Below are 56,838 nucleotides of genomic sequence, written 5' to 3' on the forward strand. Positions count from 1 at the left end.
ATTCACCCCGGACCGGCCGGGCACCGGCACGGTGCTGCTGCTGTCGGCGGCGGGCGGGCTGCTCGACCCCCGGTTCGGGCCGGGTTCGGCGGCGGCGCACGGCGCGGACGCGGTCGCGGTGGGACTCGGGTCGGCGGCCCTGCGGTGCGACGTGGACACCGCGGCCGACCTGGCCGTGGCCGCCGCGCTGGGGTTGGGCGCGCGCACCGCGCACCGGGTCCGCGCGGCGGGGCGGGTGCGCTGATCGGCGGGTGGATTGATCAGCACGGTCGGGTGAGTGGGCTGGTCAGGATGCTGAGAGTTCACCCACGCGTTCACCTCGGAAGAGGCCATTCCGGCTCCGGTGCCGGACAATGGGGTTCGTGAGCACCGACAACCAGCACCAGGAGCCCGCGACCACCCCGACCGGCGCACCGGAGTCGACGCCGGAACCACGGGGTGTCCCCTCCGCGCCGCCCGCGGTGACGCCCGCGGCGGCCGAGACGGACCTCCCGGACGACCGCTACCTCAACCGCGAGCTGTCCTGGTTGGACTTCAACGCCCGGGTGCTGGCGCTGGCCGAGGACTCCTCGCAGCCGCTGCTGGAGCGGGCCAAGTTCCTGGCGATCTTCGCCTCGAACCTCGACGAGTTCTACATGGTCCGGGTGGCCGGGCTCAAACGGCGCAACGAGACGGGCCTGTCGGTGCGCAGCGCGGACGGCCTGACCCCGCGCGAGCAGCTCGCCTACATCTCCAAGCGCAACCAGGAGCTGGTCGAGCAGCACTCCAAGGCGTTCACCGACCGGGTGCGCCCGGCCCTGTCGGAGTGCGGCATCAAGATCTCCACCTGGTCGGAGCTGACCGAGGAGGAGCGCACCCGGCTGTCGCACTACTTCCGCGGCCAGGTGTTCCCGGTGCTGACGCCGCTGGCGGTCGACCCGGCGCACCCGTTCCCCTACATCTCCGGCCTGTCGCTGAACCTGGCCGTGACGGTGCGCGACCCGGAGGGCGGCACCGAGCGGTTCGCCAGGGTGAAGGTCCCCGACAACGTGCCGAGGCTGGTGCCGATCGACCGCAGCGCCGACGAGCAGGTGGCGATCTTCCTGCCGCTGGAGGAACTCATCGCCGCGCACCTCGGTTCGCTGTTCGCGGGCATGGAGGTCAGCGAGGTGCACGCCTTCCGGGTCACCCGCAACGCCGACCTGGAGGTCGAGGAGGACCGCGACGAGGACCTGCTGCAGGCGCTGGAGCGCGAGCTGGCGCAGCGCCGGTTCGGCCCGTCGGTGCGCCTGGAGGTCGCCGACGACATGAGCGAGCACATGCTGGAGCTGCTGCTGCGCGAGCTGGAGGTGCACCCCAACGACGTCGTGGTGGTGCGCGGCCTGCTCGACCTGACCTTCCTGTGGCAGGTCTACGGCGTGGACCGCAAGGAGTTGAAGGACCCGCCGTTCGTCCCGGCGACGCACCCGGCGTTCGGCGAGCGGGAGACGCCCAAGAGCGTGTTCGCCACCCTGCGCGAGGGCGACGTGCTGGTGCACCACCCGTACGACTCGTTCTCCACCAGCGTGCAGCGGTTCATCGAGCAGGCGGCGAGCGACCCGCACGTGCTGGCCATCAAGCAGACCCTGTACCGCACCTCCGGTGACTCCCCGATCGTGGACGCGCTGATCGACGCGGCCGAGGCGGGCAAGCAGGTGGTGGCGCTGGTGGAGCTGAAGGCGCGCTTCGACGAGCAGGCGAACATCAAGTGGGCGCGGGCGCTGGAGAAGGCGGGCGTGCACGTGGTCTACGGCCTGGTGGGCCTCAAGACGCACTGCAAGACCTCGCTGGTGGTGCGCCAGGAGGGGTCCACGATCCGCCGCTACTGCCACATCGGGACGGGCAACTACAACCCGAAGACCGCGCGCCTCTACGAGGACGTGGGCCTGCTGACCGCCGACCCGGCCGTGTGCTCGGACCTGACGGACCTGTTCAACGTGCTCACCGGGTACGCCAGGCAGGACGAGTACCGCAGCCTGCTGGTGGCGCCCTACGGCGTGCGCCGCGGGATCGTGGAGCGGATCGAGGACGAGATCGAGCACCGGCGCGCAGGCAGGCCCGCCGGGGTGCGGATCAAGGTGAACTCCCTGGTGGACGAAGGGGTCATCGACGCGCTGTACCGGGCGTCGCAGGCCGGGGTCGAGGTCGACGTGGTGGTGCGCGGGATCTGCGCGCTCAAGCCGGGCATCCCCGGGCTCAGCGACAACATCCGGGTCCGGTCGATCCTGGGCCGGTTCCTGGAGCACTCGCGGGTGTTCGTCTTCGCGGGCTGCAACGAGCACTGGATCGGCAGCGCGGACATGATGCACCGCAACCTCGACCGCCGGGTGGAGGTGCAGGTCCGGGTGAAGGACCCGAGGCTGACCAGGCAGCTCGACGAGATGTTCGACTCCGCGCTGGACCCGGCCACCCGGTGCTGGGTGCTCTCGGCCAAGGGCGACTGGGAACCCTCACCGGCGGGCGAGTCCACGGTGCGCGACCACCAGGCGCAGATGCTGGTGAAGCACCGGGCGCTCGGCTGAGCATGTCGGGGCGGATCAGCGCGGCGGGCGGCGTCCTGTGGCGGCGGGAGGACTCCGGTGCCCTCGAGGTGGCGGTGGTGCACCGGCCGCGCTACGACGACTGGAGCCTGCCCAAGGGCAAGCTGCACCGGGGTGAGACGACCTGCGCGGCGGCCGTGCGGGAAGTGGCGGAGGAGACCGGTTTCCGCGCGGTCCTGGGCGCGCACCTGTCCCGCGTCGCCTACACCGTGCCCGCCGGTGACAAGGTGGTGGACTACTTCGCCGCCCGTGCCGTGTCGGGCGCCTTCGCGGTCAACGACGAAGTGGACGACCTGCGCTGGCTGGGTGTGGCGGACGCGGCGGCGCTGCTGACCCACCCGGCCGACCGGGGGGTGCTGGCGCGCTTCACCGCCGTGGGCCAGGACGCCACGACGGTGCTGCTGGTCCGGCACGCGCACGCGGGCAAGAAGGAGCTGTGGGCGGGCCCGGACGACGAGCGGCCGCTGTCGAAGACCGGTGAGCGCCAGACCCGCGCCCTGACGCGGCTGCTGCCGCTGTTCCACCCCGATCGGGTGCACGCGGTCCCGAAGCTGCGCTGCACGGCGACGGTGGCGCCGCTGGCGGGGTTGCTGGGACTGCCCCTGACCACCGAGCCCGCACTGGCCGAGCCGAGCCACAAGCGGCACCCGGCGCGGGCGGCGGCGCGGCTGCTGGCGATCGCGGCGGCGGGCGGGACACCGGTGGTGTGCAGCCAGGGCGGGGTCATCCCGGACGTGGTGGCGGAGCTGAGCCGGGGGACGGACGTGCCCACCGACTCCCGTTGCCGCAAGGGCAGCGTCTGGGTCCTGTCGTTCACGAAAGGCCGGAAACCGCGCTTGGTCGGCGCGCATTACCTGGCCCCGTGAGCGCGGTCCGGTCGCGGGAATTGCGTGCGGACAACCCGCCGCGAGTCGCCGGTCCGGGCGGGCAGTCCGAACGGGGAGCCGGTCCGGGAGTGCCACCGGTGAGACGCGCGGTGGCCCCGGCGGAGTCCGGCGTGTGAGTGCGGCTCAGCATTTCCCGGGAGCGCGCTGTCCTTCGTTGCCAATTCGCGGGTTCACCGGATCGGTGCGGTCAATGCTGCCGGAGTGGGCCCCGGTTCCGGTTCCGGAACCGATCGCGGATGCGCGAGAGCCCCGCACGGGGGAAGCGTGCGGGGCTCTCGCGACCTGACTCCGTCCTCTCGGACGACCGCGCACCATCTACTTCTTGGTGGTGGTCTTCCGTGCCGCAGAGGTGGTCTTGCGCGCGGCGGAGGTGGTCTTCGCCGCCGCCTTGGGCGCGGCCTTGGCGGCCGGGGCGGCCTTCTTGGCCGCGGTGGCGGTGGTCTTCGCCGCCGCCGGGGTGGCCTTCTTCGCCGCGGGGGCCTTGGCCGCCGTGGTCTTGGCGGTGGTCGCCTTCGCGGTGGTCGCCTTGGCCGGGGTCGCCTTGGCCGTGGTGGCGGCCTTCGGCTTGGCCGCGGTGGCCTTCGTGGTGCGCGCCGTGGTCGCCTTGGTGGCGGTCGCGGCGGGCTTGGCGGCCGCTGCCCGGCTGCGCGTCGTGGTGGCGCGCGTGGTCGCCGCTGCGGGCTTCGCCGCCGCCGCGCGGGTGCGGGTGGTGGTGGCGGTGCCCGCCGCGCGGGTCGTGGTGGCCCGGGTGGTGGTGCCCGCCGCCGCACGCGCGGTGGTGGCCTTGGCCGCGGTGACCTTGGGCAGCTTCTTCGCGCCGCTCACGACCTCCTTGAACATCGTGCCCGCGCGGAACGCGGGGACGTTGGTCTTCTTGACCTTCACGGTCTCACCGGTGCGCGGGTTGCGCGCGGTCCGGGCGGCGCGGGCGCGCTTCTCGAACACGCCGAAGCCGGTGATGTTGACCTTCTCGCCCTTGTTGACCGTGCGGACGATCACGTCGACGAGACCGTCGACCGCAGCGCCTGCGGCCTTCTTGTCGCCCAGGCGCTCGGTGAGCGCCTCGATGAGTTGGGCCTTGTTCACCCTTCAGTCCTCCGTAAGAGAGCCACACTGCCGTTTACGACCCAAGCGAGCCGACTTCTCGCCCAAGATAGGCCGAAATGCGCGCGATTTCCACGCGACGCGCCCTGATTTTTCCTTAACTGTCCCGATCCGCATCCCTCGGGGGGTCGGATTCGGGGTTTTCGGGGGGCGTCGCGCGGGGGTCGGCGTGTGTTGTGAAGTGTCCGGGAGGAGCGGGAAGGGGCCCGGGAAGGGGCCGGATCCCCCTTCTCGACAAGGGGAATCCGGCTCCTCGATCAGGGGGTGGCGATCGGGGTCGTCACCGGCTTCCAATTGGGCCTGGCCTGCTCGAACGCGTCGATGTCGGCCTCGTGGCGCAGGGTCAGGGAGATGTCGTCGAGGCCCTCGAGCAGCCGCCAGCGGGTGTAGTCGTCCACGAAGAACCTGGCGGTGAAGTCCTTGGCGCTGACGGTCTTCTCGACCAGGTCCACCGTGACCTGCGTCCCAGGCTCGGTTTCGAGCAGCTTCCAGAGCTGCTCGACGTCGGACTGCTCGCACTCGGCGGCCACGAGCCCCTGCTTGCCCGCGTTGCCGCGGAAGATGTCGGCGAACCGGGCGGAGACGACCACCCGGAAGCCGTAGTCCGACAGCGCCCAGACGGCGTGCTCGCGGGAGGACCCGGTGCCGAAGTCGGGCCCGGCGACGAGGACGCTGCCCGCCCGGTAGGGCTCCCGGTTGAGCACGAAGTGCTCGTCGGAGCGCCAGGCGGCGAACAGGCCGTCCTCGAAGCCGGTGCGGGTCACCCGCTTGAGGTAGACCGCCGGGATGATCTGGTCGGTGTCCACGTTGGACCTGCGCAGGGGCACCCCGACGCCGGTGTGGGTGGTGAACGGCTCCATGGTCGCTTCCCCTCAGTTCCGGTCGTCGCCGCTGGTCGCGGCGCCGACGAGGTCGTCGGACAGGTCTTCCGGGGACGACAGCGTCCCGCGTACGGCGGTGGCCGCCGCCACCAGCGGCGACACCAGGTGGGTGCGCCCGCCCTTGCCCTGCCTGCCCTCGAAGTTGCGGTTCGATGTGGACGCGCTGCGCTCCCCGGGGGCGAGCTGGTCCGGGTTCATGCCCAGGCACATGGAGCAGCCCGCCTGCCGCCACTCGGCGCCCGCGGCCAGGAACACCGCGTCCAGGCCCTCGGACTCGGCCTGCGCGCGGACCCGCATCGAGCCGGGCACCACGAGCATCCGCACGCCCTCGGCGACCCGCCTGCCGCGGATGACGTCGGCGGCGGCGCGCAGGTCCTCGATCCGGCCGTTGGTGCAGGAGCCGAGGAAGACGGTGTCGACGCCGATCTCGCGCAGCGGGGTGCCGGGCGCCAGGTCCATGTACGCCAGGGCCTTCTCCGCGGCGACGCGCTCGTTCTCGTCGGCGATCAGCTCCGGGTCCGGGACGGTCGCCGACAGCGGCAGGCCCTGGCCGGGGTTGGTGCCCCAGGTGACGAACGGCGTCAGCGACGCGGCGTCGACGACCACCTCGGCGTCGAAGGTCGCGTCGTCGTCGGTGCGCAGCTCGCGCCAGGAGGCCACGGCGGCGTCCCAGTCGGCGCCCTGCGGCGCGTGCGGGCGACCCTTGAGGTATTCGAACGTGGTCTCGTCCGGCGCGATCATCCCGGCCCTGGCGCCCGCCTCGATGGACATGTTGCACACGGTCATCCGGGCTTCCATCGACAGCTTCTCGATGGCCGGGCCGCGGTACTCCAGGACGTAGCCCTGGCCGCCGCCGGTGCCGATCTTGGCGATGACGGCGAGGATCACGTCCTTGGCGGTGACGCCGGGGCGCAGTTCGCCGGTGACGGTGATCGCCATGGTCTTGAACGGGCGCAGCGGCAGCGTCTGCGTGGCCATCACGTGCTCGACCTCGGAGGTGCCGATGCCGAACGCCAGCGCGCCGAACGCGCCGTGGGTGGAGGTGTGGCTGTCGCCGCACACCACCGTCATGCCCGGCTGGGTGAGGCCGAGCTGCGGGCCGACCACGTGCACGATGCCCTGCTCGACGTCGCCCATCGGGTGCAGCCGCACGCCGAACTCCGCGCAGTTGCGGCGGAGCGTGTCCACCTGCGTGCGCGAGACCGGGTCAGCGATCGGGAGATCGATCCCGATGGTCGGGACGTTGTGGTCCTCGGTCGCTATCGTCAGGTCCGGCCTGCGCACGGGACGCCCGGCGAGCCGCAGGCCGTCGAACGCCTGCGGGCTGGTCACCTCGTGCACGAGGTGCAGGTCGATGTAGAGCAGGTCCGGTTCGGCGCCGTCGCCGCGGCGCACCACGTGCTGGTCCCACACCTTCTCAGCGAGCGTTTTGCCCATCGCTCATCACCATCAGCTTCCCGGTCGTACTTGGATCAGACTGGACTTCCCACATGACGGGAAAGTAGTATCGAGACGTGGGACAGCATAGCGGCATCGGAGTTCTGGACAAGGCAATGGCCGTTCTGCAGGCCGTGGCGAAGGAACCCTGCGGCCTGGCGGAGTTGTGCGCGAAGACGGGCCTGCCCCGGGCGACGGCGCACCGCCTGGCGGTGGGGCTCGAGGTGCACCGCCTGCTGCGCAGGGGAACCGACGGCAGGTGGCGTCCCGGCGCGGCACTGGCGGAGCTGGCGGGCGGCGCCACCGACCCCCTCCTCGACGCGGCAACAGCGGTACTCCCAAGACTTCGCGACCGCACAGGGGAGAGCGTCCAGCTCTACCGCCGAGACGGCCTGCACCGAATCTGCGTCTGCTCCGCCGAACCCCCCAGCGGCCTGCGGGACACGGTCCCCATCGGCACCCGCCTCCCGATGACAGCGGGTTCAGGGGCAAAAGTCCTCGCAGCCTGGTCCGACCCCGCAACCCAGCGCAGCCTCCTGGCAGACGCGGTCTTCGGCGAACGAGCACTGCTGGAGGTCCGCAGGAGAGGCTGGGCCCAAAGCGTCGCAGAACGCGAGCCAGGCGTAGCCAGCGTCTCCGCCCCCGTGAGGGACGCCTCCGGCACAGTAGTGGCAGCGATCTCCGTCTCCGGCCCCATAGACCGCATGGGCCGCCGCCCCGGCGCCCGCTGGGCAGCAGACCTCCTGGCCGCCGCCGACGCCCTCCAAAACCGCCTCTAGCCCCCGCCACCGATTGCGGAGACTCCCCGGGGCGGGGCTCGTTGGGTGGATTGTGTTCTTCGGGGCCCCTACGAAGAAAGCATGCCCGGTGCGCGTGAGTGGACGAAGGGATGCCCACCGTCGCGGGTCGGCTTTGCATGCTTTCTTCTCCCCCAAAGAACACAATCCACCCCAACGAGCACTCCCACCCGGTCACCCCAGGCACACGGACGAAGCCCAACCAAAGCCACCCCAACCACAACCACAACCACAACCACGCTGGTTCAGGAACCCACCGCACCGTGGGGGTCCGGGGGGTCGCCCCCCGGGTAGACACGCGAAAGGGGCCCTTCATCAGCGTCTTTCCAGCTGATGAAGGGCCCCAAACCCTGTAGCCCCGACGGGATTCGAACCCGCGCTACCGCCTTGAGAGGGCGGCGTCCTAGGCCGCTAGACGACGGGGCCCTAGAACAAACTTCTACATCTTGTTCTGTTTTGCTGGGAGAGACCTTAGCAGACTCGCTTCGGTGCTCTACCGCTGGGGTACCAGGACTCGAACCTAGACTAACTGAACCAGAATCAGTCGTGCTGCCAATTACACCATACCCCAATGGCATTCGGTTCCGGCCTCCGAGAGCTACCCGGTGGCCTGTCCCTCTTGCCGGAGAAGATGTTAGACCACAGCCCCCTCCGGAGTGAAATCGGGGGTCAGCTCCGGGGATCGGGGACGGTGGATCCGCTGGTCACGGCCGGTGTGCGGTACTCGCTGACGAGCAGTGCGGGCAGGTCGGCGAGGGAGTCGAGGACGGGCACGCCGACGTCCGGGTCGGGGTCGTCGGCCCGGTGCCCGCCCCCGGTGCCGCCGGGGGCCGGGCGGTCGAGCCAGACGCCGTGCAGGCCCGCGTCGCGGGCGGCGTGGGCGTCGAGGTCGAGCCGGTCGCCGATGTGGAGGGTCTCCTCGGGGGCCGCGCCGAGGTGTTCGCAGGCGGCGTGGAAGATCTGCGGGTCCGGTTTGGCCGCGCCGATCGCGGCGGGGCTGAGCACGGCGTCGAAGAAGCGGCCCAGGCCCAGGTCGGCGAGGCGGGCGCGCTGGTGCGGGCCGGAGGCGTTGGTGACGGCGCCGATCTTCAGTCCCGCGGCGCGCAGCCAGTCCAGGCAGGGGACGGTGTCGGGGAACAGCCGCCACGCGCCGCGCATCTGGGCCAGGCGGCGGTCTTCGAGGACCGCCACCGCCTCGTCGTCCACCAGGGCGCCGAGGTCGGCCAGGAACGCCTTGGTGCGCGCCCTGCGCATGGTGTCGTAGTCGTACTCCCCCGCGACGACCCTGGCGTGGTGTTCGTCGGTGACCCGCTGCCAGGCGCTCCACATGTCGTCGCGGCCGATGAGGCGGTGCAGGGCTTTCCTGGCGGAGCCGGTGAAGTCGATCAGCGTGTCGTCGATGTCCAGGCACACGGCGGTGATCCTGGGCGGTTCGGCGTGGGGCGCTCGCGCCCGCCGTTCGGGGGCGGCGGTGGCCGTCCGGGCGGACGGGTGGGGTGCGAGCGGTGTTCTCATTACGCGAGGCTAGGTGCCGCGCCGGGGTCCGCGATTCGTCTGGCCGGGTGGTGTTGCGGCTTCTGACACGGTCAAGCGCGGAGGTCCCGCGACAGCCGGGAAAAGACTATCGCGGGACCTCCGGATCGCGTTACCCGTTCCCCACTAGGGAAGCGCTTTGCGCAACCGCCCCATGGTGCGCTCGCGGCCGAGCAGTTCCATGGACTCGTACAGCGGCGGGGACACGGTCCGCCCGGTCACGGCCACGCGCACCGGCGCGAACGCCTTGCGCGGCTTGAGTCCCAGACCGTCGATCAAGGCCGTTTTGAGCGCTTCCTCGATGGCCGGGGTGGTCCACTCGGACAGTGCGTCCAGCGCGGTGATGCTCGCGGTGAGCACCGGTTCGGCGTCCGGGCCGAGGTTCTTCGCCGCGGCGTCGGCCTCGGGGGTGAACTCCGCGTCGTCGGCGAACAGGAAGCCGACCATGCCCGCGGCGTCGGAGAGCACGACCAGCCGCTCCTGCACCAGCGGCGCGATGGTGTCCACAGTGGCCACCTGGTCGGCCGTGGGTTCGGCGGGCAGGACGCCCGCGGCGCTCAGGTACGGCAGCACGCGGCGGACGAAGTCGTCCTTGCCCAGGGCGCGCAGGTGCTCGGCGTTGATCGCCTCGGCCTTCTTCAGGTCGAAGCGGGCCGGGTTGGCGCTGACCCGGCCGATGTCGAACGCCTCGACCATCTCCGCCATGGAGAAGATGTCGCGGTCCTCGGCGATCGACCAGCCCAGCAGCGCCAGGTAGTTGAGCATCCCCTCGGGGACGAACCCGCGCTCGCGGTAGGCGAACAGGTTCGACTGCGGGTCGCGCTTGGACAGCTTCTTGTTGCCCTCGCCGCGGACCAGGGGCATGTGCCCGAAGTGCGGGGTGAATTCGGCCACACCGACGCGCTGCAACGCCTCGTAGAGCGCGATCTGGCGGGGGGTCGAGGGCAGCAGGTCCTCGCCGCGGAGCACGTGGGTGATCCGCATGAGGGCGTCGTCGACCGGGTTGACCAGGGTGTAGAGCGGCTGGCCGTTGGCGCGCACCAGGACCGGGTCGGGCACGCTGCCCGCCGGGAAGCTGATGTCGCCGCGGACGAGGTCGGTGAAGGCGATGGCCCGGTCGGGCATCCGCAGCCGCAGCACGGGTTCGCGGCCGTCGGCGCGGAAGGCGGCGCGCTGCTCGTCGGTGAGGTCGCGGTCGTGGTTGTCGTAGCCCAGCTTGGGGTCCTGGCCCGCGGCCTTGCGCCGCGCCTCGACCTCCTCGTTGCTGGAGTAGGACTCGTACAGCTCACCGGCTTCGGTGAGCTTGGCGATGACCTCGGCGTAGGAGTCCGCGCGCAGGCTCTGCCGGTACGGGCCGTACTCGCCACCGACCTCGGGACCCTCGTCCCAGTCGATGCCGAGCCAGCGCAGGCCGTCGAGGATCGCCGCGTAGCTCTCCTCGGAGTCGCGGGCCGCGTCGGTGTCCTCGATGCGGAAGACCAGCTTGCCGCCCGCGTGCCGGGCGAAGGCCCAGTTGAACAGGGCGGTGCGGATGAGCCCGACGTGCGGGGTGCCGGTCGGTGACGGGCAGAAGCGGGCTCGGACTGGGGTGGTGGCGTCTGGGGTGCTCATAGCCTGATCAGCGTATCCCTGCCGATCCGCCTTGACCTCGCCGGAGGCTGGGTGCACAGTTATTCAACGAGCGTTGAAAACGGAGAGGGGAGAAGCCATGACCGACACAGACGTCCTCGTGGTCGGGGGCGGTCCGGCCGGGATGGTCACGGGGCTGCTGCTGGCCAGGGCGGGGATCGCGGTGACCGTGCTGGAGAAGCACGCGGACTTCCTGCGCGACTTCCGCGGCGACACCGTGCACCCGCCGACCCTGGACCTGATCGACGCGCTGGGCCTGGGCGAGGCGTTCCGGCGGATCCCGCAGAGCCGCATCGAGGAGGTGGAGGTGCCCTTCTCCGGCGGGGTCGCCAGGGTGGCCGACCTGCGCTCGCTGCCGGGGCCGAACAACTTCATCGCCATGGTCCCGCAGTGGGACCTGCTCGACCTGCTGGCCGCCGCCGGGAAGCGGGAGCCGACGTTCGCGCTGCGGATGAACACCGCCGCCACCGGCCTGCTCCGCGACGGCGACCGGGTCACCGGTGTCACCTACCGCACCAGCGACGGGGGGACCGGCGAACTGCGCGCCAGGCTGACCATCGCCTGCGACGGCCGCTCCTCGGTGCTGCGCGACGCCGCGCTGCTGCCGAAGAAGCGCTACCCCACCCCGATGGACGTGTGGTGGTTCCGCCTGCCCCGCCACGACACCGACCCGTGCGGCATCGTCCCGCTGATCAGCGACCGGCGCTCGACCGTGCTGATCGACCGCCGGGAGTACTGGCAGGCCGCGACCCTCATCCCCAAGGGGTCCGACGCGAGCGCCCGCCGGGGCGAGGTGTCGGCGGTCCTGCGCGACGTGGTGGCGGTGGCGCCGTGGCTGGCGGACCGGGCGGGCGCGCTGGGCTCCTGGGACGAGGTGAAGACCCTCGACGTGCAGCTCGACCGGCTGACCCGCTGGCACCGCGACGGCCTGCTGTGCCTGGGCGACGCGGCGCACGCGATGTCGCCGCTGGGCGGGGTGGGCATCAACCTGGCGGTGCAGGACGCCATCGCCGCGGCCCGGCTGCTGGCCGGTCCGCTGGCGCGCGGGCGGGTCACGGAGGCCGACCTGGCGCGGGTCCGGTACCGCAGGCTGCTGCCGACGGTGCTCATCCAGGGCCTGCAACGGCTCCTGCACCGCAACGCGATCGCGCCCGCGCTGGCCGGGCGGGTGGAGATCGCGCGGTCGACCACGCTGCCGCTGCCGATCCGGCTCATCCGGCGCTTCCCGGTGCTCAACCGCGTCCCGGCGCAGGTGATCGGGCGCGGGGTGCTCAGCGAGCCGGTGCCGGACTTCGCCCGCCGGTGACCGGCGGGCGGCCGATCCCCCGCCCGCGCGGGGGATCGGCCCGCGGGCTCAGCGGTTGACGACCGGGTTGGTCAGGGTGCCCAGGCCGGTGATGGACACCGAGACCGTCTGCCCGTCCACGATCTGCCCCACGCCCGCGGGCGTGCCGGTGAGGATCACGTCACCGGGCAGCAGGGTCATCACCTTCGAGATCCACTCGACCAGCTCGGGCACCCCGTGCAGCAGGAACGCCGTGGAGGAGTCCTGCTTCACCTCGCCGTCGACCGTGGTCTTGAGGTCGAGGTCGCTGGGGTCGAGCTGGGTCTCGATCCACGGACCCAGCGGGCAGAACGTGTCGTGCCCCTTGGCCCGGGTCCACTGCCCGTCGTGCTGCTGCTGGTCGCGGGCGGTGACGTCGTTGGCGATCGTGTAGCCGAGGATGACGCCCTTGGCCCTGGCGGCGGGCACGTCGCGGCAGGGCTGGCCGATGACCAGCGCCAGCTCGCCCTCGAAGTCCACACGGGACGAGTCCCTGGGCAGCCTGATGGCCGCCCCGGGGCCGACCACGGTGGTCGAGGGCTTCATGAAGATCACCGGGTCGGCCGGGGCCTCACCGCCCATCTCCCTGGCGTGGTCGGCGTAGTTCTTGCCGACGCAGACCACCTTGGTGGGCAGGATGGGCGCGAGCAGCCGGGTGTCGGCCAGCGGCCACCGGCGCCCGGTGAACTCGGGGGTGCCGAACGGGTGCTCGGCGATCTCCGCGGCGACCTGGTCTTTCCCCTCGCCCTCGATCGAGACGAACGCGACACCTGCTGGATGGGCAATTCGAGCGATACGCACGGCACCCACACTAGAACGGGGTCAGCGCTCGATCGGGGTCAGGCTCTGCTTGGCCAGCAGGTAGCCGGGCAGGGCCCGCTCGTAGGCCGCCGCCGAACCGGCCTCCACCGAGACGACCAGGGTGCGCAGCGGCGTGGCCACGGCGAACGCCCGCCCGCGCGCGCCGCCGTCCGGGCGGGCGAAGGTCAGCTCCACGCCCGTCCCCTGGCCCACTGTGGACTCGCGGTAGGTCGGCTCGGCGATGGTCCCCTCGCCCTGGACGAACCGCTCCAGCGCCCCGCGCGGGGTGCTGCCCGGCTCACCGCCGACCCACACCCGCAGCCGCCCGGCGTCCGAGCTGACCGCGCAGTCGGCGGCCAACCCGTCGCGGGACTCCCCGTCCCCCGCCGCGGCCGTCCAGCCCGCGGCGACGTCGAAGGCGAACGGCAGCGGGCACGCCCCCGGCATCCCGACCCGGGACACCGCGTCCGCCGGTTTCACCCGATCGAGCCACGCGTCCGCGGCGGGCGCCGAGGTCGGCGGCGGCGCCGCGGGCTCCTGCTCCGACCCGCCCCCCGCGCACCCGGCCACCGAAACCAGCACCACCGCACCGACGAGTAGAACCCGCACGCCGACCGCCTCCTCCTGCTCGGGGGCGGCCTACCCGCGCAGGCCGCCCGCGCCGACCCCGGACCGGACCCGCATCGCCTTGTGCGCGAGCGCGTCGCAGAGGGCCAGCCAGCTCGCCTCCACGATGTTGCCGTGCACACCCACCGTGGTCCACTCGAGCTCGCGGTCCGAGGACTGCACCAACACCCGGGTGACGGCATCGGTGCCGGGTTGGGTTGCACGCGACGCCCCGGTCAGGATGCGCACCTTGTAGTCGGTCAGCTCCACCTCGTCCACCCAGGGCAGGTGCGGCACCAGCGCCCGGCGCAGCGCCGCGTCCAGGGCGTGCACCGGCCCGTTGCCCTCGGCGGTGGCGATCACCCGGTGCCCGGCCACGTGCACCTTCACCGTCGCCTCGGACACCACCTCGCCGTCGAGCCGGTGGTCCAGGATCACCCGGTAGGACTCCAGCTCGAACGGGTGGCCGGTGGCGGGGGCGTCCGGGTCGACGACCGCGATCTCCCCGCGCAGCAGCAGCTCCAGGGAGGCGTCGGCGGCCTCGAACGACCACCCGCGCGACTCCAGGTCCTTCACCTTCCGCAGCGCGCTGTCCACCGCCTCCGGCCTGCCCACCAGGTCGACGCCCAGCTCGTGGCCCTTGAGCTCCAGGCTCGCCCGCCCGGCCATCTCGGTGACCAGCACGCGCATGTCGTTGCCGACGACGGTCGGGTCGATGTGGTTGTAGAGCAGCGGGTCGACCTTGATCGCGCTGGCGTGCAGGCCCGCCTTGTGCGCGAACGTCGAGTGCCCCACGTACGCCTGGTGGGTGTTCGGCGCGATGTTCGCCAGTTCGGCCAGGGCGTGCGAGACGCGCGTCAGGTCGGCGAGCTTCCCCTCCGGCAGCACGTCCATCTTGAGCTTCACGGCCAGGTTCCCGATCACCGGGAACAGGTCGGCGTTACCGGCCCGCTCCCCGTAACCGTTGGCCGTGCACTGCACGTGCGTGGCCCCCGCCTGCACCGCGGCGACGCTGTTGGCCACCGCGCACCCGGTGTCGTCCTGGCAGTGGATGCCCACCCGGAACCCGGTCCGCGCGATCACCTCCCGCACCGTCTCGGCCAACCCCAGCGGCAACTGCCCCCCGTTCGTGTCGCACAGCACCACCACGTCGGCCCCCGCCTCGAACCCGGCGGTCAGCACCCGCAGGGACGTGTCCGGGTCGAACGCGTACCCGTCGAAGAAGTGCTCGGCGTCGAGGAACACCCGCCGCCCCTCCCCCACCAGGAACGCCACGGTGTCGCGCACCATCTCCGCCGCCTCGGCCACGTCGGTCCGCAGCGCCCGCTCGATGTGCCTGCGGTCGGACTTCGCCACCAGCGTCACCACCGGCGCCTGCGACGCCACCAGCGCCTGCACCTGCGGGTCCTTCGCGGCGGTGCTCCCCGCCCGCCGGGTCGACCCGAACGCCACCAGCGCGGCGTGCTGCAACTGGAGTTCCCCGGCCGCGGCCCTGGCGAAGAACTCGGTGTCCTTCGGCATAGCCCCCGGCCACCCGCCCTCGATGAACCCCACCCCCAACCCGTCCACCAACCGGGCGACGGCCAACTTGTCGGCCACCGAGTAGGAAATCCCCTCCCGCTGGGCCCCGTCGCGCAGAGTGGTGTCGTACACGTGGAAGGAGTCGCCGAGCGGGGTTCCGGCCGGAGTCGTGCGGGTCACGGGATCGCTCCTCGTCGAGGGGTTCACAGAGTGGACAAACAAAAAGACCCCCCGCCACATGCGAGAGGTCTGCGCGCCGGTGCTCCGTCGTGCGGAGTCAGCCGACGCGCTCGTCGATAATGATCAGGGCGGAGTGAGCCACGGTCCGATGGTGGCACATCTCCCGGCCGGGTACCAACTCGCGGACTCCGCTTCCCATCCCCTGGACGGTGGACAACTTCGGCTCACCTGGCCGCTCCCGTCGGTGGGCGCGGGTCGGCGGGAAGTCGGGGACTGCTCCACGCTGCCTGTGGACAACCCCTGGTCGGTCTGCGGTTCTTGTCGGCGCCCCGTGCTGGGGTTGATTCGGGGGCTGCTCAGCACGGTTCAGCCGCGTGCGGGGTGGCTGCCGGTTCGGACCCGGGAACGGCGAAGGCCCGCTCCGGGTGGGAGCGGGCCCTCGCGGTGGTGCGGTGGCCGGGTCAGCCGGTGCGGACGTTCGAGGACACCAGGGCCGCGAGGCGGTCCCCGATGGCGAAGGTGCCGCCGGGGGAGTTGTGGTCGCGGGTGGCGAGGTCGAAGGCGACCGAGGCCTCGATGCGGCGGGCCGACTCGTGCTCGCCGAGGTGGTCGAGGAGCAGGGCGACGGACAGGACGGCCGCCGTGGGGTCGGCGATGCCCTGGCCCGCGATGTCCGGGGCGCTGCCGTGGACCGGCTCGAACATGCTCGGGTTGCGGCGGGTGATGTCGAGGTTGCCGCTGGCCGCCAAGCCGATGCCGCCGGTGACGGCCGCCGCGAGGTCGGTGAGGATGTCGCCGAACAGGTTGTCGGTGACGATCACGTCGAAGCGGCCGGGGTCGGTGACCATGTGGATGGTGGTGGCGTCCACGTGCTGGTAGGCGACGGTGACGTCCGGGTGCTGCAACGACACCTCCTCCACCACGCGCGACCACAGCGAACCCGCGTGCGTGAGCACGTTGGTCTTGTGGACCAGGGTCAGGTGCTTGCGGGGGCGGGCCGCCGCGCGGGTGAACGCGTCGCGGACGACGCGCTCGACGCCGAAGGAGGTGTTGACGCTGACCTCGGTGGCGATCTCGTGCGGGGTGTCCTTGCGGAGCAGGCCGCCGTTGCCCGCGTACAGGCCCTCGGTGCCCTCCCGGACGACGATCATGTCGATCTCGCCGGGGTCGGCGATGGGGCTCTTCACCCCCGGGTACAGCCGGGCCGGGCGGAGGTTGACGTGGTGGTCGAGCTCGAAGCGCAGCCGCAGCAGCAGCCCGCGCTCCAGGATGCCGCTGGGGACCGACGGGTCCCCCACCGCACCGAGCAGGATGGCGTCGTGGTCCCGCAGCTCACCGAGGACGGACTCCGGCAGCAGCTCACCAGTCGCGTGCCACCTCGCCGCGCCCAGGTCGTAGCGGGTGATCTCGGCGGTCGGTATGACCTCGCCCAGCACCTTCAGTGCCTCGGCGATCACTTCCGGCCCGATCCCGTCACCTGGGATCACCGCGAGCCGCATGCACACACCTCCCGGGGTATCGGCCCGAACTGTCAGGGCCTGGTAGTCGAACGAAGGCTACCGGGAAGCCGCCCGGATGCCGCATCGCGCCACCTGTTCGGGTGGTTTCGAGATGCCTTCTGAGCCGATATAGGACACGAACGGTGCCCAGAAGGGTTGTCAACCAACCGATCCGGGCACCGTTCGCCAATTCCGCCGCGTCCCAACCCGTGGACGGGTGGAGCGGTCGACTCAGCCGAAGTCGATGGCCCGCACGATGCTCGCCCCGACCGAGGCGCCGATCGACTCCAGCACCGACGGGTCGACCGCGCGGTCCACCCGCAGCAGCATGACGGCGTCGGAGCCCTGCGCGGTCTGGCTGATCTGCGCGGCGTCGATGTTGATGCCGGACTCGCCCAGCAGGGTGCCGACCGCGCCCATCACGCCCGGGCGCTCGGCGTACTCCAGCAGCAGCACGTCGCCCTCGGCGCGCAGGTCGAACGCGCGGCCGTGCACCTCCACCAGCTTCTGCACCTGGTCCAGGCCGGACAGGGTGCCGCTGACGGTCACCACCGACCCGTCGGCGTACGCGCCGCGCAGGGTCACCACGCTGCGGTGGTTGGCGCTCTCGGTCTCGGTGGCGACCTCCACGGCCACGCCCCGGGTCTCGGCGATCTGCAGGGCGTTCACGAACGTCACCTGGTCCTCGACGATCCCGGTGAACACCCCGCGCAGCGCGGCCAGCGACAGCACCGACACGTCCTCGGAGGACAGCTCGCCGCGCACCAGCACGGTGATCGCGGTGGGGGCCTTGCTGCCCAGCGCGGTCAGCACGGTGCCCAGCTTCTGCGTCAGCGGCAGGTACGGGCGCACCTCCTCGCCGACGACGCCACCGGCCACGTTGACCGCGTCCGGGACGAAGTCGCCGCGCAGCGCCAGCCGCACCGAGTGGGCGACGTCGGTGCCCGCCCGGTCCTGCGCCTCGGCGGTGGAGGCACCCAGGTGCGGGGTCACCACGATCCCGGGGACGCCGAACAGCGGCGACTCGGTGGTGGGCTCCTTGGTGTAGACGTCGATGCCCGCGCCGCCGACCTGGCCGGAGCGCACCGCGTCGGCCAGGGCCTGCTCGTCGATGAGGCCGCCGCGCGCGGCGTTGACGATGATGACGCCCTTCTTGGTCAGCGCGAGCTTCTCGGCGCTGATCAGCCCCTTGGTCTCCGGGGTCTTGGGCAGGTGCACGGAGATGAAGTCGGCCCTGGCCAGCAGGTCGTCCAGCTCCACCAGCTCGATGCCGAGCTGGGCGGCGCGCGCGGGCGAGGCGTACGGGTCGTAGGCGATCAGGGTGGTGCCGAACGCGGCGAGGCGCTGCGCGAACAACTGCCCGATCTTGCCCAGGCCGACGACGCCCACGGTCTTGCCGGACACCTCGACCCCGGAGAACGAGCTGCGCTTCCACTGACCCTCCTGCAGGGTCTGGTGCGCGGCCGGGATCTGCCGGGCGGTGGCCAGCAGCAGCGCCACCGCGTGCTCGGCGGCCGAGACGATGTTCGACGTCGGCGCGTTCACCACCAGCACACCGCGATCGGTGGCGGCGGGCACCTCGACGTTGTCGAGGCCGACACCCGCGCGGGCGACGACCTTCAGGGTGTCACTGGCCTTGAGCACCTCGGCGTCGACCTGGGTCGCGGAGCGCACGAGCAGCGCGTCGGCGGAGGCCACGGCCTCGAGGAGGGCGGGGCGGTCAGTGCCGTCGACGTGGCGGACCTCGAACTCGTCGCCGAAGACGTCCAGCACGGACGGCGCGAGCTTCTCGGCGATGAGGACGACGGGGCGGCTCGTAGTTGTCACGCGGGCTCCTGTGCTGACAGCATTTTTGGGTGCGGTTACCACTCTGTAACCACAGGGAGTCTAGGCCGGTCACTGAACCGTTCCACCGCAGGGTGAGCCACGAGACACGTCATTCCCCGATGACGGGCGGCGCGGTGAAGTCGGCGTTGCCGAACATCTCGTCGTCATCGCCCTCCACCAGGTACGCGGGCCTGCTCCGGCGCGTCTCCACCGCGGGACCCGGATCGGCCTCCGCCGCGTCCTGCCGGACCGGCACGGGGGTCGTACCGGTGATGCCGACACCGGAACCCGCCGGACCGAAGCCGCCAGGGCCGAAGGACGTCACCGGGGGCGGCGGCGGGAGGGTGGAGATGACGGCGGGGGGCGGGAGGACGCGGGGCGGCGGGGCCGGGCGGGGGGCCGGGCGAGACGGTTGGGGCGGGGCGGGGCGCGACTGGGCGGGGTTGGGTGGGGTGCGCTGCGCGCCGGTCGGTTGCGCGGAACCACCGGGTCGCGGGGGGTGCTGCTGCGCGGGCCTGCCGGGTGGGGGCGCGGGTTGACGCGGCTGCGCGGACCTGCCGGGCTGGGGCCGCTGCGCGGTTCCGCTGGGCTGAGGTGCGGACTGGTGCGGCAGCGGGACGGCGCCGGACTGCGACGAAGGCTGGTGGGGCTGCGCGGGCCCACCCGGCCGGGGCGGGGAGTGGTGCGCAGACGCGGCCCGGCCCGGCTGAGGCGCGGGCTGATGCGGCTGCGCAACCCCACCGGGCTGGGGCGCGGGCTGCTGCGGCTGCGCAACCCCACCGGGCTGGGGCGCGGGCTGCTGCGCAGTCCCGCCCGGCTGCGGTGGGGGTTGGGGGGATTGCACGGCTCCGCTGGGCTGGGGTGGGCGTGCGGTGCCGGTGGATTGCGGTGGGGGTTGGTGCTGCGCGGTTCGGCCGGGCCGCGGTGGGGTCGGGGGCGGGCCGGTGGGCCTTCCGGGTGTGGGACGTTGACCGGACTGTTGCTGGGGTTCCGGCCGGGGCGGGGGTTGGTTGCCCGGGGGTTGGTTGCCCGCGCTCTGCTGTGCGGGGTTCCGCTGTTCGAGGCGCTGATTTGGGGAGTCCTGCCGCCCTGATGGCACTTGGTGCGCCGGGTTCACCCGGTCTGGACTCCGCGGCGAAGCACCCGGTTGGCCGGGGTGCTGCCGGGGGTCCTGCTGGGGCATGCCTCGGTGCGCGTGGTCCTGCTGCGCGGGGGTCGGCCTGCCGGGATTCGGCCATGGCGGCGCGGGCTGCGCCGGGTTGGGGTTGCCGGGGCTGGGGTTGCCGGGGCTGGGGTTGCCGGGGTTTTGGCGCGGCGGGTTCTGCCTTCCCGGGTTCTGCCTTCCCGGGTTCCGCTGCCCGGCGCTGTGCGGGCCTGTGTTCTGCCGAGGCGAGCTGGGGTCGGGTGGGAAGCCCGGTGAGGCGGGAGGGTGTTCGCCTTGGCGTTGTTGCGGACCGGGGCCGTGGTGGAGGGGGTCGCGGCGGTCCGGGTTGTGGTGGAGGCCGGTTCGTTGCGCGGGGGGCTGCTGCGACGGGTTTCGCTGTTCCTGGGGCTGCTGCGGGGTGTTCTGCGAACCGGGGGGCTGGTGCGGGTTTTGCCATCCGGGGCCCTGGTGGGGTGGATTCTGCTGCGCGCGGGACGGGGGCGCGGCGGTACCCGGTTGCGCGGGGAAGCCCTGTGGCACAGGGGGTCTGGGCTGTCGCGGGCGTCGGGGGTCCGGGGCGGGGAGGAGAAGTTCGCCTGAGAAGGACGGGTCTGCGTGGGTGGGCCCAGGTGTGGGGGGATCGGCGGGAGGTGCTGCGGGGAGGTCCTCCGGCAGCGTCCACACCGACGCCGCTGTGGGCCGCGGGGGTTCAGGGGGACTCGGGATGTCCGAGGGCGGTGCCGGGGGCGGGGTGGATGCCGGTGACGCGGTGCTCGGCTCGGCGCCGGGACGCGGGTCGGGGGCGTCGGCGGGGCGGTCCGGGTGCGCGGTGGACGCGGCGAGTGGGGACTCGTTCGGTGGTGGCCCGAACGGTTCGGCGGGGGTGTGCGGTGCCTCGCCGGGTGAGCCGGGCCTCGGGGTCGACGCCATTCCCGGTCCCTGGGTGGGCAGCGGGGCAGCCGGTTTCCCGGATGTCGCGACCGGGGTCGGCCGGACACCCGCGGCCACCGGCTCCGCGACGGGAAAGGGAGGGGCGAGGAGGCTGGGGTCCGGGCGCCGACCCGCCGCCGTCGCGGCCACGGTGATCACCTCGCCGGGCAGCGGCACGACAACGGACGCCACGACGGTCCCGGCACCGGCAAGCCCATCGGCACCCTGCGGCGCGGCGAACGCGCCTGCGATCCCGCGCGCCGCAGCAGGCGGATCGGCTGCGGGCGGACGAGACACCGCTGCCTGCGCCTCACCCGACCCGGCGCCAACCCCCGCAGCAGACGCCGCACCTGGCGAGCCGACTACGAGCGGACGAGACACCGCCAACGCCTCGCCTGCCCCGGCGCCAGCCCCCGCAGCGGGCGCCGTATCGGGCGAGCCGACTACGAGCGGACGGGACGGCGCCAACGCCTCGCCTGCCCCGGTGCCGGTCCCCGCGGCGGGCGCCGCGCTCGGCGACGGAAGCCTCGCCTCGCTCGGCTCCGGGGCCGCTTGGGCGGGCCCGGTCGGAGCGGTGTCCGGGTTCGCACCCGCAGCCGAGGTGGGGATCGAACCCGCGGTTGCAGCCGCGCCGGAATCGGCTGCCGGGCTCCCGATGGCGTTCGGGGTGGCGCCGGAACCAGCACCCGCGGCCGAACCTGCGACAGCGGCGGAAGCGGTACCGGAACCCGCCACCTCGCCGCCGACAGCGGGCGGAGCGGCAGCGGGCGGAGCAGCAGCGGGCGGAGCAGCAGCGGAATCCGGAGCCCGGGTTCCCGCGGCGGCCGGAACCGCGCCGGAACTCGGGGGCGGGCTCGCAACCGCATCAGCATCCGCAGCCGGGCTCGCAACCGCGGCACCGGGACCCGCGGCGGGGTCGGGCGCCGGGGCCGTGGTGTGCGGTGGGACCGGCAGGTGCCCGGAGGTCGCCGCCGACCCGGGTTCCGGGCCGGAGGGCGCCCCGGGCGTCGGGCCGGAGGACGCCGCGGGTGCCGGACCGGGTGCGGCTGACGGCTCCCGGGCGTGGTCCGGCCTGCTCGCGGCCACTTCCTCGGGTGTCAGCCACACCGGGCGTTCAGTCCCCACCTGCCAGTTCCCCCAAACCTGCTCCCCCGGTGCTCACCAGGGCTCGTCGAACTCCCCCGCCTTGGCGCCCGCCACGAAGGCGTCCCACTCCGACTCGGTGAACACCAGGACCGTGTCGTCCGGGCCGGTGAACTTCGAGTTGCGCATGGCGATGTAGGTCTTGCCGTCCGTGTGCGGGACGAAGGCGATCTCGACGTACTCGCCGTCGGGGTCGGCGTCGGGTTCGGCGGCTCGCTGCCAGTCTGCCCTGGTCAGGTCCAGCCTGCCGCGGACCTCGGCCTTGTCGTCGTAGATCGGGGCGCTGTCCATCACCGTCTCCTCAAGCTCCGTGTCGGGGGTCAGGTATACCGTTCGCGGTTGGCCGTCACCCGGGTGGGGACGTGTCGCTGGCGGGGGTGTGCGGTTGCGCTCAGTAGCGTACGACGGGTGACCTCCTACTACGGTCGATATCTGCGCGGCGAGCACGTCACCGTGTGGGCCGAGCTGCGGGCGCTCGGTCCGGTGCCGGACGACCTGCTGGAGGACGCCGCCGCCGTGGCGGAGGAGACGATGGTGCGGGTGTCGCAGCACGTCTCCCGGCTCGCGGCCGCCCTGCCGGAACTCGGCTGGGTGTCCTCCGATCGTATGGTGCGGCCGCACCAGCCGCCCACGGATTCGGACGACGCGCTGGTCGACTCGCTGGTGGAGCGGGTGGGCGGGTTGCCGCTGTCGCTGGAGGCGTGCCTGCGGCACGTGGGCGAGGTGTGGTTCGCCGGGGACTGCGACCTGCTGTTCCTCACCTACCACCAGGAGCCCGCGCCGACGACGGTGCCGCCCGGACCGGACTTCCCCGACCCGCTGTGCCTGGGCAACGCCTACCACCTGGCCTACGAGCTGGAGCAGCTCGGCCGGGACGACGAGCTGACCTTCCCGCTGGCCCCGGACGAGTTGCACAAGGCGAACCTCAGCGGCGGCACGCACGACGTGCGGCTGCCGTCCCTGCACGCCGACGTCGAGCTGCACGGGGTGGCGGGGCGGCCGGGGATCACCCTGGTGGAGTACCTGCGCGAGTCGATCGCCTGGGGCGGGTTCCCCGGGTGGTCGTTCAAGCCGGAGCTGGCCCCGGAGGCCCTGATCACCCTGCGCACGCAGCCGGACTTCTGACCGGGACGGCGGAGGGGGCCGCGGCGTCACCGCCGCGGCCCCCTCCCCGGTCGAGACCCGTCAGGCGGTCTCGGTGATCGGCCGGTCGACCCAGGACATCAGGCCGCGCAGCTTCTTGCCGGTCTCCTCGATCGGGTGGGCCTCGCCCTCCTGCTGGAGCCTGCGGTAGTTCTCGCGGCCGTTCTCGTCCTCGGCCACCCACTCGCGGGCGAAGGTGCCGTCCTGGATCTCGCCCAGGATCTTCTTCATCTCCTCCTTGACCGCGGGGGTGATGACGCGCGGGCCGCGGGTGAGGTCGCCGTACTCGGCGGTGTCGGAGATGGAGTAGCGCTGGCGGGCGATGCCGCCCTCGTACATCAGGTCGACGATGAGCTTGAGCTCGTGCAGGACCTCGAAGTAGGCGATCTCGGGGGCGTAGCCCGCCTCGGTCAGCACCTCGAAGCCGGTCTGCACCAGGGCGGACGCGCCGCCGCAGAGCACCGCCTGCTCGCCGAAGAGGTCGGTCTCGGTCTCCTCGGTGAAGGTGGTCTTGATGACGCCCGCGCGGGCGCCGCCGATGGCCGCCGCGTAGGACAGGGCCAGCGCCTGCGCGCCGCCGGTGGCGTCCTGGTGCACGGCGATGAGCGCGGGGACGCCCTTGCCGTCGACGAACTGGCGGCGGACCAGGTGGCCCGGGCCCTTGGGGGCGACCATGGCCACGTCCACGCCCGCCGGGGGCTTGATCAGGTCGTAGCGGATGTTGAAGCCGTGGCCGAAGAACAGCGCGTCGCCGTCCTTGAGGTTGGGCTCGATGTCGTCGGTGTAGATGAAGCGCTGCTTGGTGTCGGGCGCCAGGACCATGATCAGGTCGGCCTCGGCCGACGCCTCGGCCGGGGTGAGCACGCGCAGCCCCTGCTCCTCGGCCTTGGCCTTGGACTTGGACCCCTCGGGCAGGCCGATCCGGACGTCGACGCCGGAGTCGCGCAGGCTCAGCGCGTGGGCGTGGCCCTGGCTGCCGTAACCGATGACGGCCACCTTGCGCCCCTGGATGATGCTCAGGTCGGCGTCGGCGTCGTAGAAGATCTCGACGGACATGGTGCTCAGTACTTCCCTTCGGTGGAACTCGCGAGAAAACAGGGGGTCTAGCGGACCGCTGTCGCGGTGATGGAGCGCGGGCCGCGGCCGATGGCGACCATGCCGGACTGCACCATCTCGCGCACCCCGTAGGGCTCCAGCATCCGCAGCAGCGCCTCGATCTTGTCGTGGGTGCCGGTGGCCTCGATGGTCAGCGCCTCCGGGGACACGTCGACGACCTTGGCCCGGAAGAGCTGCACGGTCTCCAGCACCTGGCTGCGCACGGTGGCGTCGGCCCGGACCTTGACCAGCAGCAGTTCGCGCTGCACGGCGATCGCGGGCTCCAGCTCGACGATCTTGATGACGTTGACCAGCTTGTTGAGCTGCTTGGTGACCTGCTCCAGCGGCAGCTCCTCGACCGCGACCACGATCGTCATCCTGGACACGTCCGGGTGCTCGGTCGGGCCGACGGCCAGCGACTCGATGTTGAACCCGCGCCGGGAGAACAGGCCCGAGACGCGGGCGAGCACGCCGGGCTTGTTCTCGACCAGGACGCTCAGGGTGTGGGTGCTCATGCGCTCTCTCCGCTTTCAAGCTTCGGGCGATCGGGGTCCGCCGACGCGGGTCGGGCGGGGGTGGACCTGCTCACTCGTCGAACAGGGGGCGGATGCCCCGGGCGGCCATGATCTCGGAGTTGCCGGTGCCGGAGGCGACCATCGGCCACACCTGGGCGTCCTTGCCGACCACGAAGTCGATCACGACCGGGCGGTCGTTGATCTCCATGGCCCGCTGGATGACCGAGTCGACGTCGTCCTTGGTCTCGCAGCGCAGCCCGGCGCAGCCCAGCGCCTCGGCGAGCAGGGTGAAGTCGGGGATGCGGTGCTTGTGCGTGCCCAGGTCGGTCTGGGAGTAGCGCTCCGAGTAGAACAGGTTCTGCCACTGCCGGACCATGCCCAGGTTGCCGTTGTTGATGACGGCGACCTTGATCGGGGCGCCCTCGATGGCGCAGGTGGCCAGCTCCTGGTTGGTCATCTGGAAGCAGCCGTCGCCGTCGATGGCCCACACCACCGCGTCCGGGCGGCCGAACTTGGCGCCCATGGCGGCGGGCACCGAGTAGCCCATGGTGCCCAGGCCGCCGGAGTTGAGCCAGGTGCGCGGGTTCTCGTAGCGGATGTGCTGGGCGGCCCACATCTGGTGCTGGCCGACGCCCGCGGTGTAGACGGCGTCCGGCCCGGCGATGGCGCCGATGCGCTCGATGACGTACTGCGGCGACAGGGTGCCGTCCTCCGGCCACTCGTAGCCCAGCGGGAACGTGCGGCGCCACTCGTCGATGGTGGCCCACCACGGCGCCAGGTCCTGGGCGGGTTCGGCCTCGGCCTGCACCGCGGTGATCAGCTCGGTGATGATCTCCTTGCAGTCGCCCACGATCGGCACGTCGGCGCGGCGGTTCTTGGAGATCTCGGCCGGGTCGATGTCGGCGTGCACGACCTGCGCGCCGGGGGCGAAGCTGTCCAGCGCGCCGGTGACCCGGTCGTCGAAGCGGGCGCCGAGGGCGATCAGCAGGTCGGAGGACTGCATGGCGCCGACGGCGGGGACGGTGCCGTGCATGCCGGGCATGCCCAGGTTCTGCCGGTGCGAGTCGGGGAACGCGCCGCGGGCCATCAGCGTGGTGACGACCGGGATGCCGGTCAGCTCGGCCAGCTCCAGCAGCTCCGGGGATGCCCCGGCCTTGATGACGCCGCCGCCGACGTAGAGGACCGGGCGCTTGGCGGCGCGGATGAGCTTGGCGGCCTCGCGGACCTGCTTGCCGTGCGGGCGGGTGGTGGGCCGGTAGCCGGGCAGCCGCAGCTCCGGCGGCCAGGAGAAGGAGGTCATCTCCTGCAGGACGTCCTTGGGGATGTCCACCAGGACCGGGCCGGGGCGACCGGTCTTGGCCAGGTGGAACGCCTCGGCGATCGTGCGCGGGATGTCCGCGGGGTCGGTGACGAGGAAGTTGTGCTTGGTGACCGGCATGGTGATGCCGCAGATGTCGGCTTCCTGGAAGGCGTCGGTGCCGATGAGCGCGCGGGTCTGCTGGCCGGTGATGGCCACGATCGGGACCGAGTCCATGTTGGCGTCGGCCAGCGGGGTGACCAGGTTCGTCGCGCCGGGCCCGGAGGTGGCCATGCAGACGCCGACCTTGCCGGTGGCCTGGGCGTAGCCGGTGGCTGCGTGCCCGGCGCCCTGCTCGTGGCGGACCAGCACGTGCCGGACCTTGGTGGAGTCCAGCAGCGGGTCGTACGCCGGGAGGATGGTGCCGCCGGGGATGCCGAAGACGATCTCGGCGCCCACCGCCTCAAGGGACCGGACGAGCGACTGCGCCCCGGTGACCCGCACCGGGGTGCCGGTCGGCGGCGCGGGCTTGGGTCGGGGGGCGTGCGCGGTGGCGGGGTTCGCCGCGGCCGGGCTGGGCCGAGAAGTTGCGCTGGTCATCGGTTCTGCCTCGTGGGTTCGTGGTTCCAGTGGGCGGTGCGGGGGCGGTCGTCGGTCGGGTGGGGCGGCTCTGGGCACGAAAAAACCCCCGTCGACCTCAAAGGTCGCACGAGGGTCGCGCGTTCGATGCTGAGTCGGCTTCCGTCAGCGGCGAACGCGCGGCGGAAGTACGAGAATGGACTGAGCAGGCACGTCGGGGACGTTAGTTCGTTCGCAGTAGAGCGTCAACTCTGCGAGACGCGTGTCTCGGATGTTGGACCGCGTCCTGGGACGCGCGCGGACCCGGGCGCGGGCCGCGCGGGGGCCCGGTGCACCATCAGGGGGTGGCTGAACAGCAGGTCCCGACCCGTCTCGTGTTCCGCGTGCCCGGCATCGCGGTGCTCGCCGCGCTGCTGCTGGCGATCTGCGCCACACCGGTGGCCGCCGCCGCGCCGTACCTGCTGTGGATCTACCTGATCCCGGTCGCGTCGATCGTGTGGGTGCTGCGGGTGCGCACGGTGGCCGACACCGATGGCCTCGTCGCCCACACCCTGACCGGGTCGCGCCGGGTGCCGTGGCGGCTGCTGCGCGGCCTGCGGCTGACCGGGAAGGCGGGGGTGACCGCGGTGCTCGACGACGACACCGAGGTGGCCCTGCCGCAGGTCCGGGTGCGGCACCTGCCCGCGCTGTCGTTCATCAGCGGCGGCCTCGTCCCGGACCCGACCGAGCGCGTGCCGGAACCGGATGCCGAACCCGCCGAGGTGGTCGAGGAACCGGTGGACGAGCGCGCCCCCGTGGTCGAGGCGGCGGATCCGGGCGCCGCGCGGGGCGAGCGGGCGGCCGGACCGGAGTAACCTGTCGGGTACCGCTCCCCGCACCGACGACCGCCGACCCGGCCGCCGTCCCCGTTTTGGTCACCCGAGTACTGACGAGATCTGGAGGAGCCGTGCCAGCGCTGCGCTCCCGCACCACCACCCACGGCCGCAACGCCGCCGGAGCCCGGTCCCTGTGGCGTGCCACGGGCATGACCGACAGCGACTTCGGCAAGCCCATCGTGGCCATCGCCAACTCCTACACCCAGTTCGTGCCGGGGCACGTGCACCTGCGCGACCTCGGCGACATCGTGGCCGAGGGCGTCCGCGCGGCGGGCGGGGTGCCCAGGGAGTTCCACACCATCGCCGTGGACGACGGCATCGCCATGGGCCACAGCGGCATGCTCTACTCGCTGCCCTCGCGGGAGGTCATCGCCGACGCGGTGGAGTACATGGTCAACGCCCACCAGGCGGACGCGATCGTGTGCATCTCCAACTGCGACAAGATCACCCCGGGGATGCTCAACGCGGCCATGCGGCTCAACGTCCCGGTGGTGTTCGTCTCCGGCGGGCCGATGGAGGCGGGCAAGGCGGTCATCGTCGACGGCGTCGCGCACCCCGCGTCGGACCTGGTCACCGCCATCTCCGCCTCGGCCAACAGCGGGGTCGACGACGCCGCGCTCGACCTGGTCGAGCGCTCGGCCTGCCCGACCTGCGGGTCCTGCTCCGGCATGTTCACCGCGAACTCGATGAACTGCCTGACCGAGGCGCTGGGCCTGGCCCTGCCCGGCAACGGCTCCACGCTGGCCACCCACGCCGCCCGCCGCACCCTGTTCGAGCAGGCGGGCCGGACCGTGGTCGAGCTGTGCAAGCGCTGGTACGAGCAGGACGACGAGACGGCGCTGCCGCGCAGCATCGCCAACCGCAAGGCGTTCGAGAACGCGATGGCGCTGGACATGGCCATGGGCGGGTCCACCAACACCGTGCTGCACATCCTCGCCGCGGCGCAGGAGGGCGAGATCGACTTCACCCTCGCCGACATCGACGCGATCTCGCGGCGGGTGCCCTGCCTGTCCAAGGTCGCGCCGAACTCCGACTACCACATGGAGGACGTGCACCGGGCCGGTGGCATCCCCGCCATCCTGGGCGAGCTGTGGCGCGGCGGGCTGCTCAACACCGACGTGCACACCGTGCACAGCGCCACCATCGAGGAGTGGCTGGGCGCGTGGGACATCCGCGCCGAGTCGCCGTCGGAGGCCGCGATCGAGCTGTTCCACGCCGCCCCGGGCGGGGTGCGCACCACGCAGGCGTTCTCCACGCAGAACCGCTGGTCGTCGCTGGACACCGACGCGGTGAACGGCTGCGTGCACGACGTCGAGCACGCCCACACCGCCGAGGGCGGCCTCGCGGTGCTGCACGGCAACCTGGCCGAGCGCGGCGCGGTGATCAAGTCCGCGGGCATCGACGAGGAGCTGTTCACCTTCCAGGGCCCGGCCAGGGTGGTGGAGAGCCAGGAGGAGGCCGTGTCGGTCATCCTCAACAAGGTCGTCCAGCCGGGTGAGGTGCTGGTGATCCGCTACGAGGGCCCGGCGGGCGGGCCGGGGATGCAGGAGATGCTGCACCCGACCGCGTACCTCAAGGGCACCGGCCTGGGCAAGAAGTGCGCGCTGGTCACCGACGGCCGCTTCTCCGGCGGCACGTCCGGCCTGTCCATCGGCCACGTCTCCCCGGAGGCGGCGGGCGGCGGCACCATCGGCCTGGTCGAGGACGGTGACCAGATCCGCATCGACGTGCACGCCCGCGCGCTGGAGCTGCTGGTGGAGCCCGCGGTGCTGGCCGAGCGCCGGGCGAAGATGGACGCCAGCGAGCGCCCGTGGCAGCCGGTCGACCGGGACCGCCCGGTGACCAGCGCGCTGCGCGCCTACGCGCGGATGGCCACCGACGCCTCCACCGGCGCGGTGCGCGACCCGTCGAAGTAGTCGGCGAAGACGTGAAAAGGGCCGCACCCCGAGGGGTGCGGCCCTTTTTTCGTGGCGCTCCTACCGCAGGACCACCAGGGTCACCACGGACAGCCCGGCGGCGATGAGCAGGAAGACGAACCCGAACGCGGGGGCCCGGCGGAACCACGGGGTGTTGCGGTCGAGGGAGATCTTGCCCGCGCCCGCGAACAGCAGCGCGAACGCGGCGGCGGCGTAGAGCACCTCCAGCTCCACCGCGCCGACGAACTCCCGCGGCTCGACCTTGATCCAGATCGCGTTGGCCATGACGCCCAGCACGCCCGCCGCGGCGGCGGGGGTGAACAGGCCCAGGATGAGCAGCGCGCCCGCGCCCAGCTCGGTGCAACCGGTGACCCAGGCCAGCAGGGTGGTCTGCTGGAAGCCCTGCGTGCCGAGGAATTCGGCGAACCCGCCGATGCCGGGGCCGCCCATCAGCCCGAACACCTTCTGCAGGCCGTGCGCGAGGATCAGCGCGCCGAGGGTCACCCGCAGCACGAACAGCGCGAGGTCCGCGCCGAAGTGCCACTCGTGCGGCTCCCTGGCGGGCTTGCGCTCCTCGGGGTAGACCTCGTCGTGCGGGGCCTGGAACGCGGCCGTGGCCCCGTCGTCGTAGGCGACCTTGTCGTAGCCGGGCCCGGACGTCTTCGACTCCGAGGTCCGGTAGAAGTCATCGGTGCTCACGGGCCGGACACTAAACGATGGCGGAGCCCGGTGCCCACCAGGCCGCCGATTCCCGCCTGCCCGACCTGACCTCGCCTTTCGTCCACTTCCCGGTCGGGTTCACCGCTCCCGGGAGGACAGGAACGCGGTCAGTAATCGCCCCGCACGAGGTTCTGCGGCTTGTCGCCCGCCACGAACCGGGCGACCTGCTCGGCCACGACCCGGTAGGCGCGCTCGCGGTGCCCGGTGCAGCTCCCCGCCACGTGCGGGGTCAGCAGCAGGCCCGGCGCCGACCACAGCGGGTGGCCCTCGGGCAGCGGCTCGGGGTCGGTGACGTCCAGCGCGGCGCGCAGCCGCCCGGAGGTCAGCTCGGCCAGCAGGGCGCCGGTGTCCACGACCGGGCCCCTGGCGACGTTCACCAGCACCGCGCCGTCGGGCATCCTGGCCAGGAACCCCGCGTCGACCATGCCCGTGGTGGCGGGCGTGTGCGGGACGACCAGCACCACCGCGTCGTGCTCGGGCAGCAGCCCCGGCAGCTCCGCGAGCGCCCGCACCCCGGGCCGGGCGGAGGTGGCGACCAGGGTGACCGAGGCGTCGAAGGCGAGCAGGCGCCGCTCAAGCTGCCTGCCCAGGTCACCCGCGCCGATGACCAGCACCCGCTTGTCCTGGAGGGTCTCGGTGACGTGCGTGGTCCACCGCCCGGCGCGCTGCGCGTCGACGAAGCCCACCAGGTCCCGGTAGACGGTCAGCAGGGCGCCGACGACCCACTCGGCGGAGCTGCCGCCGTGCGCGCCGCGGCAGGTGGAGAGCATCACGTGGTCGGGCAGCCTGCCGATCCAGGCGTCGGCGCCGGTGGTGAGCAACTGCACCAGCTTCAGCCTGGGCAGCGCCGCCACGAGTCCGGCCTGGTCGGCGGTGAGGAAGTCGGGCACCAGCACCTCGGCGTCGGCCGCCTCCGGGGGCAGGTCGGCCCCCGCGGCGTAGCGGACCGCCCGGACGCCGTCGAGGGCGCCGAGGGCGGCCAGTCCCTGCTCGTCCGGTACCAGAACGGTGGTTGTCACAGCGCACACAGTAAGCGCAGGCGGCGCGCGGTGCGGCAGACTCGGTTCCCGTGCGCGAACACGACGTCCTCTCCGCCGACGGCACCCGCGTCCGCGGCTGGCACACCGACTCCACCGGGCCGGTCGTGCTGCTGTGCCCCGGTCTGGGCACCATCCCCGAGGCATGGCCCGCCCTGCTGCTGCCGGACTCCGGCGTGCGGGTGCTGAGCTGGTACCACCGGGGGACGATGGGCTCGGACCGCCCGGCCGACGAGAGCCGGATCACCCTCGCCGACCACGTCGCCGACGCGCTCGCGGTGCTGGACGCGGCGGGCGTCAAGCGGTGCGTGGTGATGGGCTGGTCGATGGGTGTGATGGTCGCCACGGAGCTGGCCCGGCGCTACCCCGAACGGGTGTCCGGGCTGATGCTCGCCGCGGGGGTGCCCGGCGACATGTTCGGCGCGCTGCTCGGGGTGGCCGGGGTTCCCCGGCCGGTCGGGCGGGCCCTGGGGCTGCTGGCCGCGCACGCGGTCAAGGGGTTGGGCCCGCTGGTCGACGCGGTGCTGCACCGGGTGCCGGTGAACCGCGCCACGGCGACGCTGCTCCAGCACACCGGTTTCATGCTGCCCGGCGGGGCGGACGCGGACGAGGTGGCCGAGGCGGTGCGCCGCTTCCTGGGCCACGACTCGCGCTGGTACGTCACCCTGGCGTTGGCCCTGGCCGACGTGCCGGAGCGGGACCTGACCGGCATCGGCGTCCCGGTGACCGTGCTGGTGGGCAAGTACGACGTCGTCGCCGACCCCCGGCGCGCCCTGGATTCGGTGGCCGGGCTGCCGCACGCGCGGACCAGGGTGGTGCCGACCAGCCACTTCATGCCGCTGGAGGCGCCGGAGGTGATCGTGTCGGAACTGGGGATGCTGGTGCGCCGGGTGGCCGCGGTGGAGCGGGCCAGGGCCGACGCGGACCCCACCGCGCTCACCCCGGGTTCACGACCCCCCGCCTAGGGTCGGTGAGCATGTCCGGTATGCCGCGCGGGTCCCGCGTGCTCGCGGCCTCGACCGCGGCGGCGGCACTGCTGCTGTCCTCGTGCGCCTCCTTCACCGACCAACCCGCGCCAGGCAACTGGTCGGAAGCGCCCCAGCTGAGCCCGCAGGCCGCCCCCGACCCCCAGGAGGGGGGCGCCGGAGGCGGCGGCGGCCAGGGCGGCGGGGCACCGAGCGGCCCGCAGACCTCCGTCCCCCCACCGGACGGCTGCAAGGACTTCCACGACTCGGTGCTGGCCACCTGCCTGGACACGCTGATGGCCGTGGCCGCCCTCCCCGGCGACGGCACCAACCCCACCGCCCTGGTCGGCGAGCGCACCACCGGCCGCGTCCTGCTGGTCCGCAAGGACGCCGAACCCGCCGTCTTCGCCACCATCCCGGTCGACGGCACGGGCGACGGCGGCCTCACCGGCCTGGCCCTGTCCCCCACCTACGCCGAAGACCAGCTCGTCTTCGCCTACGTCACCACCCCCACCGACAACCGCGTGGTCCGGATCGCCCCCGGCGACACCCCCAAACCGGTCCTCACCGGCATCCCGCGCGGCACCACCGGCAACCGCGGCTCCCTGGCCAACGACCACAGGGGCGCCCTGCTGCTCGCCACCGGCACCGCGGGCAGCCCCACGGCGGCGGCCGACCCGGCGTCGCTGGCGGGCAAGGTCCTGCGCCTCACCGGCGAGGGCAAGCCCGCCGCGGACAACCCCACCCCGGGCAGCCTGGTCCTGGCCGCGGGCCTGGTCTCCCCCGGCGGCGTCTGCGCGTCCCTGGACGGTTCGCGGACCTGGGTCACCGACCGCACCCCGACCGCCGACGTGATCTACAAGGTGGAAGCGGGCAAACCCCTGGGCACCCCCGCCTGGAAGTGGACCGACCGCCCGGGCGTGGCGGGCTGCGCGGCCACGAGCCAACTCCTCTGGGTCGCCATGTCCACCGCGGGCCACCTGCAGAGCCTCCCCCAGGCCCCGGACGGCTCCTTCACCGGCAAACCCGTGATCTCCTTCGCCGACACCGAGGGCTACGGCCGCGTCGACGGCCTGGACCTGATGACCGACCAGGTGGCAGTCGCGGGCACGGTCAACAAGCGCGGCGGCACCCCCGTCTCCAGCGACGACCGCGCCGTGGCGATCCTCGTCCAACCCCAGGCGGGCGGCGGCGGGGTCGACTAGGCCGGCCACCCGCAACCCCACCATGCGCAGCCGCTGACACCCCACCCCACAAACCGCCGCCTCCGGCGGCCCGCCACCCGCAACCCCACCAAGGCGCAGCGAAAACCAGCCACTCCCGCAACCGCAGGCCCGGCTACGAAAATGCCCGGGTGGGCGGATCTGCTCGGGTGGGGGTGCCGATCATGTGCAAGCCTGCCCGGGCTGTGGGGCATCTCTTCAGCCCCACTCGGTCACACTGGGCACATGATCGCTGTAGGGGCCCCGCCCGAGCAGATCCACCCACCCGGGCACGCCCCCGAAAATCCCGGGCTTTGAGACGCCGCCGAACAGTCGGGCACCCGCACGAGGAAGGGCCGGTCTCCCGTGCGGAGACCGGCCCTTCCGCCACACCGCTCAGACCCCGCAGCGCTCCAGGACCAGCTCGCGCACCCGCTTCGCGTCCGCCTGCCCCCGAGTCGCCTTCATCACCGCGCCGACGATGGCACCGGCGGCGGCGACCTTCCCGTCCCGGATCTTGTCCGCGACGTCCGGCTGGGCCGCCAACGCCTCGTCCACCGCCGCGTACAGCGCCGAGTCGTCCGAGACGACCTTCAACCCGCGCGACTCCACGACCTGCTCGGGCTCGCCCTCACCCGCCAGCACCCCGTCCACCACGGACCGGGCCAGCTTGTTGGTCAGCGACCCGTCGGCGACCAGCGCGATGACCTTGGCGACCTGGGCCGGGGTGATGGGCAGGTCGGCCAGTTCCACGCCCCGGGTGTTCGCCGACTGCGCCAGGTACGACACCCACCACGACCGGGCCTCACCCGAGGGGGCGCCCGCCGCGACGGTGGCCGCGACCAGGTCGACCGCCCCGGCGTTGACCAGGTCGCGCAGCTCCGCGTCCGACAGCGACCACTCCGCCTGCACCCGCCGACGGCGCTCCTCGGGCGGTTCGGGCATGGTGCCGCGCAGTTGCTCGACCCACTCCCGCGACGGCGCGATCGGCACCAGGTCGGGCTCCGGGAAGTACCGGTAGTCCTCCGAGGTCTCCTTGGCCCGGCCCGCGCGGGTCGTGCCGGAGACCTCCTCGAAGTGCCGGGTCTCCTGGCGGATGGTGCCGCCCTCGACCAGGATGGCCGCCTGGCGGGTCATCTCGTGCCGCACCGCCCGCTCGACGCTGCGCAGCGAGTTGACGTTCTTGGTCTCGGTGCGGGTGCCGAACTCGGTGGCGCCCTTGGCCATCAGCGACACGTTCGCGTCGCAGCGCAGCGAACCCTGGTCCATCCGCACGTCCGACACGTCGAGCGCCTGGAGCAGCTCGCGCAGGGTGCGCACGTAGGCGCGGGCGACCTCCGGGGCCCGGGCGCCGGTGCCCTCGATCGTCTTGGTGACGATCTCGACCAGCGGCACGCCCGCCCGGTTGAAGTCCAGCAGCGAGTGGTCGGCGCCGTGGATGCGGCCGGTGGCCCCGCCCACGTGCAGCGACTTGCCGGTGTCCTCCTCCATGTGCGCGCGCTCGATCTCCACCCGCACGACCTCGCCGTCGTCCAGCGTCACGTCGAGCCAGCCATTGAAGGCGATCGGCTCGTCGTACTGCGAGGTCTGGAAGTTCTTCGGCATGTCCGGGTAGAAGTAGTTCTTCCGCGCGAAGCGGCACCACTCGGCGATCTCGCAGTTGAGCGCGAGGCCGATCCGGATGGCCGACTCCACCGCCGCCCCGTTGACCACCGGCAGCGCCCCCGGCATCCCCAGGCACACCTGGCACACCTGGGTGTTGGGCTCCCCGCCGAAGGTGGTGGGGCAACCGCAGAACATCTTGGTGTTCGTGGACAGCTCCACGTGGACCTCAAGGCCCAGGACCGGGTCGAACCGCTCCAGCACCTCGTCGTAGTCCATCAGTTCGACGACCGCTGTCACTTGCCGCTCCGCAGCGCGCGGACCGCGATGAGCACGCCGGTGATCGCGGCGATGCCCCCGGCCAGCGCGTTGAGCAGTGCGAGCTTGTCGTTGTCGGCGCGGGCGTTCTTGAGCCCGTTGACGGCGCTGGAAGCCGCGGCGACGGAGCCGACGATGCCGAACACGCCCTTGACCTTCTTCGGAGCAGCCATCACACGACCTCCAGTTCGGGAACACGGTGGATTACAGAGCCGCCCTGCGCGGCGTCGCGGGCGGCCTCGTAGGCGGCGGCCACCCGGTAGCCCCGGTGGTCTTGCAGTGCCGGGGAGAAAACCTGGAGCCCCACGGGGAGGCCGTCGTCGGCGGAGAGCCCGCTGGGGACGCTGATCGCCGCGTTGCCCGCCATGTTCGACGGGATGGTGCACAGGTCGACCTGGTACATGGCCACCGGGTCGTCGACCCGCTCGCCGATGCGGAACGCGGTCACCGGGCTGGTCGGGCTGAGGAGCACGTCCGCCCGCGCGAACGCGGCGTCGAACTCCCGCGCCACCAGGGTGCGCACCTTCTGCGCCGAGCCGTAGTAGGCGTCGTAGTACCCGGCCGACAGCGCGTAGGTGCCGATCATGATGCGCCGCTTGACCTCGGGGCCGAACCCGGCCTCGCGGGTCAGCGACATGACCTCCTCGGCGCTGTGCGAGCCGTCGTCACCCACCCGCAGGCCGTAGCGCATCGCGTCGAACCTGGCCAGGTTCGACGACGCCTCGCTCGGCGCGATCAGGTAGTAGGCGGCCAGCGCCAGGTCGAAGCTCGGGCAGGACACCTCGACGACCTCGGCGCCCAGCTCGCGGAGCTGCGCCACGGCCGCCTCGAACGAGGCCAGCACGCCGGGCTGGTGGCCCTCGCCGACCAGCTCGCGCACCACGCCGACCTTGACGCCGCGCAGGTCGCCGTCGGCCCCTTCGCGGGCCGCGGCCAGCACCGGCGGCACGGGCGCGTCGATGGAGGTGGAGTCCAGCGGGTCGTGCCCGGCGATGACCTCGTGCAGCAGCGCCGCGTCCAGCACGGTGCGCGCGCACGGGCCCGCCTGGTCGAACGAGGACGCGTAGGCGACCAGGCCGTGCCGGGAGACGGTGCCGTAGGTGGGCTTGACGCCCACGGTGCCGGTCATCGCCCCGGGCTGGCGGATGGAGCCGCCGGTGTCGGTGCCGATGGCCAGCGGCGCCTCGAACGCGGCCAGCGCCGCGGCCGAACCGCCGCCGGAGCCGCCGGGGATGCGGTCGAGGTCCCACGGGTTGCGGGTGGGGCCGTAGGCGGAGTTCTCGGTGGAGGACCCCATGGCGAACTCGTCCATGTTGGTCTTGCCGAGGATCACCAGGCCCGCGTCCAGCAGCTTGCGGGTGACCGTGGCGTCGTACGGCGCGTGCCAGCCCTCCAGCAGCTTCGACCCGCAGGTCGTCGGCGAGCCCTGGGTGGTCAGCACGTCCTTGACCGCGATCGGCACCCCGGCCAGCGGGGACGCCGGGGCGCGGCCCGCGGCCACGGCCTCGTCGACGGCCTTCGCGGCCTGGAGCGCGCGCTCGCCGTCGACGTGCAGGAAGGCGTGCACGGCGGGGTCCACCGCGGCGATCCGGTCGAGGTGGGCCTGCGTGGCCTGCACCGAGGAGACCTCCCCGGCGTGGATCTTCGCCGCCAGCTCGGCGGCGGGGAGGCGGATCAGGTCGCTCATGCCTCTTCTCCCAGGATGCGGGGAACGCGGAAGCGGCCGTCCTCGGCGGCGGGGGCCGCGGCGAGCGCCTGCTGCGGGGTCAGCCCGGGGCGGACCACGTCGCTGCGGAACACGTTGGTCAGCGGGACGGCGTGCGACATCGGCGGGACGTCCTGGTCGGCGACCTGCCCGACCTTGGCGACCGCCTGCACGATCTTCTCTAGCTGACCCGCGAACAGGTCGAGTTCTTCTTCGGTGACGGCCAACCGGGCCAGTCGGGCGAGGTGTTCGACCTCGCTGCGGGAAATGCTGGGCACTCGACGAACCCCCGGGGTTGTCTGCGTTGCGGTGTGCGTTCGGTCTGGGCAGCGGCGCTGCTCGGGTCCGCCACGCCGGGAGAGGTCCCGACCTGACCACGAGAGTCTATTTCGCGGGTCGCGGAACGCCCGCACGGGTTGTTCCCCGGCGGCCGGGGTGCTAGACCGGTCCCCCGATACCGCGATCCGGTCCGCCCGGACGCGCGTGACCTGGTCTGCGACAATCGGCGATCGGCGTAGGGCGTGGGCGGCAGGGTTCCGCGCACCGAGTGGGTAGCGGGAGGCGTTCGCCTTGTCGTTCCTGATCCGGGTCCAGCTACCGGACAGCCCAGGCACCCTGGGGGCGGTCGCCACCGCCCTCGGGGCGATCGGGGCCGACATCCTCAGCGTGGACGTGGTCGAGCGCGTCGGCGGGGTCGCCATCGACGACCTCGTCGTCGAACTCCCCGGCGGCAGGCTCCCGGACGTCCTCATCACCGCGGCCGAGTCCATCGAGGGCGTCGAGGTCGACGCGGTGCGCCCGTACGCGGGGGTGCTGGACACCCACCGCGAGCTGGAACTGGTCGAGGACGTCGCCGCCGAGCCGAAGAACGGGCTGGCGATCTTCACCGAGGGCGTGCCGAAGATCGTCCGCGCGGGCTGGGCGCTGGTGGTCGGCACCGACTCGGGCGGGGCGAAGCTGGCCGCCTCCACGGCCGCGCCGAACATCGAGCGGCTGGAGCTGCCGTTCATGCCGCTGGCCAGGGCCACGGTGCTCGACGGCGAGGAGTCGTGGGTGCCGGACACGTGGCGGGAGCTGGGGACGGAACTGGCGGCCACGCCGCTGGGCAAGCCGGACCGGGTGCTGCTGGTGGGGCGGCCGGGTGGGCCGATGTTCCGCGCCGCCGAGGTGGCCCGGCTGGCCCACCTGGCGGGCATCGTCGCGGTGGTCCTGCCGGACTGAGGCCGTGCCCCCGAGGTTGTCCTCGCCGACCCGGAGGAAGACATCCGCGAGGTCGGCTCCCCGGGGTAGCGTCACCGCGTGGAGGCCACGATCGAGGACGTCCGGCGGCTGCGCCTGCGCACGTTCCTGCGCGGGTGCGACGACCTGCGCGCGCCCGGCGATTTCACCGTGCCCGAGGCGGTCGCCACCACCGCGGTGCGCGGCCTGCTCCGCCGGGGCTGGGGGGTCGTCCTCGTCGGTGCGACGGCTTTCCTGGTCTTCGTCACCGGCGCGTCGCTCTCCATCGACAGGTACGACCGCCTCATGGCCGAGGGCGCCACCGCCGAAGCCGTCGTCATCGACACCCGAGCGGGTTTCCGCGGCCCCGGCTCCGTGGACGTCCGCTACACCGTCGACGGCGCGGAACGCACGCGGACGATGAACCTCCACGACGAGAGCCCCCACCTGGTCCCGGGCGACAGGATCACCGTCCACTTCGACCCAGCCGCCCCGGACGACGTCGTCGCCGAGGACATCACCAACGACAACGCCTGGTTCACCTGGCTGTTCGCGTTCGCGTTCATCGCGTGGGTCTTCCTGCTGCCCACGGGCCTGATCGCCGTGGGCCGCTGGGGTCTGCGCACCCGTTCCCTGCGCCGCGGCGGCTGGCAGCGCGGGCACGTCGAGGCCGACCAGGGGCGCGTGCACCGCATCAGCTTCCCGGGCGCGGACACGCCCCTCCTGGTCAGAACCACCCGGCCGGTGGAGGCGGGCATCCCCCGGGAGTTCCGCACCGGCAGCGTCCTCGTCGGCGGTGCGGGCAGGCACCGCACGCTCGTGTTCGAGAGCGGCCCGGTCCTCGTCGCCGCCGAGACCACGGGCTGAATCGCGCACCCGGTGACAACGCGCCAACCGACGAGCCCTACCGGGGCGTGTCCGCGACGAAGGCGATCAGGCGCACCTCGGGGCCGGGGCTCCAGTCCCGGTCGGGGAGGCGGGTGAAGCCGAGGCGTTCGTAGAGGCGGTGGGCGGGGGCCATCTTCGACGACGTGCACAGGACCACCCGGGGCAGGGCGAGTTCACGGGCGCGGGCGAAGACCGCTCGGACGAGTTGTTCACCCACCCCGCGCCCCCGGGCCTCGACGCCGACGGCGAGCATCCGGAACTCCAGTTCGCCCTCGCGGGAGATCTCGGCGTAGGGGGTGCCGGGGAGGGCGATGGTCACCGTGCCCAGCATGGTGCCGGTGCCGTCCACCGCGACCAGCAGTTCGGCCGCGCGCATCCGGGAGTCGGCGTCGGCGAGGTGTTGGGCGTAGCCGGTGGTGGAGCCGTCGATGTAGCCGTCGGCCTGGTAGGCCTCGGTGGTGAGGGTGCTCACCCGGTCCAGTTCGTCCACCCGCGCTGGTCTGACGGACACGTCGCCCAACTCGACCACCAACTCCTCCGGTTGTGCTGTTGTCCTGCTCCACGCCCGGCGGGCCGAGTCGGTTCAGCCGGGTGGGCGCTCCCCGCCGCGGCGGGGAGCGCTCGTCGGGACGTACCCCGTCCGGGGGTTTCTCCTCGGGTGGTGGCCTACTCCGCCTCAACGGGATCGGCCGCCGGGGCGTTCCCGGTGGCGGTCTTCACGGCGGCTGGCGGTTTCCCGGTGGGCTCCTCCACCACCGGCTCCCCCACCGGCGACTCCTCCGCCGCCTGCTCCCCCGCCGACCGATCGTCCGACGGCTGGTCTTCCGCGGGTGGGGCGGCCTTGGGCTTGCGCTTGGCGGGCTTGCGCTTGGGCTTCTCCTCGGCGGCGGTTTCCTCCTCGACGGGGGCGTCGGGGTCGCCGATGGTGGCCACGGCGGCGGCGGCCTCGGGGCCGTCCGCCAGCAGGACGGCGAAGCCCTGTTCGTCCAGAACGGGGACCTTGAGCTGCATGGCCTTGTCGTGCTTGGAGCCGGGGGCCTCGCCGACGACGACGAAGGCCGTCTTCTTCGAGACCGAGCCGGAGGCCTTGCCGCCGCGGCTGACGATGGCCTCCTTGGCCTCGTCGCGGGAGAAGCCGTCGAGGCTGCCGGTGACGACGATGGACAGGCCCTCCAGGGTGCGCGGGGTGGAGTCGTCGCGCTCCTCGACCATGCGGACGCCCGCGGCCCGCCACTTCTCCACCACGTCGAGGTGCCAGTCGACCTCGAACCACTCGCGCACCGAGGCGGCGATGGCGGGGCCGACCCCCTCCGCGTCGGCGAGGGCCTGCTCGTCGGCGTCGGCGATGGCCTGGATGGAGCCGAACTCGCGGGCCAGGGCGCGGGCGGCGGTCGGGCCGACGTGCCGGATGGACAGCGCCACCAGCACCTTCCACAGGGGACGGTCCTTGGCCGCATCCAGGTTGGCCACCAGCTTGCGGCCGTTGGCCGACAGCTCGCCCGCCTTGGTGCGGAACAGCTCCACCTCGGAGAGCTGGTCCTCGTCGAGGGTGAACACGTCGCCCTCGTCGGTGATCACGCCGGAGGACAGCAGCGCGCCGGCGGCCTCGTAGCCGAGCACCTCGATGTCGAACGCGCCGCGACCGGCCAGGTGGAACAGCCGCTCCCGCAGCTGCGCCGGGCAGGAGCGGGCGTTGGGGCAGCGGATGTCGGCGTCGCCGTCCTTCTCGTGGCGCAGGGTGGTGCCGCACTCCGGGCACTCGGTGGGCATGACGAACGGGCGCGCGTCGGCCGGGCGGGCGTCCACGACCGGGCCGAGGACCTCGGGGATCACGTCACCCGCCTTGCGGATGACCACCCGGTCGCCGATGAGCACGCCCTTGCGCTCGACCTCGGAGGCGTTGTGCAGGGTGGCCAGCTCGACGGTGGACCCGGCGACCTTGACCGGGGTCATCACCGCGTACGGGGTGACCCGGCCGGTGCGGCCGACGTTGACCCGGATGTCGAGCAGGGTGGTGGTGGCCTCCTCCGGCGGGTACTTGAAGGCGATCGCCCAGCGCGGGGCGCGGGAGGTGGTGCCCAGGCGCCGTTGCAGCGACACCTCGTCGACCTTGACGACCACGCCGTCGATCTCGTGCTCGGCGTCGTGGCGGTGCTCGCCCCAGTAGCGGATGTGCTCGGCCAGCCCCTCGGGGTCGGTGATGACCCTGGTGTGGGTGGAGACCGGCAGCCCCCAGGCCGCCAGCGCCCGGTAGGACTCCGACTGCGCGGTCGGCTCGAAGCCCGCGCGCTTGCCCAGGCCGTGGCAGATCATCCGCAGCGGCCTGCTCGCGGTGATCTTGGGGTCCTTCTGCCGCAGCGACCCGGCCGCGGTGTTGCGCGGGTTGGCGAACGGCGGCTTGCCCGCCTCCACCAGCCGGGCGTTGAGCTCGGTGAAGTCCTCCACCCGGAAGAACACCTCGCCGCGCACCTCGACCAGCTCCGGAACCGGGAACTCGTCGGTGCCGGTGAGCCGCTCGGGCACGTCGCGCATGGTGCGCACGTTGAGCGTGACGTCCTCGCCGGTGCGGCCGTCGCCCCTGGTCAGCGCCCGGACCAGCCGCCCGTTCCGGTAGAGCAGGTTGATCGCCAGGCCGTCGATCTTCAGCTCGCACAGGTAGTGCGCGGCGTCGCCGACCTCCTTGCGCACCCGGTCGACCCAGGACCCCAGCTCGTCCATGTCGAAGGCGTTGTCCAGGCTGAGCATCCGCTCCAGGTGGTCGACCGCGGCGAACTCGGTGGAGAAGGTGCCGCCGACCCGCTGGGTCGGCGACTCCGGGGTGACCAGCGACGGGTGCCGCTCCTCGATGCCCGCCAGCTCCAGCAGCAGCGCGTCGAACTCGCCGTCGGTGATCGTCGGCGAGTCGCGCACGTAGTAGGCGAACTGGTGGCCCAGCAGCTCCTCGCTCAGCGCGGCGTGCCGCTCGCGGACGTCGGTGGGCACGTCCTCGACGCCCTCGACGCTGTCCGCGGCCTCGGCGGCGGTGGTTTGCGGCAGGTCCTGATCAACTCCGGTCACGCGAACAGACTATCGACAGGGTCCGACAATCCGCGTGCTCAGCCGTCCAGGGTGTCGACGAGTCTGCGCAGCTCAAGCAGGTCGATGCTGTCCTCGGGCTCGACGTCGGCGGCCTCGACGCGGCGCAGCCGGGCGCCCGCCACGCGCTCGCCCAGGGTGGCGTCCAGCGGCAGGAAGGTCATCGCCGCCCGGGAGGCCGGGTCGAGCACGGCCAGCACCGGGTGGTGCACCGCCACGTCGACCAGCCCCGCCGCCCGGTCGACCTGGGCGTGCACCCGGATGTCGGCGAGGGCGACCCGGTGCCGCCCGAGGTTCACCGTCACCCCGGTCGGGTCGGGCACCGGGGGCACCGAGTCGTGGAACTCCCAGATCGCGGTGTCCGGCGGCGCGGCGGCCTTCCACGCGTCGGTGACGGGGCGCAGCAGCGGGTCCTCCTGGCCGGACACCACGAACGAGTAGATGGACCGGTGCCCGCGGTCGAGGGAGAAGTGCAGGTCCGGGTGCAGGGCGGCGACCAGCTCGCACAGCGCGTTCTCCACCCGGTTGGGTTCGTTGTCGCCCAGGGCGGCGGAGATCTCGGGCAGCAGCTCGTGCCAGTCCGCCCAGAACCGCGCCGCGGCCACCGCCGGGTCCGGGGTCGGCTGCGGCGTGGGCTCGGGTGCTGTGCGGCGGAACCACTTCATGCCCCGAGTATCCCCGGATCACCCCTTGCCGGGGCGCACATCCATGACGTCGGCGGTGTTCAAGCGCTTGCCGACAACACGACCCGGTACTCCTCCGCGATCACCTCGTGGGGGCAGCCCTCGTCCTCTTCGCCCTCCGGTGCTGACCAGGAAACCCCACCCGCTCGAACTCCACACCCTGATCGACAAGGCGGCCATCCGGCGCCGACTCCGCGGGACGGCGGCGTGGCGCGAGCAGTGGGACCACCTGCTCACCATGTCCGAGGCCGAGAACATCACGATCCAAGCCTTGCCTCTCGCGGCCGGGGCCTACGAAACGATGGTCGGTCAACTCCTCATCCTGAGCTCCCCCGGAGCAGAACAGCGAGGCCCCTCCCGGAACAACCCGGAAGGGGCCTCTCCGTGCCGGTGAGCGCCTCAGCGTCCGCGCAGGGCGGCGGTGAGCACGTCGTGGTTGAGGGTGGCGATGGTTTCCAGGGGGATTCCCTTGGGGCAGACCAGGGTGCATTCACCCGTCTGTGTGCAACCGCCGAAGCCGAGGGCATCCTGGGCGGTGAGCATGTCCTCGGCCCGGGACAGCCGCTCCGGTTGGCCCTGCGGCAGCAGCCCGAGGTGGGTGGCCTTGGCGGCGGTGAACAGCATCGGCGACCCGTTGGGGCAGGCCGCCACGCAGGCGCCGCAGCCGATGCAGGCGGCGGCGGTGAACGCGGCGTCGGCGTCGGCCTTGGGGATGGGCACGGCGTGCGCGTCCGGGGCGGCACCGGCCGGGGCGCTGATGTAGCCGCCCGCCTCCACGATCCGGTCCAGCGCGGAGCGGTCCACCACCAGGTCGCGCACCACCGGGAAGGGCGCGGCCCGCCACGGCTCCACCACGATCGGCTCGGCCGGGTCGAAGTGGCGCATGTGCAGTTGGCAGGTGGTGGTGGCGCGCTCGGGGCCGTGCGCGACGCCGTCGATCATCAGGCCGCACATGCCGCAGATGCCCTCGCGGCAGTCGTGGTCGAAGGCCACCGGCTCCTCGCCGTCGAGGACCAGGCGCTCGTTGAGGACGTCCAGCATCTCCAGGAACGACATGTCCGGGCTGATCCCGTCGACGTCGTAGTCCACCAGCCCGCCCGATTCCTCGGGGCCGCGCTGGCGCCAGACCCGCAGCGTGTACCTCACTTGTAGCTCCTCACACTCGGTCGGACGGCGGTGAACTCCAGGTGTTCGCGGTGCAGCACCGGGGCGCCGCCGGTGTGCTCCCAGGCGGCGACGTAGGAGAACGCGTCGTCGTCGCGGCGGGCGTCGCCCTCGGCGGTCTGCGACTCCACCCGGAAGTGGCCGCCGCAGGACTCGGTGCGGTGCAGGGCGTCCAGGCACATCAGCTCGGCCAGTTCGAGGAAGTCGGCCACCCGGCCCGCCTTCTCCAATTCCTGGTTGAGCCGCCCGCCCGCACCGGTCACCTTGACCCGCCGCCAGAACTCCGCGCGCAACTGCGGGATCTGCTCCAGGGCCTTGCGCAGGCCCTCCTCGCTGCGCTCCATCCCGCACAGCTCCCACATGAGCCTGCCCAGTTCGCGGTGGAACGACTCGGCCGTGCGGTCGCCGTCCACCGCCAGCAGCGCGGCGATGCCCTGGCGCACCTCGTCCTCGGCGTCCTCGACGGCGGCGGGTGACACCGGCCCGAACGGGGCGTCGGCGAGGTAGTCGCCGATGACGGCGGGGAGGACGAAGTAGCCGTCCGCCAAGCCCTGCATGAGCGCGCTCGCGCCGAGCCGGTTGGCGCCGTGGTCGGAGAAGTTGGCCTCACCGATGACGAACAGGCCGGGGATGGTGCTGCGCAGGTCGTAGTCGACCCAGAGGCCGCCCATCGTGTAGTGCACGGCCGGGTAGATGCGCATGGGGACCTCGTAGGGGTCCTCGTCGGTGATGCGCTGGTACATCTCGAAGAGGTTCCCGTAGCGGGCGGACACGGTGTCGCGGCCCAGGCGCTCGATCGCCTCGGCGAAGTCCAGGTAGACACCCAGGCCGCCCGGCCCCACGCCCCGCCCGGCGTCGCACACGGTCTTGGCGGCCCGGGAGGCGATGTCGCGGGGGACGAGGTTGCCGAAACCGGGGTAGAGGCGTTCGAGGTAGTAGTCGCGCTCCCCCTCGGGGATGTCGCGCGGGGCACGCGGATCACCGGCCCGCACGGGGACCCAGACCCGCCCGTCGTTGCGCAGCGACTCGCTCATCAGGGTCAGCTTGGACTGGTGGTCGCCGCTGACCGGGATGCACGTGGGGTGGATCTGGGTGTAGCACGGGTTCGCGAACAGGGCGCCCTTCTTGTGCGCGCGCCAGATCGCGGTGGTGTTGCAGCCCTTGGCGTTGGTGGACAGGTGGAAGACGTTGCCGTAGCCGCCCGTGGCGAGCACCACGGCGTCGGCGAGGTGGGTGGTCACCTCACCGGAGACCAGGTCCCGCACGACCACCCCCCGCGCGCGGCCGTCGTCGACGACCAGGTCGAGCATCTCGGTGCGGGGGTGCATCCGCACGGTGCCCGCGTGGATCTGCCGGGAGAGCGCCTGGTAGGCGCCCAGGAGCAACTGCTGCCCGGTCTGCCCCCGCGCGTAGAACGTCCGGGAGACCTGGGCGCCGCCGAAGGAACGGGTGTCCAGGAGGCCGCCGTACTCGCGGGCGAACGGGACGCCCTGGGCCACGCACTGGTCGATGATCTGGGTGCTGACCTGGGCGAGCCGGTGGACGTTGGACTCACGGGAGCGGAAGTCGCCGCCCTTGACGGTGTCGTGGAAGAGGCGGTGCACGCTGTCGCCGTCACCGGCGTAGTTCTTGGCGGCGTTGATCCCCCCTTGCGCGGCGATGCTGTGCGCGCGGCGGGGGCTGTCCTGGTAGCAGAAGGACAGGACGTTGTAACCGAGTTCGCCCAGGGTCGCGGCGGCCGAACCGCCCGCGAGGCCGGTGCCGACGACGATCACCGTCAGCTTGCGCCGGTTGGCCGGGTTGACCAGCCGGGCGGCGAACCGCCGCCGCTCCCAGCGGGTCTCCAGCGGGCCGTCCGGGGCCCGGGTGTCGGCGATCGGCTCGCCCTCGGTGTAGTCGGAGTGGGACTCGGAGTGGAACATGGTCACCTCACGATTCCGAAGAGGACGCCGAACGGGACGACCAGGAAGCCGACCGTGATCACGACCGCCACGCCCAGCGCGGTCCCCCGCACGGCGGCGGCCCGGCGGGCGCTGGCCACGCCGAGGCTGCGCAGCGCGCTGAACAGCCCGTGCCGCAGGTGGAACCCCAGCGCCACCACGGCCAGGGTGTAGGCGAGCACCACGTACCAGCGCTGGAAGTCGGCCACGACGTTGGCGTGGATCGCCCCCTCGACGCCGTTCGGGTTGAGCACGCCCGCGGTCAGGTCGAGCAGGTGGTAGACCACGAACAGGGCGATGATCACCCCACCCCACCGCATGGTCCGCGCGGCGTAGCTCCCCTGCACCCTGGGCCTGCGCGCGTAGGAGACCGGCCGCGCCTTCCGCGCCCGCCGCGCGAGCTGGACCGCGGCCACCATGTGCAGCACGACTGCGAGCAGGAGCACGACCCGCACCACCCACAGGAACCCGCCGTAGCCGAGGACCGGGGACAGGAACTCCCGCAGGAACACCCCGTAGTCGTCGAGCGCCCCGGCCCCCGCGAACGCCTTGAGGTTCCCCACCATGTGCGCGACGACGTAGAGGAAGAGGATCGCCCCGGACACGGCCATGACGGCCTTCTTGCCCACCGTCGACGACCACACCCGCCCCGCGGTAGACCGCCGAACCCGTTGCGGCGCCGGGGTTCCCGGCGCGGTGCTGACTGCCATGCCGCCAACGTAGGAGCGGCCCCACAAGTCGTCCAATATATGAATACGCTGGACACGATAGCCTCAGGCTATGACGTTGCAGCAGCTCGCATACTTCCTGGCAGTGGCCGAGACCCGCCACTTCACCCGGGCCGCCGAGCGCGCGCGTGTGGCACAGCCCTCACTGAGCAAGCAGATCCACAGCCTCGAAGCCGAACTGGGCGCCCCCCTGTTCAACCGGGCCCGCGGCAACGTCACCCTCACCGCCGCCGGGGAGGCCCTCCTCCCCGTCGCCAAGCGCATCCTGTCCGACGTGGACACCGCCCGCCTGGAGGTCGCGGAACTGGTCGGCCTGCGCCGGGGCCGCATCCGCCTCGGCGCCACCCCCAGCGTCTGCGTCGGCGTCCTCGCCGACGTCCTGCGCACCTTCCACGACGCGTACCCGGGGGTGCGGCTGGTGGTCGAGGAGGGCGGCTCCCGCGACCTGACCGCGGCCCTGCTCGGCGGCGAACTGGACCTCGCCCTGGTGATCGTCCCCCCGCAGGGCATCGACCCGGCCCTGACCTCCACCCCGATCCTGCGCGAACACCTCGTGGTCGCCTCGGCCGCCGACGCCACCCCGCTGCCCGCGGCGGTGCCCCTGGACTACCTGCGGGACCGGCCGATGGTGATGTTCCGCGTGGGCTACGACCTGCGGGAAACCACCCTGCACGCGTGCCGCGCCGCCGGGTTCGAACCGCTGTTCGCGGTGGAGGGCGGGGAGATGGACGCGGTGCTGCGGTTCGTCGAAGCCGGACTGGGACTTGCGATCGTGCCCAGCCTGGTGCTGCCCGGGCGGCCGTGGCTGCGGGCCACCCCGCTGGCGGGGGCGGGGATCCGGCGGACGGTGGCCCTGGCGCACCGGACGGACGTGCCGCCCACGGCGGCGGCCCGGGCGTTCCGGTCGGTGCTGCTGGGACACCTGGACGGACTGGTGGCGGCGGGGGCGCTGCCGGTGGGCGTGGAACCACTGCGCTGACGCCCACCCACCACGGGCAGGTCGTCCTTGCCGTTGACGAACCGACCTCGTTCGGAGAGCACCACCCCGGCGGTGCTCTCGACGAGTTCCTCGGCGCTGCCGATGGCCAGGGCGGGTGGTCCAGGACGCTGCCGGGGTGACCCGCCGCGTGGCCGTCGCGGCACCGGAGTCGTGGAGGCGCCGCAGGCTGGGGTCGTCCGTCCGGAGGGGCTGCCGCATGGCCGCTGAGCGCAGGCTCGCCCCGACCTGCGCGACCCGCCACCTCACGCACACCCCCCGACCCGCCACCTCGATCAGCGATCACGTCAGCGTGGGACGAGGCGACCACCACAACCGAACCCCCTCCGCCGATCCCGCCCGGTGGGCGTGGCGGTGGCAGAACCCGCCACCGCCACGCCCGGACAGCGACGAACCACCCATCGAGGCGTATTCATTGAGGCGCACCACACTTCCGTCCCCCGGCCGATCATCGACTGGTACGTTCGGCCGAGTGGGGGGATCACCGACCAGCGCGCACCGGCGGCGGAGCGCGCTCACCCGTGTCCTCGTCACGGTCGCTGTCGCCCTCCTGATGGTCTGTTGCCCGATCGGGGACGGCGTCCCCACCACGCACCCCGCCGCGGCCCCGACCGGTTGGCACCAGGACTGCGGGACCTCCGGGCACGACGAGCACCACCCGGCGACCGACACCGTGTGCGCCGCCCCCCGCGGCCCGCAAACCGGTGATCCTGGCGCGGACCTCTCCGCCAAGGCCCTGTCCGCGCCCGTGGACCGCGCGGTGACCCGGCCGCGGCCACCCACGCGTGTCGAACGCGGGGCAGTGGTCTCCGGGCGTGCCCTGCTGATCGACATCTCGATAGCGCGGAGCTGACGAAGCCACGGCACCCGGTCGGCGCGCGCCCCGCGTTCCGACGGTGCCGAGCGGCCTGTCACGTCCGCTTCCGCCCGCGCGTACCGGCGGAAAACCTCGGAATCGAGATATCGATGACCACAGCCGTGCCCCCATTCCCGAGTGGGCCCGCGCCGGTGATGCCCGCCGCCGCGACCTGCCGAACCCCGGCGAACGCCGTCGGCAACACCCCGGTGCTCTGGGTGGACCAGCCGCTGTCCCCGCCCGGAAGGGGATTCTGGGCCAAGCTCGAAGCGTTCAACCCCGGCGGCGGCATGAAAGACCGGCCTGCCCTGCACATGGTCGCGCAGGCGCGCGCCCGGGGGGAGTTGCAGCCGGGCGCGATGGTCGTGGAGTCGACCAGCGGCACGCTGGGCCTGGGCTTGGCCCTGGCGGGCATCGTCCACGGCCACCCGGTCACCCTGGTGACCGACCCCGGGCTGGAGCCGATCCTGCACCGGATGCTGCGCGCGTACGGCGCCCGCGTCGATGTGGTGACCGAGCCGCACCCGGTGGGCGGCTGGCAGGAGGCCCGGCGCGCGCGGGTGCGGTCGATCGTGGCGGCGAACCCCGGCGCGTACTGCCCGGACCAGTACCACAACCCCGACAACGTGGCGGCTTACGCGCCGCTGGCCGCGGAGCTGGTGTCGCAGCTCGGGCGGGTCGACGTGCTGGTGTGCTCGGTGGGCACCGGCGGGCACTCCGCCGGGATCGCGCGGGCGCTGCGGGAGTACTTCCCGGCCCTGCGGCTCGTCGGCGTGGACACGGTCGGGTCGACCATCTTCGGGCAGCCCGCCCGCCTGCGGCTCATGCGCGGGCTCGGGTCCAGCATCCACCCGCGCAACGTCGACCACGCCGCCTTCGACGAGGTGCACTGGGTCGCCCCCGCCGAGGCCGTGTGGGCGTGCCGGGCACTGGCCGCGTCGCGCCACGCCAGCGGCGGCTGGAGCGTCGGGGCGGTCGCCCTGGTCGCCGGGTGGGTGGCGCGGACCGCGGACCCGCACACCCGGATCGCCGCGGTGTTCCCCGACGGCCCGCACCGGTACTTCGACACGGTCTACAACGACGAGTTCTGCGCCGCGCACGACCTGCTCGACAGGCCGCCCGCCCGCGAACCGGACCACCTGGACCGGCCCACGGACCGCGTGGTCACCCGCTGGACCCGGTGCGCCACCGTCGTCGCTCCCGCCGAGAGGACCGACCCGTGAGCGGGCGTGCGAGCGGGCCGTCGGCGCAGTGCGCCCGCCGGGAAGACCGCCGAACCCGCGAGGTGACCGCATGAGCGGGATCCTCTCCGGCTACCGGTCGTTCGGCGCCCCGACGCGGCTGCTGCTGCTCAACCAGCTCACCATCAACCTCGGCTTCTACATGCTCATGCCCTACCTGGCCGTGCACCTGTCCGGTGACCTGGCGCTGGCGGGGTGGACGGTCGGGCTGGTCCTCGGCATCCGCAACTTCTCCCAGCAGGGCATGTTCCTCATCGGCGGCACGCTCGCCGACCGGATCGGCTACAAGCCGCTCATCGTGGCGGGCTGCGGGCTGCGCACGGCGGGGTTCGCGCTGCTCGGGGTGGCCGACGCGGTACCCGCGCTGCTGGTCGCCTCGGCGGCGACCGGGTTCGCCGGGGCGCTGTTCAACCCGGCGGTACGGGCCTACCTCGCGCACGATTCCGGTGCCCGACGGGTCGAGGCGTTCGCCCTGTTCAACGTCTTCTACCAGGCCGGGGTCCTGCTCGGGCCGGTCGTCGGGCTGGCGCTGACCGCGGTGGACTTCCGGCTCACCTGCCTGGTCGCGGCCGCGGTGTTCGCGGTGCTGACGGGGTTGCAGGTCCGGGCGCTGCCCGGCGCGGCAACCAAGCGGTCCGCGGACCGGGAGCCGGTGACCGCGGTCTGGCGGTCCGTGCTCGCCAACCGCCCGTTCCTGCTGTTCGCCGCCGCGATGATCGGGTCGTCGGTGCTGTCGTTCCAGGTGTACCTGGCACTCCCGCTGCAAGCCCGCTGGATAGCCGGGAACAGCACGGCGGGCACGGCGTTGGTCACCGCGGTGTTCGTCGTGTCCGGCGGGCTCGCGATCGCGGGGCAGCTCAGGGTGACCGCCTGGTTCAGCCGCAGGCTCGGCCCGACCCGGAGCCTGATCACCGGTTTGGCGCTGATGGGCGCGGCGTTCGTGCCGCCCGCGCTCACCGCGGCCACGCCCACCCGACCGGTGCTGCCCGCGGCGGCGCTGCTGCTGAGCGCGGCGCTGCTGGCGCTGGGCACGATCGTGGTGTTCCCGTTCGAGCTGGACATGATCGTCACGCTGGCCCGCGACCGACTGGTCGCGACGCACTACGGCCTCTACAACACGATCGTCGGCATCGGCATCCTGCTCGGGAACCTGCTCACCGGCACAGCGCTCGACCTGGCGCGCGCCGCGGGCCTGTCGTGGTTGCCGTGGCTCGCCCTGGCCTGCCTCGGGCTGGTCTGCGCCGGGTCGGTCCGCGCGCTGGCCCGGTCCGGCAGGCTGAGCGCGGACCAGCCGTCACCGGAACCCCGTGCTGGACAACAGGTGTAGGACGTGCTCCCGACTGCCGCCTGGCCCAGCCAGGCGGCAGTCGGGGCCCGCCGACCGCGGTCGAGTGGGCTGACGACCTCGGCTTCGGTTGGTGGGCCGCCTCGCCCCGACCGCCCGGTAGGCGACGCGGTGAACGGCCCCGGCTTGACACCGCAGGCCGCTGTGCGGATGGCGGATCACCCGAGTCGTGGCCGCAGGAGAGGACGAACCCCAGTGCGTGACAGCAGATCGATCGAACGGTGTGCGCAACAGGGACGCGTTGCTCGTGCGCCCACGGGGGCTACCAGGACTCCGGGGGTTCGACGAAGGCCTTGCCCAGGTCCCTCGACAGCGACAGCGCCCGGCGGGCCCAGGCGTGGGTGGCTCCGGCGAGGCCGCAGGTGGGGGTGACGACCGCCGAACCTGCCAGGAGGGTGCGGGGGAAGCCGAGGCGGTCGACCAGCTTGAGGGCCGGGTCCGCCAGGCCGCGCAGGGTGACCGGGGACGTGGGGTCGGTGCTGGGGACCAGGCCGAGGAAGAACGTGGTCCCCGCGTCCCAGGCTTCGCCGATGTCGTCGGAGAGGGCGGCGGGGATGGTGCCCAGGAGGGTGGCGTCGAGGGAGAGGGCTCCGGCGCCCGCTGAGCGGAGGAGGGCGACCGGGGGGCGGGGGGCGCAGCAGTGGACGACCACCGGGTGGCCGGTGGCGGACTTGGCGGCGTCGACGAGGGTGGCGAGGGTGTCGCGGGCGTCCGGGGCGGGGACCGGGGGGACCACGCCGTAGCCGGAGGGGGTGGGGAGGGATCCGGCCAGGACGGCGGGGAGGCTGGGTTCGTCGAGTTGGACCACGACCTCGGCGCCGGTGCGGCGGCGGACCTCGGCCACGTGCCGGGTCAGGCCCTCGGCCAGGGACTCGCCGAACTCGCGGAGGGCGCCCCGGTCGGTGAGGACGCGGTGGCCGCGGGGGAGTTCGACGCCGGTGGCGAGGGTCCAGGGGCCCGCCAGTTGCAGCTTGAGCAGCTTCGGCTTGGCCGTCTCGGCCGCCTCCTCGATGGCGTCGAGGTCGCGGCGGAGGTGGTCTTCGGCGCGGCGGTGGTCGAGGCCGCGGTGGGCGGTGACCCGGTAGCCGGAGGGGACGAGTTCGACCGCCAGGTCGACCAGCAGCGCCGCCGTGCGGCCGATGGTGTCGGCGCCCGGGCCCCGGCCGGGGAGTTCGGGCAGGTGCGGGAGGTCGGGCAGTTCGCCGAGGACCACGGCGGCGGCCTCGCGCGGGTCCTGGCCGGGGAGGGAGCCGACGCCGGTGGCGGAGCCGGGGGCCCAGGGTGCGGTGGTCACCACAGCAGTGTGGTGGATCGGTCGGCCTACAGTGGGGGCAACCCCTCAACACACCCGAGGAGCCCTCTGTGGACCACGCCGACGTCACCGCCGCGGCCGGGCGGATCGCCCCCCACGCCCGGCGGACCCCGCTGCTGCGGGCGGAGGTGGACGGGCGGCCGGTGGTGTTCAAGTTGGAGCACCTCCAGCTCAGCGGGTCCTTCAAGCTGCGGGGCGCGCTCAACGCCCTGCTGGGTGGGGAGTTGCCCGCCCACGTGGTGACGGCCTCGGGTGGCAACCACGGTGCGGCGGTGGCCACCGCGGCCCGGTTGCTCGGCGTCCCGGCGACGGTGTTCGTGCCGGCGTCGGTGCCCGCGGCGAAGGCGGCGCTGATCGAGGCGGCGGGGGCCAAGCTGGTGCGGCACGGCACCGGGTACGCCGAGGCGGCGCGGGCCGCGCTGGCGGAGGCGGATGCGGCGGGGGCGCTGTACCTGCCCGCCTACGACCACCCGCTGGTGGTGGCGGGGCAGGGGACCTGCGCGGCCGAGGTCATCGCCGAGGCGCCGGACGTGGACGCGGTGGTGGTGGCCGTCGGCGGGGGCGGGTTGGCCGCCGGGTCGGCGCTGACCGGGTTGCCGGTGTTCGCGGTGGAGCCGACGCGGTGCCGGGCCCTGCACGACGCGCTGGCGGCGGGGCGGCCGGTGGACTCCCCCACCGATTCCGTCGCCGCTTCGGCGCTGGGGGCCACCCGGGTCGGGGAGTTGCCGTTCGACGTCCTGCGTGCGGCGGGCGCCCGGTCGGTGCTCGTCGACGACGGCGCGATCCTGGCCGCCCGGGACCGGTTGTGGGACGAGTTCCGGCTGGCCGTGGAGCCCGCGGCGGCGGCGCCGTTCGCGGCGTGGCTGGGCGGGGACATCGATGCCGAGCTCCCCGCCCTCGTCCTGTGCGGCGCCAATTCCGAGTGGGAGCCCGCTGGGGCGTGACTTCGGGAGACGACGCGGTCACGCGTGTGGCAGCCCGACGGCGAGTGGGGACTCCGCACCGGCTTCCGTTGTCGGATCTGGCGAGTACGGTGGAGCCCGGGCGCGGGCACGAGGGCGAGGGTGGGCCGCATGCGGATCGGTGAGTTGGCACGAGCCACCGGGGTCAGTGTCCGCGCGTTGCGTCACTACGAGGACGAGGGCCTGATCCGCCCGGCGCGCGGGGACAACGGCTACCGCGAGTACTGCGCGGGCGCGGAGGACGTGGTCCGGCAGATCCGCCGCCTCATCGAGGCCGGGTTGCCCACCCGGATCGTCCGCGACATCCTGCCCTACCTCGACGGCCCGGCCGCGTTGCTGCCGCGGGTCCCGTGCCAGGAGATGATCGATCAGGTGGCCGCGCGGCGGGAGCAGTTGGACCGGCGCATCCGGTGCCTGACGCGCGACCGGGAGGCGCTCGACGCCTACCTGCGCGACGCGCGTGCGGCCGCGACGCGGCTCACACCCGCTTGACCCTCACGCGAGCGTGAGGGTTGCACCGTCGGGGCATGACTCCACCCCCACCCCGGTCTTCCACCGGCCTGCTGGTCCTCGCCACCGCCTCGTTCGTGACGATCCTGACCGAGGCGCTGCCCGCGGGCGTGCTGCCCGCGCTGAGCGCCGACCTCGCGATCGGCGAGTCCCGCGCCGGGCTGTTCGTGACCGGCTACGCGCTGGCCGCCGCCGTCACCGCCATCCCCATGACGGCGCTGACCCTGCGGGTCCCCCGGCGGGCGCTGCTCGTCGCCCTGCTCGTCGCGTTCGCGGCGACCAACCTCGTCACCGCGGCGTCCGGGTCCTTCCCGCTGTCGCTGGCCGCCCGCGTCCTCTCCGGGGTCGCGGCGGGGGTGCTCTGGGCACTGGTGCCCGGCTACGCGGCGCGCCTGGACCCGGAGCGGAGCGGCCGGGCCATCGCCACGGCCCTGGCGGGCATGACGATCGGGCTGTCCCTGGGCATCCCGGCGGGCACCGCGCTGGCCGACCTCGTCGGCTGGCGGGCGACCTTCGGCCTGCTCAGCGCGATGGCGGCGGTGCTCGCCGTGGTCGGGCTCCGCGTGCTGCCGCCCGTCGCGGCACCCCCGCCCACCCGCGGCGCGGGCATGACCGCGGTCCTGCGGATCCCCGGTGTGGCCGCGGTCAACGGCGCGTCCGTGGCGGTCGTGCTCGGCTTCTACGTGCTCTACACCTACATCGCGCCGTTCGTGGCCAACCGGGGCGTGGCGGCGGGGACGGTGCTGTTCGTCTTCGGCCTCGGGTCCCTGGCCGGGGTGTGGGCCGCGGGGGCGACCGCCGACCGCGCGCCGCGCCTGAGCGCGCTCACCGTGCTGGGCCTGTGCGCGCTGTGCCTGGCGGGCTTCGGGGTGGTCGCGTCGTCGGCGCCCGCGCTGCTCGGGTGCGCGGCGCTGTGGGGCCTCACCCACGGCGCGATGCCCGTCCTCATGCAGACCGCGGGGGTCCGCGCCGCCCCGCACGCCGCCGACACCGCGAACTCCATCTGGGTCACCGGGTGGAACATCGGCATGGCGGGGGGATCCCTGCTCGGCGGTGCGGTGCTCGACACCGCGGGGGTGGCCGCGACACCCTGGGTCGCCGCGGGCTTGGCCGCTGTCGGTGTCGTGGTCGTGGCACTGGCCCGCCGGGCGGGTTTCCCCCCGGCGCGGTCGGTCCGTGCCGACCAGGAACGGCTCGTCGAGCAGCAGCACCGGGAACGGGCTGAGCCCACCGGGTCTGACACGGGGCTGTAGGCCACGCGGGGTGGGCAGGCCGCCGGGAACCGCCCCGGAACGGCTGTGGACGCGGGTTCCGGGGCGGGTCCTGGTTCAGGCGCGCATGACCGTGGCGATCGGGATGCGGGCGGCGCGGATCGCCGGGAGCAACCCGCCCAGGATGCCCGCGACCAGACCGGCGACGACCCCGGCCGCGCCCGCCTGCCAGGGGAATTCCACGTCCTGCAACAACTGGGTCTGGGAACCGAGCACCTTCCCCGCCAGTTGCAGCCCGACCACGCCCACCCCGATGGCCGCTGCGGCGGTGAGCAGGCCGATGATCAGGGTCTCGGCCAGCACGATGCCCGCGAGCAGCAGCCTCGGGGTGCCGACCGCGCGGCGCAGGGCGAACTCCTCGATGCGCTCGCCGACCGTGGCCAGGCCGACGTTGAGGATGCCCGCGACGCCGATCAGCAGGACCAGCGCGGCCATGCCGAGGAAGATCCACCGCATCAGGTCGAGTTGGGAGCCGATCCGCTCACGCGAATTGACCGTGTTGCTGTAGAGCTGCGACGGGTCCGCACCCACCCCGGTCAGGCGGGCGGTGAGGGTCTGCACCACCGGTTCGCTCGACGGCCACATGTACAGGGTCATCGACGCGCCGCCACCGGTGCGCGGGTCCGGGGTGGCCGCGCCCGGGGAGAGCCAGGTGAACAGCTCGTCGGCGCGCACGTACGCGGTGGGCATGCTCGAACCGTCGTCGACCACGCCGAGGATGCGCGGGGTGGCGTCGGCGGTACCGCCGACGAGGCGCATCTGCGCCGGGACGCGGTTCTGGGCGAAGCCGGTGGCGGCCTCCTTGTTCAGCACGAGCCCCGGTGACAGCGACGGTTCACCGCTGAAGTCCAACCACTGGCCCGCCCGCGTCTGGAACGGCCGGAACTGGCGGATGTCGCCGGTCAGGCCGACCAGTTGCAGCTCGATCGCCTGCCCGGGTGGGGCGGGGTTCTCGACCCTGCGCTGCTCGCAGTAGCCGTTCGGCTCGCAGACGACCTCGTAGGAACCCTGGGAGCGGTCGGCGTACTTGAACGGCGAGGGTCCGGGGTTGATCGCGACGACCCCCGGCTCGCCGATCGTGGCCTTGGTGCTGGTGGCGCCGACGACCTCGGGGTGGCCGCGCAGCACCTCCTGGGTGATCTCCACCGTCTTCGCGTGCTGCGGCAGGGACACGTTGACGCTGCCGTCCCTGCCCTGCTGCAACTCGATGTCGGCCAGCAGTGCGCGGTTGGCGATCTCGGACCCGGCCTGCACCGCCACCACCGCGAGCACGCCGAGGAACAGGCTGATCATGGACAGGAACGTGCGCAGCTTGCGCGCGCGGATGCCCTGGCCGCCGATGATGACCGCCGAGCGCAGCTTCCCGGAGAGCGCCATCAGATCAGCACCCCCCTGGGTTCGGGCCGCAGCGCCCCGTCGGTCAGCCGCACGACGCGCTGCATCCGGTTGGCGTGCGCGTGGTCGTGGGTGACCAGGATGAGCCCGCAGCCGCGGTCGGTGGCCGAGTGCAGCACGTCGATGACCAGCGCGCCGGTCTCGGTGTCGAGGGCGCCGGTGGGCTCGTCGGCGAGCAGGATCTTCGGTTGGCGGACCAGGGCGCGGGCGATCGCGACCCGCTGCTGCTCGCCGCCGGACATCCGCGGCGGGCGCTGCTTGGCCAGGTGCGCGATGCCGACCTGCTCCAGCGCCGCCATGACCTTCGCCCGCCGGTTGCGCCGACCCGCCCAGCCCTGGCCGTTGACCAGGGCCATGGCCACGTTCTGCGCGGCGGTGAGGTGCTTGAGCAGGAAGAAGCGCTGGAAGACGAAGCCGAACTCCTCGCTGCGCAGCCGGGCCGCGCGCCGCTCGGGGACGCGGGTGATGTCCTTGCCGCCCAGC

At 72.9% G+C, this 56,838-nt stretch carries 48 protein-coding genes, 2 tRNA genes and 1 pseudogene (1 of these 51 only partly in view); 19 read left to right on the forward strand and 32 right to left on the reverse strand.

Annotated elements, in window-relative coordinates; all coding sequences use genetic code 11:
• From L6E12_RS27110 to L6E12_RS27120, 3 genes and pseudogenes are all read left to right on the forward strand, one after another.
• A pseudogene (locus L6E12_RS27110) lies at nt 1–244 on the forward strand (2-phospho-L-lactate guanylyltransferase); the annotation flags it as partial.
• A gap of 109 nt (nt 245–353) precedes the next feature.
• The gene (locus L6E12_RS27115) at nt 354–2,540 is read left to right on the forward strand and encodes an RNA degradosome polyphosphate kinase (protein WP_236230759.1); all 2,187 of its coding nucleotides are present in this window, start codon (nt 354–356) and stop codon (nt 2,538–2,540) included.
• Nucleotides 2,541–2,542: 2 nt separating this feature from the next.
• Nucleotides 2,543–3,424: an NUDIX hydrolase gene (locus L6E12_RS27120; protein ID WP_236230760.1), complete on the forward strand. Its 882-nt coding sequence runs from the start codon at nt 2,543–2,545 to the stop codon at nt 3,422–3,424.
• 336 nt (nt 3,425–3,760) lie between these two features.
• On the opposite strand, the gene L6E12_RS27125 is transcribed toward L6E12_RS27120, so the two are convergent.
• The 3 genes from L6E12_RS27125 to leuC all read right to left on the reverse strand — a co-directional run bounded on the left by L6E12_RS27125 (nt 3,761) and on the right by leuC (nt 6,867).
• On the reverse strand, nt 3,761–4,531 hold the full coding sequence (locus L6E12_RS27125; RefSeq protein ID WP_236230761.1) for an HU family DNA-binding protein: 771 nt from the start codon (nt 4,529–4,531) through the stop codon (nt 3,761–3,763).
• A gap of 275 nt (nt 4,532–4,806) precedes the next feature.
• Complete coding sequence (gene leuD, locus L6E12_RS27130) at nt 4,807–5,409, reverse strand: 3-isopropylmalate dehydratase small subunit (protein ID WP_035281325.1); 603 nt, start codon at nt 5,407–5,409, stop codon at nt 4,807–4,809.
• A gap of 12 nt (nt 5,410–5,421) precedes the next feature.
• Nucleotides 5,422–6,867, reverse strand: a complete 1,446-nt coding sequence (gene leuC / locus L6E12_RS27135) for a 3-isopropylmalate dehydratase large subunit (RefSeq protein ID WP_236230762.1) — start codon at nt 6,865–6,867, stop codon at nt 5,422–5,424.
• A 77-nt stretch (nt 6,868–6,944) separates the two neighbouring features.
• Here leuC and L6E12_RS27140 point away from each other — a divergent pair, with 77 nt between their 5' ends.
• Nucleotides 6,945–7,646, forward strand: coding sequence for an IclR family transcriptional regulator (locus L6E12_RS27140; protein ID WP_181400161.1), 702 nt, complete (start codon nt 6,945–6,947; stop codon nt 7,644–7,646).
• 371 nt (nt 7,647–8,017) lie between these two features.
• Here the strand turns inward: L6E12_RS27140 and L6E12_RS27145 are convergent.
• The 4 genes from L6E12_RS27145 to gltX form a co-directional block, all read right to left on the reverse strand.
• A tRNA-Glu gene (locus L6E12_RS27145) sits at nt 8,018–8,090 on the reverse strand.
• Between the two features lie 73 nt (nt 8,091–8,163).
• Nucleotides 8,164–8,235 (reverse strand) — tRNA-Gln (locus tag L6E12_RS27150).
• A gap of 98 nt (nt 8,236–8,333) precedes the next feature.
• Nucleotides 8,334–9,179 (reverse strand): HAD family hydrolase, encoded by an 846-nt coding sequence (locus L6E12_RS27155; protein ID WP_236230763.1) that lies wholly within the window; start codon nt 9,177–9,179, stop codon nt 8,334–8,336.
• A 144-nt stretch (nt 9,180–9,323) separates the two neighbouring features.
• Nucleotides 9,324–10,808 carry a glutamate--tRNA ligase gene (gene gltX, locus L6E12_RS27160; RefSeq protein WP_236230764.1) on the reverse strand — a complete coding sequence of 495 codons (1,485 nt, stop codon included), beginning with the start codon at nt 10,806–10,808 and terminating at the stop codon, nt 9,324–9,326.
• Nucleotides 10,809–10,905: 97 nt separating this feature from the next.
• Here gltX and L6E12_RS27165 point away from each other — a divergent pair, with 97 nt between their 5' ends.
• On the forward strand, nt 10,906–12,132 hold the full coding sequence (locus L6E12_RS27165) for an FAD-dependent oxidoreductase (RefSeq protein WP_236230765.1): 1,227 nt from the start codon (nt 10,906–10,908) through the stop codon (nt 12,130–12,132).
• 48 nt (nt 12,133–12,180) lie between these two features.
• On the opposite strand, the gene L6E12_RS27170 is transcribed toward L6E12_RS27165, so the two are convergent.
• From L6E12_RS27170 to L6E12_RS27200, 7 genes are all read right to left on the reverse strand, one after another.
• On the reverse strand, nt 12,181–12,951 hold the full coding sequence (locus tag L6E12_RS27170) for a fumarylacetoacetate hydrolase family protein (RefSeq protein ID WP_236230766.1): 771 nt from the start codon (nt 12,949–12,951) through the stop codon (nt 12,181–12,183).
• Between the two features lie 21 nt (nt 12,952–12,972).
• Nucleotides 12,973–13,560 (reverse strand): lipoprotein, encoded by a 588-nt coding sequence (locus L6E12_RS27175; protein WP_236230767.1) that lies wholly within the window; start codon nt 13,558–13,560, stop codon nt 12,973–12,975.
• A 30-nt stretch (nt 13,561–13,590) separates the two neighbouring features.
• Nucleotides 13,591–15,258: a citramalate synthase gene (gene cimA / locus L6E12_RS27180; protein WP_236230768.1), complete on the reverse strand. Its 1,668-nt coding sequence runs from the start codon at nt 15,256–15,258 to the stop codon at nt 13,591–13,593.
• A gap of 461 nt (nt 15,259–15,719) precedes the next feature.
• Nucleotides 15,720–16,757, reverse strand: a complete 1,038-nt coding sequence (locus L6E12_RS27185) for a 3-isopropylmalate dehydrogenase (protein ID WP_035277901.1) — start codon at nt 16,755–16,757, stop codon at nt 15,720–15,722.
• 231 nt (nt 16,758–16,988) lie between these two features.
• Nucleotides 16,989–18,584, reverse strand: coding sequence for a phosphoglycerate dehydrogenase (gene serA / locus L6E12_RS27190; protein WP_236230769.1), 1,596 nt, complete (start codon nt 18,582–18,584; stop codon nt 16,989–16,991).
• 109 nt (nt 18,585–18,693) lie between these two features.
• The gene (locus L6E12_RS27195; protein ID WP_236230770.1) at nt 18,694–18,909 is read right to left on the reverse strand and encodes a hypothetical protein; all 216 of its coding nucleotides are present in this window, start codon (nt 18,907–18,909) and stop codon (nt 18,694–18,696) included.
• A 2,907-nt stretch (nt 18,910–21,816) separates the two neighbouring features.
• Complete coding sequence (locus tag L6E12_RS27200) at nt 21,817–22,092, reverse strand: DUF397 domain-containing protein (RefSeq protein WP_236230771.1); 276 nt, start codon at nt 22,090–22,092, stop codon at nt 21,817–21,819.
• 117 nt (nt 22,093–22,209) lie between these two features.
• Between L6E12_RS27200 and L6E12_RS27205 the strand changes: the two genes are divergently transcribed.
• Nucleotides 22,210–22,926: a hypothetical protein gene (locus tag L6E12_RS27205; protein WP_236230772.1), complete on the forward strand. Its 717-nt coding sequence runs from the start codon at nt 22,210–22,212 to the stop codon at nt 22,924–22,926.
• Nucleotides 22,927–22,986: 60 nt separating this feature from the next.
• Here the strand turns inward: L6E12_RS27205 and ilvC are convergent, their stop codons facing one another.
• From ilvC to L6E12_RS27220, 3 genes are all read right to left on the reverse strand, one after another.
• Nucleotides 22,987–24,000, reverse strand: coding sequence for a ketol-acid reductoisomerase (gene ilvC, locus L6E12_RS27210; RefSeq protein WP_236230773.1), 1,014 nt, complete (start codon nt 23,998–24,000; stop codon nt 22,987–22,989).
• A gap of 47 nt (nt 24,001–24,047) precedes the next feature.
• Entirely contained in the window at nt 24,048–24,554 is a 507-nt protein-coding gene (gene ilvN / locus L6E12_RS27215; protein WP_236230774.1) for an acetolactate synthase small subunit, read from the reverse strand.
• Between the two features lie 70 nt (nt 24,555–24,624).
• Nucleotides 24,625–26,451: an acetolactate synthase large subunit gene (locus tag L6E12_RS27220; protein ID WP_236230775.1), complete on the reverse strand. Its 1,827-nt coding sequence runs from the start codon at nt 26,449–26,451 to the stop codon at nt 24,625–24,627.
• A 323-nt stretch (nt 26,452–26,774) separates the two neighbouring features.
• Here L6E12_RS27220 and L6E12_RS34550 point away from each other — a divergent pair, with 323 nt between their 5' ends.
• Entirely contained in the window at nt 26,775–27,284 is a 510-nt protein-coding gene (locus L6E12_RS34550) for a PH domain-containing protein (protein WP_236230776.1), read from the forward strand.
• Between the two features lie 92 nt (nt 27,285–27,376).
• Nucleotides 27,377–29,221 (forward strand): dihydroxy-acid dehydratase, encoded by a 1,845-nt coding sequence (gene ilvD / locus L6E12_RS27230; RefSeq protein WP_236230777.1) that lies wholly within the window; start codon nt 27,377–27,379, stop codon nt 29,219–29,221.
• Between the two features lie 60 nt (nt 29,222–29,281).
• Here ilvD and L6E12_RS34555 read toward each other — a convergent pair whose 3' ends face one another.
• Nucleotides 29,282–29,920, reverse strand: coding sequence for a DoxX family protein (locus L6E12_RS34555; protein ID WP_236230778.1), 639 nt, complete (start codon nt 29,918–29,920; stop codon nt 29,282–29,284).
• 128 nt (nt 29,921–30,048) lie between these two features.
• Complete coding sequence (locus L6E12_RS27240) at nt 30,049–30,969, reverse strand: 2-hydroxyacid dehydrogenase (RefSeq protein ID WP_236230779.1); 921 nt, start codon at nt 30,967–30,969, stop codon at nt 30,049–30,051.
• Between the two features lie 41 nt (nt 30,970–31,010).
• Between L6E12_RS27240 and L6E12_RS27245 the strand changes: the two genes are divergently transcribed.
• Both L6E12_RS27245 and L6E12_RS27250 read left to right on the forward strand, forming a co-directional pair.
• The gene (locus tag L6E12_RS27245; protein WP_236230780.1) at nt 31,011–31,943 is read left to right on the forward strand and encodes an alpha/beta fold hydrolase; all 933 of its coding nucleotides are present in this window, start codon (nt 31,011–31,013) and stop codon (nt 31,941–31,943) included.
• 11 nt (nt 31,944–31,954) lie between these two features.
• The gene (locus L6E12_RS27250; protein WP_374201952.1) at nt 31,955–33,148 is read left to right on the forward strand and encodes a sorbosone dehydrogenase family protein; all 1,194 of its coding nucleotides are present in this window, start codon (nt 31,955–31,957) and stop codon (nt 33,146–33,148) included.
• Nucleotides 33,149–33,541: 393 nt separating this feature from the next.
• Here L6E12_RS27250 and gatB read toward each other — a convergent pair whose 3' ends face one another.
• From gatB to gatC, 4 genes are read right to left on the reverse strand one after another with little or no spacing between them, the layout of a single operon-like run.
• Nucleotides 33,542–35,047: an Asp-tRNA(Asn)/Glu-tRNA(Gln) amidotransferase subunit GatB gene (gene gatB / locus L6E12_RS27255; RefSeq protein ID WP_236230781.1), complete on the reverse strand. Its 1,506-nt coding sequence runs from the start codon at nt 35,045–35,047 to the stop codon at nt 33,542–33,544.
• Nucleotides 35,044–35,238 carry a hypothetical protein gene (locus L6E12_RS27260; protein ID WP_236230782.1) on the reverse strand — a complete coding sequence of 65 codons (195 nt, stop codon included), beginning with the start codon at nt 35,236–35,238 and terminating at the stop codon, nt 35,044–35,046. Before L6E12_RS27260 ends, gatB begins: the two co-directional genes overlap by 4 nt.
• A complete protein-coding gene (gene gatA / locus L6E12_RS27265) occupies nt 35,238–36,752 on the reverse strand; it encodes an Asp-tRNA(Asn)/Glu-tRNA(Gln) amidotransferase subunit GatA (RefSeq protein WP_236230783.1) in 1,515 nt (504 codons plus the stop codon). Before gatA ends, L6E12_RS27260 begins: the two co-directional genes overlap by 1 nt.
• The gene (gene gatC, locus L6E12_RS27270; RefSeq protein ID WP_236230784.1) at nt 36,749–37,048 is read right to left on the reverse strand and encodes an Asp-tRNA(Asn)/Glu-tRNA(Gln) amidotransferase subunit GatC; all 300 of its coding nucleotides are present in this window, start codon (nt 37,046–37,048) and stop codon (nt 36,749–36,751) included. The genes gatA and gatC overlap by 4 nt, the downstream gene beginning before the upstream one ends.
• Nucleotides 37,049–37,340: 292 nt before the next feature.
• On the opposite strand from gatC, the gene L6E12_RS27275 reads away from it, so the two are divergent.
• Together L6E12_RS27275 and L6E12_RS27280 are read left to right on the forward strand one after the other, a co-directional pair.
• Nucleotides 37,341–37,991, forward strand: coding sequence for an amino acid-binding protein (locus L6E12_RS27275; RefSeq protein WP_236230785.1), 651 nt, complete (start codon nt 37,341–37,343; stop codon nt 37,989–37,991).
• Between the two features lie 78 nt (nt 37,992–38,069).
• Entirely contained in the window at nt 38,070–38,855 is a 786-nt protein-coding gene (locus L6E12_RS27280) for a DUF3592 domain-containing protein (RefSeq protein WP_236230786.1), read from the forward strand.
• Nucleotides 38,856–38,892: 37 nt separating this feature from the next.
• On the opposite strand, the gene L6E12_RS27285 is transcribed toward L6E12_RS27280, so the two are convergent.
• The 3 genes from L6E12_RS27285 to L6E12_RS27295 form a co-directional block, all read right to left on the reverse strand.
• On the reverse strand, nt 38,893–39,396 hold the full coding sequence (locus L6E12_RS27285) for a GNAT family N-acetyltransferase (RefSeq protein WP_236230823.1): 504 nt from the start codon (nt 39,394–39,396) through the stop codon (nt 38,893–38,895).
• Nucleotides 39,397–39,542: 146 nt separating this feature from the next.
• The gene (gene ligA / locus L6E12_RS27290; protein ID WP_236230824.1) at nt 39,543–41,912 is read right to left on the reverse strand and encodes an NAD-dependent DNA ligase LigA; all 2,370 of its coding nucleotides are present in this window, start codon (nt 41,910–41,912) and stop codon (nt 39,543–39,545) included.
• 59 nt (nt 41,913–41,971) lie between these two features.
• Nucleotides 41,972–42,616 carry a hypothetical protein gene (locus L6E12_RS27295; RefSeq protein ID WP_236230787.1) on the reverse strand — a complete coding sequence of 215 codons (645 nt, stop codon included), beginning with the start codon at nt 42,614–42,616 and terminating at the stop codon, nt 41,972–41,974.
• A gap of 43 nt (nt 42,617–42,659) precedes the next feature.
• On the opposite strand from L6E12_RS27295, the gene L6E12_RS35810 reads away from it, so the two are divergent.
• Nucleotides 42,660–43,028 (forward strand): Scr1 family TA system antitoxin-like transcriptional regulator, encoded by a 369-nt coding sequence (locus tag L6E12_RS35810; RefSeq protein ID WP_374201953.1) that lies wholly within the window; start codon nt 42,660–42,662, stop codon nt 43,026–43,028.
• A gap of 5 nt (nt 43,029–43,033) precedes the next feature.
• Here L6E12_RS35810 and L6E12_RS27300 read toward each other — a convergent pair whose 3' ends face one another.
• The 3 genes from L6E12_RS27300 to L6E12_RS27310 are packed head-to-tail and all read right to left on the reverse strand — an operon-like array spanning nt 43,034 to nt 46,448.
• On the reverse strand, nt 43,034–43,780 hold the full coding sequence (locus L6E12_RS27300) for a succinate dehydrogenase/fumarate reductase iron-sulfur subunit (protein ID WP_236230788.1): 747 nt from the start codon (nt 43,778–43,780) through the stop codon (nt 43,034–43,036).
• Nucleotides 43,777–45,720, reverse strand: coding sequence for a fumarate reductase/succinate dehydrogenase flavoprotein subunit (locus tag L6E12_RS27305; protein ID WP_236230825.1), 1,944 nt, complete (start codon nt 45,718–45,720; stop codon nt 43,777–43,779). Before L6E12_RS27305 ends, L6E12_RS27300 begins: the two co-directional genes overlap by 4 nt.
• 2 nt (nt 45,721–45,722) lie before the next feature.
• Nucleotides 45,723–46,448, reverse strand: coding sequence for a succinate dehydrogenase cytochrome b subunit (locus tag L6E12_RS27310; RefSeq protein ID WP_236230789.1), 726 nt, complete (start codon nt 46,446–46,448; stop codon nt 45,723–45,725).
• A gap of 70 nt (nt 46,449–46,518) precedes the next feature.
• Between L6E12_RS27310 and L6E12_RS27315 the strand changes: the two genes are divergently transcribed.
• From L6E12_RS27315 to L6E12_RS27325, 3 genes are all read left to right on the forward strand, one after another.
• Nucleotides 46,519–47,445: a LysR family transcriptional regulator gene (locus L6E12_RS27315; protein WP_236230790.1), complete on the forward strand. Its 927-nt coding sequence runs from the start codon at nt 46,519–46,521 to the stop codon at nt 47,443–47,445.
• Between the two features lie 984 nt (nt 47,446–48,429).
• On the forward strand, nt 48,430–49,542 hold the full coding sequence (locus L6E12_RS27320) for a PLP-dependent cysteine synthase family protein (RefSeq protein WP_304523920.1): 1,113 nt from the start codon (nt 48,430–48,432) through the stop codon (nt 49,540–49,542).
• A gap of 70 nt (nt 49,543–49,612) precedes the next feature.
• Nucleotides 49,613–50,887: an MFS transporter gene (locus L6E12_RS27325; protein WP_236230791.1), complete on the forward strand. Its 1,275-nt coding sequence runs from the start codon at nt 49,613–49,615 to the stop codon at nt 50,885–50,887.
• Between the two features lie 280 nt (nt 50,888–51,167).
• On the opposite strand, the gene L6E12_RS27330 is transcribed toward L6E12_RS27325, so the two are convergent.
• Nucleotides 51,168–52,199 (reverse strand): methionine synthase, encoded by a 1,032-nt coding sequence (locus tag L6E12_RS27330; protein ID WP_236230792.1) that lies wholly within the window; start codon nt 52,197–52,199, stop codon nt 51,168–51,170.
• Nucleotides 52,200–52,267: 68 nt separating this feature from the next.
• On the opposite strand from L6E12_RS27330, the gene L6E12_RS27335 reads away from it, so the two are divergent.
• The 3 genes from L6E12_RS27335 to L6E12_RS27345 all read left to right on the forward strand — a co-directional run bounded on the left by L6E12_RS27335 (nt 52,268) and on the right by L6E12_RS27345 (nt 54,942).
• Nucleotides 52,268–53,161 carry a serine/threonine dehydratase gene (locus tag L6E12_RS27335; protein ID WP_236230793.1) on the forward strand — a complete coding sequence of 298 codons (894 nt, stop codon included), beginning with the start codon at nt 52,268–52,270 and terminating at the stop codon, nt 53,159–53,161.
• Between the two features lie 129 nt (nt 53,162–53,290).
• The gene (locus L6E12_RS27340) at nt 53,291–53,671 is read left to right on the forward strand and encodes a MerR family transcriptional regulator (protein ID WP_236230794.1); all 381 of its coding nucleotides are present in this window, start codon (nt 53,291–53,293) and stop codon (nt 53,669–53,671) included.
• 35 nt (nt 53,672–53,706) lie between these two features.
• Nucleotides 53,707–54,942 carry an MFS transporter gene (locus tag L6E12_RS27345; protein WP_236230795.1) on the forward strand — a complete coding sequence of 412 codons (1,236 nt, stop codon included), beginning with the start codon at nt 53,707–53,709 and terminating at the stop codon, nt 54,940–54,942.
• A gap of 75 nt (nt 54,943–55,017) precedes the next feature.
• On the opposite strand, the gene L6E12_RS27350 is transcribed toward L6E12_RS27345, so the two are convergent.
• Both L6E12_RS27350 and L6E12_RS27355 read right to left on the reverse strand, forming a co-directional pair.
• The gene (locus L6E12_RS27350) at nt 55,018–56,337 is read right to left on the reverse strand and encodes an ABC transporter permease (protein ID WP_236230796.1); all 1,320 of its coding nucleotides are present in this window, start codon (nt 56,335–56,337) and stop codon (nt 55,018–55,020) included.
• A protein-coding gene (locus L6E12_RS27355) for an ABC transporter ATP-binding protein (RefSeq protein WP_236230797.1) crosses the window boundary here: on the reverse strand, nt 56,337–56,838 show its 3' portion. 197 nt of this gene lie beyond the right edge of the window; only the last 502 of its 699 coding nucleotides appear in the window; its start codon lies off the right edge, out of view; it ends in the stop codon at nt 56,337–56,339. Before L6E12_RS27355 ends, L6E12_RS27350 begins: the two co-directional genes overlap by 1 nt.

The sequence above is a fragment of the Actinokineospora sp. PR83 genome, assembly GCF_021056305.1.
GTDB classification, from domain to species: domain Bacteria; phylum Actinomycetota; class Actinomycetes; order Mycobacteriales; family Pseudonocardiaceae; genus Actinokineospora; species Actinokineospora spheciospongiae.

What these genes read in the sequence shown, in the direction of transcription:
- leuC (WP_236230762.1), bottom strand. Translation starts at nt 6,867, where the DNA reads ATGGGCAAAACGCTCGCTGAGAAGGTGTGGGACCAGCACGTGGTGCGC.
- leuD (WP_035281325.1), bottom strand. Translation starts at nt 5,409, where the DNA reads ATGGAGCCGTTCACCACCCACACCGGCGTCGGGGTGCCCCTGCGCAGG.
- L6E12_RS27295 (WP_236230787.1), bottom strand. Translation starts at nt 42,616, where the DNA reads ATGAAGTGGTTCCGCCGCACAGCACCCGAGCCCACGCCGCAGCCGACC.
- L6E12_RS27320 (WP_304523920.1), top strand. Translation starts at nt 48,430, where the DNA reads ATGACCACAGCCGTGCCCCCATTCCCGAGTGGGCCCGCGCCGGTGATG.
- ilvC (WP_236230773.1), bottom strand. Translation starts at nt 24,000, where the DNA reads ATGTCCGTCGAGATCTTCTACGACGCCGACGCCGACCTGAGCATCATC.
- L6E12_RS27220 (WP_236230775.1), bottom strand. Translation starts at nt 26,451, where the DNA reads ATGACCAGCGCAACTTCTCGGCCCAGCCCGGCCGCGGCGAACCCCGCC.
- L6E12_RS27305 (WP_236230825.1), bottom strand. Translation starts at nt 45,720, where the DNA reads ATGTTCCACTCCGAGTCCCACTCCGACTACACCGAGGGCGAGCCGATC.
- L6E12_RS27260 (WP_236230782.1), bottom strand. Translation starts at nt 35,238, where the DNA reads ATGGCTGCTCCGAAGAAGGTCAAGGGCGTGTTCGGCATCGTCGGCTCC.
- L6E12_RS27325 (WP_236230791.1), top strand. Translation starts at nt 49,613, where the DNA reads ATGAGCGGGATCCTCTCCGGCTACCGGTCGTTCGGCGCCCCGACGCGG.
- L6E12_RS27185 (WP_035277901.1), bottom strand. Translation starts at nt 16,757, where the DNA reads ATGCGGCTCGCGGTGATCCCAGGTGACGGGATCGGGCCGGAAGTGATC.
- L6E12_RS27310 (WP_236230789.1), bottom strand. Translation starts at nt 46,448, where the DNA reads ATGGCAGTCAGCACCGCGCCGGGAACCCCGGCGCCGCAACGGGTTCGG.
- L6E12_RS27315 (WP_236230790.1), top strand. Translation starts at nt 46,519, where the DNA reads ATGACGTTGCAGCAGCTCGCATACTTCCTGGCAGTGGCCGAGACCCGC.
- L6E12_RS27350 (WP_236230796.1), bottom strand. Translation starts at nt 56,337, where the DNA reads ATGGCGCTCTCCGGGAAGCTGCGCTCGGCGGTCATCATCGGCGGCCAG.
- L6E12_RS27340 (WP_236230794.1), top strand. Translation starts at nt 53,291, where the DNA reads ATGCGGATCGGTGAGTTGGCACGAGCCACCGGGGTCAGTGTCCGCGCG.
- L6E12_RS27165 (WP_236230765.1), top strand. Translation starts at nt 10,906, where the DNA reads ATGACCGACACAGACGTCCTCGTGGTCGGGGGCGGTCCGGCCGGGATG.
- L6E12_RS27250 (WP_374201952.1), top strand. Translation starts at nt 31,955, where the DNA reads ATGTCCGGTATGCCGCGCGGGTCCCGCGTGCTCGCGGCCTCGACCGCG.
- L6E12_RS27120 (WP_236230760.1), top strand. Translation starts at nt 2,543, where the DNA reads ATGTCGGGGCGGATCAGCGCGGCGGGCGGCGTCCTGTGGCGGCGGGAG.
- L6E12_RS27155 (WP_236230763.1), bottom strand. Translation starts at nt 9,179, where the DNA reads ATGAGAACACCGCTCGCACCCCACCCGTCCGCCCGGACGGCCACCGCC.
- L6E12_RS35810 (WP_374201953.1), top strand. Translation starts at nt 42,660, where the DNA reads ATGACGTCGGCGGTGTTCAAGCGCTTGCCGACAACACGACCCGGTACT.
- gltX (WP_236230764.1), bottom strand. Translation starts at nt 10,808, where the DNA reads ATGAGCACCCCAGACGCCACCACCCCAGTCCGAGCCCGCTTCTGCCCG.
- ilvN (WP_236230774.1), bottom strand. Translation starts at nt 24,554, where the DNA reads ATGAGCACCCACACCCTGAGCGTCCTGGTCGAGAACAAGCCCGGCGTG.
- L6E12_RS27115 (WP_236230759.1), top strand. Translation starts at nt 354, where the DNA reads ATGGGGTTCGTGAGCACCGACAACCAGCACCAGGAGCCCGCGACCACC.
- L6E12_RS27200 (WP_236230771.1), bottom strand. Translation starts at nt 22,092, where the DNA reads ATGGACAGCGCCCCGATCTACGACGACAAGGCCGAGGTCCGCGGCAGG.
- L6E12_RS27345 (WP_236230795.1), top strand. Translation starts at nt 53,707, where the DNA reads ATGACTCCACCCCCACCCCGGTCTTCCACCGGCCTGCTGGTCCTCGCC.
- gatA (WP_236230783.1), bottom strand. Translation starts at nt 36,752, where the DNA reads ATGAGCGACCTGATCCGCCTCCCCGCCGCCGAGCTGGCGGCGAAGATC.